General features: G+C 71.2%; 54 protein-coding genes (2 of these 54 cut by a window edge). 23 read left to right on the forward strand and 31 right to left on the reverse strand.

The features are described 5' to 3' along the window. The 3 genes from ABT063_RS11145 to ABT063_RS11155 all read left to right on the forward strand — a co-directional run. Positions 1–1,789, forward strand: the 3' portion of a protein-coding gene (locus ABT063_RS11145) for a lysylphosphatidylglycerol synthase domain-containing protein (RefSeq protein WP_351056957.1). 998 nt of this gene lie to the left of the window's left edge; only the last 1,789 of its 2,787 coding nucleotides appear in the window; its start codon lies beyond the left edge, outside the window; the stop codon is at positions 1,787–1,789. A gap of 85 nt (positions 1,790–1,874) precedes the next feature. Next, positions 1,875–3,419, forward strand: a complete 1,545-nt coding sequence (locus ABT063_RS11150; protein ID WP_351056958.1) for an alpha/beta hydrolase — start codon at positions 1,875–1,877, stop codon at positions 3,417–3,419. 138 nt (positions 3,420–3,557) lie between these two features. Next, on the forward strand, positions 3,558–5,108 hold the full coding sequence (locus ABT063_RS11155; RefSeq protein WP_351056959.1) for an alpha/beta hydrolase: 1,551 nt from the start codon (positions 3,558–3,560) through the stop codon (positions 5,106–5,108). Positions 5,109–5,206: 98 nt separating this feature from the next. Here the strand turns inward: ABT063_RS11155 and moeZ are convergent, their stop codons facing one another. From moeZ to ABT063_RS11190, 7 genes are all read right to left on the reverse strand, one after another. After that, entirely contained in the window at positions 5,207–6,385 is a 1,179-nt protein-coding gene (gene moeZ / locus ABT063_RS11160) for an adenylyltransferase/sulfurtransferase MoeZ (protein ID WP_351056960.1), read from the reverse strand. A gap of 63 nt (positions 6,386–6,448) precedes the next feature. Then, positions 6,449–7,198, reverse strand: a complete 750-nt coding sequence (locus ABT063_RS11165; protein ID WP_351056961.1) for a spherulation-specific family 4 protein — start codon at positions 7,196–7,198, stop codon at positions 6,449–6,451. Continuing rightward, a complete protein-coding gene (locus ABT063_RS11170) occupies positions 7,186–8,145 on the reverse strand; it encodes an NAD-dependent epimerase/dehydratase family protein (RefSeq protein ID WP_351056962.1) in 960 nt (319 codons plus the stop codon). Before ABT063_RS11170 ends, ABT063_RS11165 begins: the two co-directional genes overlap by 13 nt. 463 nt (positions 8,146–8,608) lie before the next feature. Further along, positions 8,609–9,832, reverse strand: coding sequence for a hypothetical protein (locus ABT063_RS11175; protein WP_351056963.1), 1,224 nt, complete (start codon positions 9,830–9,832; stop codon positions 8,609–8,611). After that, on the reverse strand, positions 9,832–11,532 hold the full coding sequence (locus tag ABT063_RS11180) for a DUF3492 domain-containing protein (RefSeq protein WP_351056964.1): 1,701 nt from the start codon (positions 11,530–11,532) through the stop codon (positions 9,832–9,834). The genes ABT063_RS11175 and ABT063_RS11180 overlap by 1 nt, the downstream gene beginning before the upstream one ends. A 207-nt stretch (positions 11,533–11,739) precedes the next feature. Further along, positions 11,740–13,251: a DUF3152 domain-containing protein gene (locus ABT063_RS11185; protein WP_351056965.1), complete on the reverse strand. Its 1,512-nt coding sequence runs from the start codon at positions 13,249–13,251 to the stop codon at positions 11,740–11,742. Positions 13,252–13,259: 8 nt separating this feature from the next. After that, positions 13,260–14,363 (reverse strand): alpha/beta fold hydrolase, encoded by a 1,104-nt coding sequence (locus tag ABT063_RS11190; RefSeq protein WP_351056967.1) that lies wholly within the window; start codon positions 14,361–14,363, stop codon positions 13,260–13,262. A 258-nt stretch (positions 14,364–14,621) separates the two neighbouring features. Between ABT063_RS11190 and ABT063_RS11195 the strand changes: the two genes are divergently transcribed. From ABT063_RS11195 to ABT063_RS11210, 4 genes are all read left to right on the forward strand, one after another. Next, entirely contained in the window at positions 14,622–14,846 is a 225-nt protein-coding gene (locus tag ABT063_RS11195) for an Rv3202a family protein (protein WP_351056969.1), read from the forward strand. Between the two features lie 193 nt (positions 14,847–15,039). Further along, the gene (locus tag ABT063_RS11200; protein ID WP_095749057.1) at positions 15,040–15,681 is read left to right on the forward strand and encodes a TetR/AcrR family transcriptional regulator; all 642 of its coding nucleotides are present in this window, start codon (positions 15,040–15,042) and stop codon (positions 15,679–15,681) included. A 151-nt stretch (positions 15,682–15,832) separates the two neighbouring features. Then, positions 15,833–16,060 (forward strand): DUF3107 domain-containing protein, encoded by a 228-nt coding sequence (locus tag ABT063_RS11205; RefSeq protein WP_019754243.1) that lies wholly within the window; start codon positions 15,833–15,835, stop codon positions 16,058–16,060. 203 nt (positions 16,061–16,263) lie between these two features. After that, positions 16,264–16,533 carry a hypothetical protein gene (locus tag ABT063_RS11210; RefSeq protein ID WP_351056970.1) on the forward strand — a complete coding sequence of 90 codons (270 nt, stop codon included), beginning with the start codon at positions 16,264–16,266 and terminating at the stop codon, positions 16,531–16,533. 85 nt (positions 16,534–16,618) lie between these two features. Here ABT063_RS11210 and ABT063_RS11215 read toward each other — a convergent pair whose 3' ends face one another. After that, positions 16,619–17,374, reverse strand: coding sequence for a ferritin-like fold-containing protein (locus ABT063_RS11215; protein ID WP_351057050.1), 756 nt, complete (start codon positions 17,372–17,374; stop codon positions 16,619–16,621). A 467-nt stretch (positions 17,375–17,841) separates the two neighbouring features. On the opposite strand from ABT063_RS11215, the gene ABT063_RS11220 reads away from it, so the two are divergent. Together ABT063_RS11220 and ABT063_RS11225 are read left to right on the forward strand one after the other, a co-directional pair. Next, a complete protein-coding gene (locus tag ABT063_RS11220) occupies positions 17,842–20,367 on the forward strand; it encodes a DEAD/DEAH box helicase (RefSeq protein WP_351056972.1) in 2,526 nt (841 codons plus the stop codon). Positions 20,368–20,582: 215 nt separating this feature from the next. Further along, positions 20,583–21,461 carry an alpha/beta fold hydrolase gene (locus ABT063_RS11225; protein ID WP_351056973.1) on the forward strand — a complete coding sequence of 293 codons (879 nt, stop codon included), beginning with the start codon at positions 20,583–20,585 and terminating at the stop codon, positions 21,459–21,461. On the opposite strand, the gene ABT063_RS11230 is transcribed toward ABT063_RS11225, so the two are convergent. Continuing rightward, positions 21,458–22,351 carry an NYN domain-containing protein gene (locus ABT063_RS11230; protein ID WP_351056974.1) on the reverse strand — a complete coding sequence of 298 codons (894 nt, stop codon included), beginning with the start codon at positions 22,349–22,351 and terminating at the stop codon, positions 21,458–21,460. The genes ABT063_RS11225 and ABT063_RS11230 overlap by 4 nt on opposite strands. A gap of 227 nt (positions 22,352–22,578) precedes the next feature. On the opposite strand from ABT063_RS11230, the gene ABT063_RS11235 reads away from it, so the two are divergent. Continuing rightward, positions 22,579–22,731 carry a DUF8834 family protein gene (locus tag ABT063_RS11235; RefSeq protein ID WP_351056975.1) on the forward strand — a complete coding sequence of 51 codons (153 nt, stop codon included), beginning with the start codon at positions 22,579–22,581 and terminating at the stop codon, positions 22,729–22,731. 85 nt (positions 22,732–22,816) lie between these two features. On the opposite strand, the gene ABT063_RS11240 is transcribed toward ABT063_RS11235, so the two are convergent. From ABT063_RS11240 to ABT063_RS11250, 3 genes are all read right to left on the reverse strand, one after another. Next, a complete protein-coding gene (locus ABT063_RS11240) occupies positions 22,817–23,422 on the reverse strand; it encodes a MarC family protein (protein WP_351056976.1) in 606 nt (201 codons plus the stop codon). A gap of 54 nt (positions 23,423–23,476) precedes the next feature. Continuing rightward, the gene (locus tag ABT063_RS11245) at positions 23,477–24,334 is read right to left on the reverse strand and encodes a PHP domain-containing protein (RefSeq protein ID WP_351056977.1); all 858 of its coding nucleotides are present in this window, start codon (positions 24,332–24,334) and stop codon (positions 23,477–23,479) included. A gap of 189 nt (positions 24,335–24,523) precedes the next feature. After that, positions 24,524–25,165: a DUF6758 family protein gene (locus ABT063_RS11250; RefSeq protein WP_351056978.1), complete on the reverse strand. Its 642-nt coding sequence runs from the start codon at positions 25,163–25,165 to the stop codon at positions 24,524–24,526. A 159-nt stretch (positions 25,166–25,324) separates the two neighbouring features. Here ABT063_RS11250 and ABT063_RS11255 point away from each other — a divergent pair, with 159 nt between their 5' ends. Beyond that, the gene (locus tag ABT063_RS11255; protein ID WP_351056979.1) at positions 25,325–26,578 is read left to right on the forward strand and encodes an MFS transporter; all 1,254 of its coding nucleotides are present in this window, start codon (positions 25,325–25,327) and stop codon (positions 26,576–26,578) included. 41 nt (positions 26,579–26,619) lie between these two features. Here the strand turns inward: ABT063_RS11255 and ABT063_RS11260 are convergent, their stop codons facing one another. Continuing rightward, on the reverse strand, positions 26,620–27,216 hold the full coding sequence (locus ABT063_RS11260) for a suppressor of fused domain protein (protein WP_351056980.1): 597 nt from the start codon (positions 27,214–27,216) through the stop codon (positions 26,620–26,622). 466 nt (positions 27,217–27,682) lie between these two features. On the opposite strand from ABT063_RS11260, the gene ABT063_RS11265 reads away from it, so the two are divergent. Together ABT063_RS11265 and ABT063_RS11270 are read left to right on the forward strand one after the other, a co-directional pair. Further along, positions 27,683–28,801 (forward strand): magnesium and cobalt transport protein CorA, encoded by a 1,119-nt coding sequence (locus ABT063_RS11265; protein ID WP_351056982.1) that lies wholly within the window; start codon positions 27,683–27,685, stop codon positions 28,799–28,801. Positions 28,802–28,824: 23 nt separating this feature from the next. Next, positions 28,825–29,337: a hypothetical protein gene (locus tag ABT063_RS11270; protein WP_351056983.1), complete on the forward strand. Its 513-nt coding sequence runs from the start codon at positions 28,825–28,827 to the stop codon at positions 29,335–29,337. Positions 29,338–29,363: 26 nt separating this feature from the next. On the opposite strand, the gene ABT063_RS11275 is transcribed toward ABT063_RS11270, so the two are convergent. Next, on the reverse strand, positions 29,364–30,119 hold the full coding sequence (locus tag ABT063_RS11275) for a hypothetical protein (RefSeq protein WP_351056984.1): 756 nt from the start codon (positions 30,117–30,119) through the stop codon (positions 29,364–29,366). Between the two features lie 235 nt (positions 30,120–30,354). Here ABT063_RS11275 and ABT063_RS11280 point away from each other — a divergent pair, with 235 nt between their 5' ends. From ABT063_RS11280 to ABT063_RS11290, 3 genes are read left to right on the forward strand one after another with little or no spacing between them, the layout of a single operon-like run. Next, positions 30,355–31,665 carry a magnesium transporter MgtE N-terminal domain-containing protein gene (locus ABT063_RS11280; RefSeq protein ID WP_351056985.1) on the forward strand — a complete coding sequence of 437 codons (1,311 nt, stop codon included), beginning with the start codon at positions 30,355–30,357 and terminating at the stop codon, positions 31,663–31,665. After that, complete coding sequence (locus ABT063_RS11285) at positions 31,655–32,263, forward strand: DUF1003 domain-containing protein (protein WP_351056986.1); 609 nt, start codon at positions 31,655–31,657, stop codon at positions 32,261–32,263. Before ABT063_RS11280 ends, ABT063_RS11285 begins: the two co-directional genes overlap by 11 nt. A gap of 43 nt (positions 32,264–32,306) precedes the next feature. Beyond that, entirely contained in the window at positions 32,307–33,440 is a 1,134-nt protein-coding gene (locus tag ABT063_RS11290; protein ID WP_351056987.1) for an Mrp/NBP35 family ATP-binding protein, read from the forward strand. Positions 33,441–33,502: 62 nt separating this feature from the next. Here ABT063_RS11290 and ABT063_RS11295 read toward each other — a convergent pair whose 3' ends face one another. The 5 genes from ABT063_RS11295 to sigE all read right to left on the reverse strand — a co-directional run bounded on the left by ABT063_RS11295 (position 33,503) and on the right by sigE (position 38,787). Beyond that, on the reverse strand, positions 33,503–34,159 hold the full coding sequence (locus ABT063_RS11295) for a hypothetical protein (RefSeq protein WP_351056988.1): 657 nt from the start codon (positions 34,157–34,159) through the stop codon (positions 33,503–33,505). 217 nt (positions 34,160–34,376) lie between these two features. Then, the gene (locus ABT063_RS11300) at positions 34,377–34,826 is read right to left on the reverse strand and encodes a sec-independent translocase (RefSeq protein ID WP_351056989.1); all 450 of its coding nucleotides are present in this window, start codon (positions 34,824–34,826) and stop codon (positions 34,377–34,379) included. A 251-nt stretch (positions 34,827–35,077) separates the two neighbouring features. After that, positions 35,078–36,910 (reverse strand): S1C family serine protease, encoded by a 1,833-nt coding sequence (locus tag ABT063_RS11305; RefSeq protein WP_351056990.1) that lies wholly within the window; start codon positions 36,908–36,910, stop codon positions 35,078–35,080. Between the two features lie 108 nt (positions 36,911–37,018). Beyond that, entirely contained in the window at positions 37,019–38,017 is a 999-nt protein-coding gene (locus ABT063_RS11310) for an anti-sigma factor family protein (RefSeq protein ID WP_351056991.1), read from the reverse strand. Then, on the reverse strand, positions 38,014–38,787 hold the full coding sequence (sigE, locus tag ABT063_RS11315; protein WP_351056992.1) for an RNA polymerase sigma factor SigE: 774 nt from the start codon (positions 38,785–38,787) through the stop codon (positions 38,014–38,016). Before sigE ends, ABT063_RS11310 begins: the two co-directional genes overlap by 4 nt. Before the next feature lie 163 nt (positions 38,788–38,950). Here sigE and ABT063_RS11320 point away from each other — a divergent pair, with 163 nt between their 5' ends. After that, positions 38,951–39,649, forward strand: a complete 699-nt coding sequence (locus ABT063_RS11320) for an O-methyltransferase (protein WP_351057051.1) — start codon at positions 38,951–38,953, stop codon at positions 39,647–39,649. 130 nt (positions 39,650–39,779) lie between these two features. Here the strand turns inward: ABT063_RS11320 and ABT063_RS11325 are convergent, their stop codons facing one another. Then, the gene (locus tag ABT063_RS11325; RefSeq protein WP_179382345.1) at positions 39,780–39,947 is read right to left on the reverse strand and encodes a DUF3117 domain-containing protein; all 168 of its coding nucleotides are present in this window, start codon (positions 39,945–39,947) and stop codon (positions 39,780–39,782) included. A gap of 147 nt (positions 39,948–40,094) precedes the next feature. Continuing rightward, complete coding sequence (locus tag ABT063_RS11330) at positions 40,095–40,259, reverse strand: hypothetical protein (RefSeq protein WP_351056993.1); 165 nt, start codon at positions 40,257–40,259, stop codon at positions 40,095–40,097. Between the two features lie 79 nt (positions 40,260–40,338). Between ABT063_RS11330 and chcB the strand changes: the two genes are divergently transcribed. Continuing rightward, positions 40,339–41,142 carry a 2-cyclohexenylcarbonyl CoA isomerase gene (gene chcB, locus ABT063_RS11335; RefSeq protein WP_351056994.1) on the forward strand — a complete coding sequence of 268 codons (804 nt, stop codon included), beginning with the start codon at positions 40,339–40,341 and terminating at the stop codon, positions 41,140–41,142. A 56-nt stretch (positions 41,143–41,198) separates the two neighbouring features. On the opposite strand, the gene ABT063_RS11340 is transcribed toward chcB, so the two are convergent. Together ABT063_RS11340 and ABT063_RS11345 are read right to left on the reverse strand one after the other, a co-directional pair. Next, a complete protein-coding gene (locus ABT063_RS11340) occupies positions 41,199–41,783 on the reverse strand; it encodes a DNA-3-methyladenine glycosylase I (RefSeq protein WP_351056995.1) in 585 nt (194 codons plus the stop codon). Continuing rightward, entirely contained in the window at positions 41,780–42,136 is a 357-nt protein-coding gene (locus ABT063_RS11345; protein WP_351056996.1) for a DivIVA domain-containing protein, read from the reverse strand. The genes ABT063_RS11340 and ABT063_RS11345 overlap by 4 nt, the downstream gene beginning before the upstream one ends. Before the next feature lie 144 nt (positions 42,137–42,280). Between ABT063_RS11345 and folP the strand changes: the two genes are divergently transcribed. Then, on the forward strand, positions 42,281–43,141 hold the full coding sequence (gene folP, locus ABT063_RS11350; RefSeq protein WP_351056997.1) for a dihydropteroate synthase: 861 nt from the start codon (positions 42,281–42,283) through the stop codon (positions 43,139–43,141). A gap of 185 nt (positions 43,142–43,326) precedes the next feature. Here the strand turns inward: folP and ABT063_RS11355 are convergent, their stop codons facing one another. After that, positions 43,327–44,085, reverse strand: coding sequence for an LOG family protein (locus ABT063_RS11355; protein ID WP_351056999.1), 759 nt, complete (start codon positions 44,083–44,085; stop codon positions 43,327–43,329). A 122-nt stretch (positions 44,086–44,207) separates the two neighbouring features. Continuing rightward, complete coding sequence (gene dapE, locus ABT063_RS11360; RefSeq protein WP_351057000.1) at positions 44,208–45,287, reverse strand: succinyl-diaminopimelate desuccinylase; 1,080 nt, start codon at positions 45,285–45,287, stop codon at positions 44,208–44,210. A gap of 82 nt (positions 45,288–45,369) precedes the next feature. Between dapE and ABT063_RS11365 the strand changes: the two genes are divergently transcribed. Next, positions 45,370–46,341, forward strand: coding sequence for a heavy metal transporter (locus tag ABT063_RS11365; RefSeq protein ID WP_351057001.1), 972 nt, complete (start codon positions 45,370–45,372; stop codon positions 46,339–46,341). A 332-nt stretch (positions 46,342–46,673) separates the two neighbouring features. Further along, on the forward strand, positions 46,674–47,198 hold the full coding sequence (locus tag ABT063_RS11370; protein WP_351057002.1) for an ATP-binding protein: 525 nt from the start codon (positions 46,674–46,676) through the stop codon (positions 47,196–47,198). 93 nt (positions 47,199–47,291) lie between these two features. Here ABT063_RS11370 and ABT063_RS11375 read toward each other — a convergent pair whose 3' ends face one another. Both ABT063_RS11375 and fdxA read right to left on the reverse strand, forming a co-directional pair. Beyond that, positions 47,292–48,383: a bifunctional succinyldiaminopimelate transaminase/glutamate-prephenate aminotransferase gene (locus ABT063_RS11375; RefSeq protein ID WP_351057004.1), complete on the reverse strand. Its 1,092-nt coding sequence runs from the start codon at positions 48,381–48,383 to the stop codon at positions 47,292–47,294. A gap of 169 nt (positions 48,384–48,552) precedes the next feature. After that, the gene (gene fdxA / locus ABT063_RS11380; protein WP_010047804.1) at positions 48,553–48,870 is read right to left on the reverse strand and encodes a ferredoxin; all 318 of its coding nucleotides are present in this window, start codon (positions 48,868–48,870) and stop codon (positions 48,553–48,555) included. Positions 48,871–49,010: 140 nt separating this feature from the next. Here fdxA and ABT063_RS11385 point away from each other — a divergent pair, with 140 nt between their 5' ends. Then, on the forward strand, positions 49,011–50,069 hold the full coding sequence (locus ABT063_RS11385) for a GNAT family N-acetyltransferase (protein ID WP_351057005.1): 1,059 nt from the start codon (positions 49,011–49,013) through the stop codon (positions 50,067–50,069). Between the two features lie 29 nt (positions 50,070–50,098). After that, positions 50,099–50,950 (forward strand): transglutaminase family protein, encoded by an 852-nt coding sequence (locus tag ABT063_RS11390; RefSeq protein WP_351057006.1) that lies wholly within the window; start codon positions 50,099–50,101, stop codon positions 50,948–50,950. 64 nt (positions 50,951–51,014) lie between these two features. On the opposite strand, the gene ABT063_RS11395 is transcribed toward ABT063_RS11390, so the two are convergent. From ABT063_RS11395 to ABT063_RS11410, 4 genes are all read right to left on the reverse strand, one after another. Further along, positions 51,015–53,597 (reverse strand): hypothetical protein, encoded by a 2,583-nt coding sequence (locus ABT063_RS11395; RefSeq protein ID WP_351057008.1) that lies wholly within the window; start codon positions 53,595–53,597, stop codon positions 51,015–51,017. A 158-nt stretch (positions 53,598–53,755) separates the two neighbouring features. Next, positions 53,756–54,148, reverse strand: coding sequence for a DUF6113 family protein (locus ABT063_RS11400; RefSeq protein ID WP_502990795.1), 393 nt, complete (start codon positions 54,146–54,148; stop codon positions 53,756–53,758). A gap of 23 nt (positions 54,149–54,171) precedes the next feature. After that, complete coding sequence (gene mshB / locus ABT063_RS11405) at positions 54,172–55,050, reverse strand: N-acetyl-1-D-myo-inositol-2-amino-2-deoxy-alpha-D-glucopyranoside deacetylase (protein WP_351057011.1); 879 nt, start codon at positions 55,048–55,050, stop codon at positions 54,172–54,174. A 75-nt stretch (positions 55,051–55,125) separates the two neighbouring features. Next, positions 55,126–56,163, reverse strand: partial view of a hypothetical protein gene (locus tag ABT063_RS11410; protein WP_351057012.1) — the 3' portion only. 123 nt of this gene lie beyond the right edge of the window; the window shows 1,038 of its 1,161 coding nt (coding positions 124–1,161); its start codon lies beyond the right edge, outside the window; it ends in the stop codon at positions 55,126–55,128.

Below are 56,163 nucleotides of genomic sequence, written 5' to 3' on the forward strand. Positions count from 1 at the left end.
CGACCGGGAGCAGCAGGCGCAGGGCTTCTTCTACCGCGCGTGGCGCAATCTGACCCTGCGCGGCTTCGCCACCCGCAGCAGCCTCCAGTCGCTGCGCCAGGCACTGGAACAGGAGGCACTGCTCGCCTACGCGGCCATCGCGGCCGGCGCCAACGCGCCCAAGCTGATCGCCACCTCGGAGCTGGGCCCCGACGCGGTGATGCTCGTCTACGAGCACACCGGCGGGCGCACCCTGGACTCGCTGTCGGACGAGGAGATCACGGACGAGCTGCTGCGCGACACCTGGCACCAGGTGGAGGCCCTGCAGTCCCGGCGTATCGCGCACCGCAGGCTGGTGGGCGACGCGATTCTGGTGGATCGTTCCGGCACGGTGATCCTCACCGACCTGCGGGTCGGTGAGATCGCGGCCGGCGATCTGCTGCTGCGCATGGACATCTCCCAGCTGCTGGTGACGCTGGGCCTCAGGGTGGGCGCCCAGCGCGCGGTGGCGGCGGCGGTGGACGTGCTCGGCCCCGACGCCGTGGCCGACTGTCTGCCGATGCTCCAGCCCATCGCGCTGAGCCGCTCCACGCGCGCGACGCTGCGAAAACTGGCCCGGGAGCGGTCCGAGCGCGAGCGCGAGGCGGTCCTGGAGGCATCGCGGCATGCCAAGCAGACCCGCCTGGAAGAGGCGCCGGCCGAGGCCGGGCCCGTACTCGAAAAGCCCGACAAGAAGGCCGAGAAGGCGGAGGCCAGGGCCGAGAAGCGGGCCATCGACGAGGCCATGGAAGAGGCGCGCGAGGAGGATCTGCTCACGCAGATCCGCCACGAGGTGTTGTTGATCCGGCCGCAGGCACCGGTCGAGCCGGCGTCGCTGCAGCGCGTGCGGCCGCGGACGCTGATCAGTTTCATCGCCGGTGCCATCGGCGCGTACTTCCTGCTGACCCAGCTCACACACATCGAGTTCGGCCCGCTCATCGCCAACGCCGAGTGGGGCTGGGTCGCCGCGGCCGTGCTGTTCTCCGCGGCAAGCTACTTCGCGGCGGCGATGGCCCTGCTGGGCTTCGTACCCGAGCGTGTGCCGTTCGTGCGCACGGTGGCGGCTCAGGTCGCGGGATCGTTCGTGAAGATCGTCGCGCCGGCCGCCGTGGGCGGTGTCGCCCTCAACACGCGTTTCCTGCAACGCGCGGGCGTACGCCCCGGGCTCGCGGTGGCGAGCGTCGGCGCGTCGCAGCTGTTCGGGCTCGGCTGCCACATCCTGATGCTGCTGGCCTTCGGCTATCTGACCGGCACCGAGAAGACTCCGTCGCTGTCGCCGTCGCGGACCGTCATCGCGGGTCTGCTGACGGTGGCGGTGCTCGTGCTCGTGGTGACCTCGGTGCCGTTCATGCGGAAATTCGTCGCCACGCGCGTGAGGTCGCTGTTCGCGGGTGTCGTGCCCCGCATGCTCGACGTGCTGCAGCGACCGCAGAAGCTGGTCGCCGGCATCGGCGGCATGCTGCTGCTCACCGCCTGCTTCGTGATGTGCCTGGACGCGTCGATCCGGGCGTTCGGCGACGAGACGACCTCGATCAGCATCGCCAGCGTCGCGGTCGTCTTCCTCGCCGGCAACGCGCTCGGTTCCGCCGCCCCGACCCCGGGCGGCGTGGGCGCGGTCGAGGCGACCCTGACGCTCGGTCTGATCGGCGTCGGCCTGCCCAAGGAGGTCGCGGCGCCCGCGGTGCTGTTGTTCCGCCTGCTGACACTGTGGCTGCCGGTGCTGCCGGGCTGGCTCGCCTTCAACCACCTCACCCGCAAGGGCGCGCTGTAAGTCACACGGCCGGGCCGGTCGACGCACGTACCTCGTACGGCCCGCGCCCCGAGCGCCCCGCCGTAGGCGACCGCAGGATGGAAGCATGCCGAACCCTGCCCGGCTGCGTACCGCCGCCCTGACCGCCACCGCCCTTGTGCTGACCTCCGTGCTGGCGGGCTGCGGCGGCGACTCCCAGGACGAGGACCTGTCGGCCCAGGAGCTGAGCTGGGAGGACTGCCCGGAACCGTCCGTGGCGCAGGGCGGCGGTGACGCCCCGTCCCCCCTGCCGAACGGCGACAAGTGGCAGTGCGCCACCATGAAGGCCCCCCTCGACTGGGACGAACCCAAGGGGGACACGATCAAGCTCGCGCTGATCCGGGCGAAGGCCAGTGGCGACGAGAGCAGGCGCATCGGCTCGCTCGTCTTCAACTTCGGCGGCCCCGGCGGCTCCGGCGTCACCGCGCTGCCCGCCTTCGGCAAGGACTACGCGACCCTGCGCACCCGATACGACCTGGTCAGCCTCGACCCGCGCGGAGTCGGCCGCAGCGTCCCCGTCGAGTGCCAGAACGACCTCCAGCTCGACGCGTACTTCCAGCAGGACGCGACCCCCGACGACACGGCCGAGCGCACCAAGCTCCTGGACAACACCAAGGAGTTCAACGCGGCCTGCGAGACGAACTCCGAGAAGATGCTGCCGCACGTGCGCACCACCGACGCGGCCCGCGACCTGGACCTGGTGCGGCAGGTCCTCGGCGACGACAAGCTGCACTACTTCGGCATCTCGTACGGCACCGAACTCGGCGGCGTCTACGCCCACTTGTTCCCCAAGAACGTGGGCCGCGCGGTCTTCGACGCGGTCGTCGACCCGACGCAGAACCCCGAACAGGGCTCGCTCGGACAGGCCAAGGGCTTCCAGCTCGCCCTCGACAACTTCGCCGAGGACTGCACCTCCAAGACCGAGGACTGCCCGATCGGCGACAGCGCCGAGGACGTCAAGAACCGCATCGCCACACTGCTCGCGGACCTCGACAGCAAACCCATCCCCGGCATCTTTCCGCGCGAGCTGACCCAGACTGCCGCCACCAACGGCATCGCGCAGGCGCTGTACTCGCAGGGTTTCTGGCAGTACCTCACCGCGGGCCTGGAGCAGGCGTACGCCGGTGACGGCAGAATCCTGATGGCGCTGTCCGACTCGATGAACGGGCGCAACGAGCACGGCGAGTACAGCAACCTCACCGCGGCCAACGTCTCCATCAACTGCGCCGACGAAAAGCCGCGCTACACCGCCGACTACGTGGAGCGGAAACGTCCCGAGTTCCGGGCCGCCTCGCCGCTCTTCGGCGACTTCATGGCCTGGTCCATGCTCAGCTGCACCGACTGGGCGGTGGCGGGCGCCGCGGACCATCCCGACGTGAGCGCGCCCGGATCCGCGCCGATCCTCGTCGTGGGCAACACGGGCGACCCGGCCACGCCGTACGAGGGCGCGCGGAAGATGGCGGCCGCGCTGGGCAAGGGCGTCGGTGTCGAGCTGACGTACGAGGGGCAGGGGCATGGGGCGTACCGCAGCAAGAACAAGTGCGTGCGGGACGCGGTGAACGGCTATCTGCTGGACGGGAAGGTTCCGGCGGCCGGTACCGTCTGCTCCTGACACCGCACCCGAGAATCCCGGGAAACGCGCTGGTCAAAAGGTTATCCACAGGCTGAAGCGGCCGTCGCGCGATCCGCCTACTATGGCCAGACCGCCATCCGCGGCACGAGGCGGACGGCATGCGAGGGGGGAAGCGCAATGACGCGATTCGTACGGTGGACGGCCCTGGGGGCGGCCGCCGCGCTCCTGGTGACCGGATGCAGCGGCGGTTCGTCCGGCGACGACAAGAGCAGCGGGGATACCGGCACGGCGCGGCCGTCGGCCGGCTCCTCCGGCGCGGCCGCCGCCGCACCGCCCTCCTCGCTGACCTCGCAGAAGCTCGACTGGGGCCGCTGCAAGGCCACCGCGGACGCCTCCGCGCCGGGCAGCGACTGGCAGTGCGCGACGCTGAAGGTGCCACTGGACTGGTCCAAGCCGGACGGCGAGACGATCGGCCTGGCGCTGATCCGCTCCAAGGCCCGCGGAGAGAACCGCGTCGGCTCGCTCCTGTTCAACTTCGGCGGCCCTGGTGAGTCGGGCGTGTCCGTGATGCCCGGGTTCGCCGCCACCGCATCTCTGCTCCGCGAGCGGTACGACCTGGTCAGCTGGGATCCGCGCGGGGTCGGCGCCAGCGAGGGCATCCGGTGCCGCAGCGACAAGGCGATCCAGGCCTCCGAGTCGGTGGACATCACACCCGACACCCCCGCCGAGGAGAGGGCGTACTTCCAGGACGCCGCCGACTTCGGCAAGGGCTGCGAGAAGGACGCGGGCTCACTGCTGGCGCACGTCTCGACCACCGACACCGCCCGCGACATGGATCTGATGCGCCAAGTCCTCGGCGACAGCAAGATGCACTACTTCGGCATTTCGTACGGCACCGAACTCGGCGGCGTCTACGCCCACTTGTTCCCGAAGAACGTGGGGCGGGTGATCCTCGACGCCGTCGTCGACCCGAGCGTCGGCACGGTGGGCCACGCCGAGAACCAGGCCCGGGGGTTCCAGCGTGCGCTGGACGCCTACCTCAAGTCCACCGGCCAGGACCCGGCGGAGGGCTCGCGGAAGATCACGGACCTGCTGGAGCGGATCGACGCGGAACCGCTGTCCACCTCGTCCGGGCGGAAGCTGACCCAGTCGCTGGCGTTCACCGGCATCGTCCTGCCGCTGTACGGCGAGGACAGCTGGCCGACCCTGACCAGCGCGCTGGACGCGGCGGAGCGGGGAGACGGCTCCGAACTGCTCGCGCTCGCCGACCTCTACAACGGACGTGACCCGTCGGGGCGGTACGGCACGGCGACCCATTCGCAACGGGCCATATCGTGCTTGGACGACAAGCAGCGGCTCACGCCCGAGGAGACGGAGAAGCTGCTGCCCAGGTTCGAGAAGGTCTCGCCCGTGTTCGGGAAGGCCATGAGCTGGGACACGGCCGGCTGGTGCCACGACTGGCCGGTGGCCGGGCAGTACGACACGCCGGAGGTGAGCGCGCCCGGTGCGGCACCGATCCTGCTGGTCGGCAACACCGGCGACCCGGCGACGCCGTACGAGGGCACCCGGAAGATGGCGGACGAGCTGGGCAAGGGCGTCGGGGTGGTGCTCACCTGGAAGGGCGAGGGGCACGTCGCCTACGGGAAGGGGAGCGACTGTGTCGACTCGACGGTGAACGCGTACCTGCTGAGCGGCACGGTGCCGAAGGACGGCAAGGTCTGCTCATGACGACGGCGGGAGCCCCGGGCACCTACGGTGCGCGAAGCCCCCGCCGTCACCGAAAGCAGGCCAGCCCCCGCCCTCATGGACGGGGTGCCGGGTGCGGCCTAGTACACCGGCTTGTGCGGCTCGATCTGGTTGACCCAGCCGATCACGCCACCGCCGACGTGCACGGCGTCGGAGAAGCCCGCGGACTTCAGAACGGCGAGGACTTCCGCACTGCGGACACCCGTCTTGCAATGCAGGACGATCTTCTTGTCCTGAGGAAGGGTCTCCAGGGCGGTCCCCATGAGGAACTCGTTCTTCGGGACCAGCCTGGCGCCCGGGATCGAGACGATCTCGTACTCGTTGATCTCACGGACGTCGATGATCTCGATGTTCTCGCCGTCGTCGATCCACTCCTTGAGCTGCTTGGGAGTGATCGTCGAGCCGGCGGCCGCCTCCTGGGCCTCCTCGGATACGACGCCGCAGAAGGCCTCGTAGTCGATGAGCTCGGTGACGGTCGGGTTCTCGCCGCAGACCGCGCAGTCGGGGTCCTTACGGACCTTGACCTGGCGGTACTGCATCTCCAGGGCGTCGTAGATCATTAGGCGGCCGACCAGCGGCTCGCCCGTGCCGGTGAGGACCTTGATGGCCTCGGTGACCTGGATGGAGCCGATGGACGCGCACAGCACGCCCAGGACGCCGCCCTCGGCGCAGGAGGGGACCATGCCCGGCGGCGGGGGCTCCGGGTAGAGGCAGCGGTAGCAGGGGCCGTGCTCGGACCAGAAGACGGAGGCCTGGCCGTCGAAGCGGTAGATCGAACCCCACACGTACGGCTTGTTCAGCAGCACGCAGGCGTCGTTGACCAGGTAGCGAGTCGCGAAGTTGTCCGTGCCGTCGACGATCAGGTCGTACTGGCTGAAGATGTCCATCACGTTGTCGGCCTCGAGCCGCTCCTCGTGAAGGACCACGTTCACGTACGGGTTGATGCCGAGGACGGAGTCGCGCGCGGACTCGGCCTTGGAGCGGCCGATGTCGGCCTGGCTGTGGATGATCTGGCGCTGCAGGTTCGACTCGTCGACCTCGTCGAACTCCACGATGCCGAGCGTGCCGACGCCAGCGGCGGCCAGGTACATCAGCGCCGGCGAGCCCAGGCCGCCGGCGCCCACACACAGCACCTTGGCGTTTTTCAGCCGCTTCTGCCCGTCCATCCCGACGTCGGGGATGATCAGGTGGCGGGAGTACCTACGGACCTCGTCTACGGTGAGCTCGGGGGCCGGCTCGACCAGGGGTGGCAGCGACACGGGGACTCCGTTGGTCGGTCAATCACTACGGTTGTTCTCGTCGTAACACTGCCATGGCCTTCTTCATTCCGAGACACACGTTCCGATCCGCGAGACGATTTCGTCCCAGTAGCCGGGCATGGTCTCCCAGGGGTCGCCACGACCGCCGCAGGCCGTGCGGTCGGTGAAGTAGATCGTCGCGGCACCCTGCCAGCGGGCGATGCGCAGGGCCTCGTCGAGGTGGCCGCGCGGGACTCCGTGCACGAAGTGGCAGAAGCGGTCGGGCGGGTAGTCGGCGGTCCACTCGGCCACCTGCGACCAGCGGTAGTCGCTCCATGGACCGGAGAAGGTGACCAACTGGTCGGCGTTCTCGGCATAACCGGGGTACGGGTGGGTGCCGTGGCCCAGGACGATGTGGGCATCGTCACGGATCGCGCGGAGTGTGGTGACGGTGCGGCGGATCTCGTGGAGCGTGGCCCGTTCGGTCGGGCAGCGGTCCAGGAAGAAGCCGTCGGTCCGGTACCAGTCGAGGTAGCGGTGGGCGTCGGAGATCACCTGGCCGAAGTCGCGGGCTCCGTGGGTGACGTCGAGGTGGCCGAGGACGCGGATGCCGGCGTTGCGCAGGCGGCCGGCCGCCTCCAGGCAGTGCGGGTCGGGGCGGTCACCGGGGCCGTTCGCGACGTTGAGGACGACCCAGTGCAAGGGTGTGCCGGGACGGGTGAGTTCGGCCCATTCGGCCGGGGCGACGAGGGGGTGTGCGAAACCGGGGATGCCGAAGCCGGTACGCAGGTCGGTGCTCGCCGTGCCGGGTGTGGTGCTGGTCAGATACGGCATGCCGCCTCCATCCAGATGTCGGCGAGGGACTCCTCGAGGTTGATCCGGGGGCGCCAGCCGAGCCGGTCGCGTGCGGTGCGCACGTCGGCCTGCTGCCAGCTGCCGCAGCCGTCGGGGTACGGGTACGCGACCGGGGCCGCGTGGTCCGAATCGGTGCGGGGGTGGCCGATGGTCGCCCTCAGCGGGCCGGGCGGGCCGTCGAGTTCGTGGAGGGCGCCGGCGTATCCGGCCACGCGGGCGAGGACCGCGGCGGCGTCACGGAGGCGGACGGCGCGGCCCGAGCCGATGTTGATGATGCCCTGCGCGGCGGAGAGCGAGGCGGCGTGCACGGCGCGGGCGACGTCGCGGACGTCGACGAAGTCGCGCTGGGCGCCGAGACCGCCGAGCTTGAGCTCGCCGTCCCCGGACTGCATGGCGCGGCGCATGGCCTCGGCGAGGCGGCCCAGCGGGGAGCCGGCGGGGGTGCCGGGGCCTGCCGGGGAGAAGACCCGCAGTACCACGGCGTCCAGGCCGGAGCCGAGGACGAGTTCGGTGGCGGCGAGTTTGCTGACGCCGTACGGGCCGCCGGGGCGGGGAACGGCGTCCTCCGCGGTGGAGGAGCCGGGCTGGCTGGGGCCGTACTCGGCGCCGCAGCCGATCTGCACGAGGCGGGCACCGCAGCCGCTGCGTCGCAGGGCCTCGCAGACGGTGGCTACGGCGACGGTGTTGTGGCGGGTGAGTTCGCGGGCGCCGCCGCGGGTGGCGCCCGCGCAGTTGATGACTACGCCCGGGTGGACCGCGTCGAGGAAGCGGGTGAGGGCGCCGGGGCTGCCGGACGCGAGGTCGAAGCGGACGTCGGCGTCGTCGCCGCGGCCGAGGGCGGTGAGCTGGACGGCCGGGTCGGCGAGCAGGCGGTCGGCGACGAAGCGGCCGAGGTAGCCGTTGGCTCCGATCAGCAGGACTCTCATCGGGCGGCTCCCGGGGCCGAGGTGTCGTCGGGTCGGGAGGTGATCATTTGGGGTCTCCTTCGGGGGTTGCCTCCGGCGGTCGGGCCGGGTGCGTTGTGCCTCCGGCGGTGGGGCCGGGTGCGTTGTGCCTCCGGCGGTGGGGCCGGGTGCGTTGTGCCTCCGGCGGTCGGGCCGGGTGCGTTGTGCCTCCGGCGGTCGGGCCGGGTGCGTTGTGCCTCCGGCGGTGGGGCCGGGTGCGGATGCCTGCGGCGGCCTGTGCGGGTGTGTGGGGGTGCGCGCTGCGCCTACGGCGGTCGTATGAGTCGGGGCCGCGCCGGGGGATGTCCGTCCTCGGAACGGCGCGGAGTCGGTCTCTCACCGACGCGGCCGGGGTGACGCGCCAACCGCTGCGGGCGGACACCCCCCGGCACGTCCCCTTCTCGCCGTGGGCGACTGTCCCGCCGTGGGAGCTTCGGCCGCCGGGTCAGCACGGCTTCTCCCTCGGTGCGTGGGCCGATGCCCGGGTGAGTCTGCGGGTTGTGTGGAGCAGGAGGATCAGTGCTCCTGTTCCGCAGGTGAGTGACTGGATGCTGCCCGGGCCCCAGGTGTCGGTGAGGGCCTGGATGGGGGTGGCCAGGGCGTCGCAGCCGGGGAGGCGGGCTGTGAAGATCATGGCGAGGGCCGTTGCCTGGGTGGTGGCTGTGGCCGTGAGGATGACCTTCGGGGCGTGGGTGAAGCCGTGCGTGGTGAGGAGGCGGGCCAGGAGCAGGAGGGCGCCCAGGGTGGTGGTCTGGGCGTAGGGGGCGGGCTCGTTGAGGGCCGCGCCGCAGGCCGCCACGAGGGCGGTGAGGGCGCCGAGGAACAGGGTGAACGTGGCGAGCAGCAGGGGGCGTACGGAGGCGGCGAAGTCCGCCAGGCCTCGGCTGACCGTCAGTTTGCGGCGGGCTCTTGTGGTGAAGAGGTGGGCGATCCAGGCCGCGGGGGCGCAGGACAGGGTGAGGGCCAGGACGGGGGCGGTGGTCAGGGACCAGGGCGCGTCCGGAGTGCCGTCGGGGAGGCCGTCGGGGCCGCCTGCGAGGGCCGCGTGGAGCAGGCCGTCGCCGAGGAGGGCGTAGGCGATGAGCCAGTACGTCCAGGTGCTGCTCGTACGGGTGCGGGTTGTGGTGCTGAGTGGGCCGCGGGCCAGGGCGGCGCGCAGGGCCAGGGCGACGGCGAGGGTGCCGGTGGCGGCCACGGTGAGACGGGTCTGGCCCTGGGTGAGGCGCAGGGCGATCACGGTGGCTGTACACAGGGCTCCTGGAAGCAGGGTGAGCAGGGCCCAGGAGGCGCGAGAAGTGGGGCTGGGCTGAGGTCTGGGGCGCGGGGGTGTGTCGTCGCCGCGGGCGACGCGGGCGTACATCTCCTCGGCGAGGGAGAAGACGTCCCGGTGGCGGAAGCGTGCCGCGGTGCGGTCCGTGATGCCGTGGGCCTCCAGGCCTGCCGCGATCTCCAGCGGGTCCACGGCTCGTTCGCACAGTTCGCGGTGGCGGTGCATCAGGGCTTTGACGGGGTCGGCGGCGGTACGGCGGGCGGTGGTGGGGCGGGTGGTGGTCGCCGTGTGGCCGCGGGTGGTCCCGGTCGGTGCTTGGGAGGCCTGTACGTCCGTTTCCGTCCCGAGCCAGTCCTCCGACCGTGCGTCCCACGCACCGGGGCGGTCCGGTTCGCTCATCACGCGCCCTCCCTGGCGGGGACCGGTGCCGTGGCCCGTACCGGCGGTCCCGCGGCCCAGCCGGGGCCGCCGCGGGCCACGACGCGCGCGCTACCGCCGGTCCAGCGGCCCGGTACGTGAGCCTCGGCGGGGGTGGCGAACGGCAGGGGCGCGCCGGTTTCGTCGAGGGCGACGCGCCGGACCGGGGTGCGCGAGACGATTTCCAGGTAAAGGCTGTGAAATGCCGCGATGTTCTGCTCGACGGTGAACAACTCGAGCGCGCGGGCGCGGGCGGCGGCGCCCAGGCGCGTACGGCGCTCGGGGTCGCGCAGCAGCGCGACGCAGGACTCGGCGAGCGCCCGCGGATTACGCGGGGGCACGACGAGTCCGGTGCCGCCGATGACCTCGACGACCGCACCGACGTCCGTCGAGACCGTCGCGCGGCCGCAGAACATGGCCTCGACCAGGCTGATCGGGAAGCCCTCGACGACGCTGGACAGGACGGTCACGGCACCCGCGGCATACGCGTCGGCGAGGGTCAACAGCTCCGGGCCGCCGACCTCCTCGAAGGAGACCGGATTCTCGCCGACGGCGTGCGGGCCCTCCGCCTCGTCCGGGAAGAGCTGCGCGGCCAGGGCCTTGCAGTGGCCGAGGTAGGCCGCGCCTTCCGGGCCCGAGGGCGCGCCGACGATCCGCAGGCGGGTCTTGGGCTCCGCCTTGCGGACCTCGGCGAAGGCGTGCAGCAGTGACACCAGGTCCTTGGCCGGTTCCACCCGGCCGACCCAGACCAAGGCGTGCGGGTCCGCGCACTCCGGCGACTCGCCGACCTCCGCGAAGTGGGCGGCCTCCATACCCGGGTAGACCGTGCGGAGCTTCTCGCGGCCGGCGCCGCAGCGCTCCTGCCAGCGGCGGGCGTGCGCGTTGCCGGGTGTGACGATCGCGGCCCGGTCGTAGATCTCGGCGGCGAGCCTGCCGTGGAAGGCGGTGAGCAGGGCCCGTACGGCGGGGGAGGCCTCCGTGGCGGTGAGGTAGTGGGTGCGCAGCCGCACGCCGTACTCCGTCACCAGCAGCGGTACGCCGCAGAAGTGGTGCGCGAGCAGGCCGGGCAGGGCGGCGAAACCGCCGGACGCCGCGTGACACAGGTCGACCGAGCCGAGGCCGGCGTCCTCGTACCAGTCGAGTGAGAGGGGGCGCAGGGCGCGTTCCAGCTGTGCCGCGACGGTGAGCAGATCCGGTACGCGCGCCTCGCGCGCCGTGCGCAGGGCGCCCGGTGCTCGGCAGGCGCGCTCCAGGGCGCGTACGGCGGTCTCGGAGCGGAGCGCTCCCACCAATCCACCCTCGTCACGGGCGAGTTCGGCGAGCCCGTACAGGGCGCTGGCGAAACGGTCCGCCTCAGGGACCGATGCCTCGTCCGAGGGGGTCGCGCCGCTTCCCGCGCACAGCACGGCGGCCAGGTCGCCGTAGCACTCGGCGAACCGCCGGCGCGCGCGCCGCCCGTACACGACCCCGTCGTCCTCCGCCGTCCACAGCGGTGCCGTACGCACCCTGCTGACCTGGGGCGGCAGCGGGATCCAGCCCTCGCCCTCCTGGCGCTCGCTGCGGCTGAGCGCGTAGATGTCGAACTCGTGCTGCTCGAGCCCGCGCACGAGCCGGTCGCACCAGAGCCTGGCATCACCGCTCAGATACGGATAGCCACCCTCCGTAAGCAGTCCGATGCGCACGAGCGCACCCCCGATCTCCCGTATGGGGAGCCGCCGTTGTCTCGACGGCTCGCAGCGGGACGAACGTATGCGGACAAGGCGGTGGCGCGACGGACGGTTGTCCATCGCACCACCAAAAGGGGTGAACGGTCGTAACTTTCGCGTGCGGTTCGCGTTTTGTCGCGCTAGGAGATCAGGCGAACACAGGCCGTCATGTCACGGCCTGTGTCAACTCCGCGGATAGGCCCAGGGGTTGGCTCGACACCGGATTCCGTCATGGTCGAGGAACTTGGTCTGCTGCTGCATGACCGGGGCGAGATCGCCGTCCTTGTCACAGGTGACGTGGCTGTAACCGAGCCGGTGACCGATCTCATGGTTGATCAACATCTGCCGGTACGCATGGATCTGATCACCATAGGTCTCCGATCCCTGCGCCCATCGATACGCATTGATCATCACGCGTTCGGTGGCGGCCGAGTCGCACGACACGTTGTCCACGGTGGTGTCCAGACCGGACTTGGCGCACCAGTCGGCGGTAGTGCCGGGGCTGGCGAGCGTGATCACGAAGTCGGGCTTGCCGGAGTGGATGCGCTCGAAGGTGCGGGCGCCGTTGTGGGCCCAGCTGCGGTCGTCGTTGAGCGTCTTCTGCACGGCCTCGGCGAAGAGTTCGCCGTCCAGACCGAGCTCCTGCTCCACGTCCACGCGGTAGGTGTACTTCTGCCCGGTGCCGGGCGCCTGGTCGATCCCCGCCGTCGCGTCGAACTTCCCCGAGCCCTTGAGCGTGGCGCTGAGCGCGTACGTCTTGTCCATCTTCTGCTCGTACGTCAGCGCCGCCACGCCGGGCGACTCGGCGGGCGTCGGCCGCCTCTCCCCGCGCGAGGCGGAGTCACGGGCGTCCCGGGCCTGGTCGGTGGCGGACTGCGACTCTACGGCGGTGTCGTCCCGCCCGCTCGTGACCTGACCGGCCACGACGACGGCCAGCACGGTGGTGACGGCGGCGGCCGCGATCCCGGTGAACGTCCGCCCCTTGCCACCCTTGCCCGGGACGGGCTCGCCGGTCGGCGGCGCGTCGTCGTCATCGATGCCGTCGCCGCCGGTCCCGGTGGGCCAGGCGGTGACCGACCCGTACGGGTCGGCGGCGTGCGTGGAGACCTGGGCCGAGGACCTCCGGGGCGCGAAGACGTCGTCGTCCGCCTCGAAGGCGTCGAGATAGTCCTGCCGCGGCCCGGCCCCTCTCGGTGGCGCCGACCTCTGACGCGGTATCACGGGCCCCGGCCTGCCGTACCCGGCACCGGCCCGCCCGCTCAACTCGCCCCAGCCGTCACCGGTTTCACGCTGTTCGGGATGCCCACCCCGAACCTGCGGGACGCCACTGGCGGGGGTCCCGTCGGGAAACCGGGGGGTGCCGTGCGCGGGCGTACCGTCCGCCATGCGCGGAACACCACGGGCAGGCGTGCCGTCGGGAAGGCGTGGCACCCCGCGCACGGGCGTCCCGTCATGCAGACGGGGCACCCCATGCGCGGGCGTCCCGTCGGCGAAACGCGGCACCCCACGCGCGGGCGGACCGTCCGCGGGCCTCGGGAACCCCTGCGCGGCCGCGCCGTACCCCGGCGTCCCGCCCATCGGTGGCGCCTGTTGACCGGTCGGCGGGCCCGGAGGCCGGCTCCGGCCCGTCATGTCCGTGTTGTCGCCCTTGGGGACACGTTTGGTAGCAGGTCCACGTCGACTGTGGCGTCCCACGTCGCGACTCAGCTCCCTGCGTTCGTCGTGCCCGATATTCCGGCCCCGTCATCGGAGCCACCCTGCCCACCGCCGGAGGCTACCGTCTCTCCTCCGGAGCCGGTCGCCCCGCCCCCGGAGGACATGGAGCCGCCGGAGGCAGCCGCCGCACCGCCGGAGGCCCGCGTTTCCGCGAGAAGGTCCCGGAACGCCAAGGCCACCGCCTGCGGGTACTCCATCATCGCCACATGTCCCGCCTCCGGCAGGGTAAGCAGGCGCGAGTCGCGGAAAGTTCGGGCCGCCTTCTGGGCCATGCGGAAGCCGACCAGCTGATCCCGGCCGCCGTAGACCAGGAGGGTCGGCGCGAGGACGCGCTCGGCCTGGCGCCACAGCGCGTGCTGGCCGCCCAGCGTGTAGGCGTTCACGAGCCCGCGCGCGGAGCGTGTCATCGCGTCCCAGAAGTACGGCAATTGCAGCCGCCGTTCCATCTCCTCCACGGCATGGCGGAACGCTTCCGGCGCCACCCGCCCGGGATCGCCGTAGCACAAGGCCAGGACCCCCCGGACCCGCTGCTCCGCCGTCCACTCCCTGGTGAACCGCGTGAAGACCCCGGCCACCCCCGGCACCGCCAGCAGTCCCGTCGGCACGGCCGAGCGCTGGACGCGGATTTCCGGCAGGGCGGGCGACACCAGGGTGAGGGTCCGTACGAGATCGGGCCGCACCGCGGCGATCCGCGTGGAGACGGCACCGCCGAGGGAGTTCCCGAAGAGATGCACCGGTCCGCGCCCGGAGGCGTCGAGATGACGGATGACCGCGCGCGTGTGCCCCGTGAGCGAGTAGTCACCGTCGTCCGGCGGCGGGGAGTCGCCGAAGCCCGGCAGATCGACGGCCTCGCCGTCGACGGCGTCCTCCAGCAACTGCATCAACGCCGACCAGTTCTGCGAGGAACCGCCGAGGCCGTGGACGTACAGCGCGGGCGGCAGCCCCTCGCGCGCGGGGGGCCTCGACCGCACCGTCAGCGTGATCCCCGGCAGCCCCACCGACCTGAGGCGCTCGCCCTCCGCGACCCTGACGGGTGCCACCTTGGGGAGCACATTGGCGGGCAGCACGGACGGCAGCTCGGTCGAAGACATGCGGCAATGTTACGAGACGATCACGCAGTGATTCACGTGTTCGCCGTCACAGACAAGCGCTCGAATCAATCTCGAATCCATCTCGGGGCAATACAGACACCTGCACAGAAAAGCGACATGCATCACTGCGGACAGGCGCTCGGATCGATGGCGTACAGATCAATGGCGTACAGATCGGGTGTCTCCTAGGCTCGTACGCAGGGCACCCGCATGTGGCCCCCTGTTCCACTCAGGGATGTTCTAGGAAGGGAGCCCACCATGGCCGTTGACCCCACCGACCCGGAGACGTTCGTGGACGACGAAACCGAGGAGGCCGAGGAGTTCGACGTCGAGGCCCCCGAGGTCGACGCGGCGGAGCAGCACACGGACGTCGCGCCGGACCGCGACGACCCGCTGACCGGCGTCGACCCGGACCGCGCCAACGAGGCCGATCTCATCGAACAGGCCCGCGTGGTCTCCATCGACGAGGACGACTATCGGTGACGTACCCCAGAGACCACCTCTGAGCAGGGGCGGCGTATTCACTGCCCGTTCCGTCCCTGTTTGAAGCGCCCTGCACCGTATTCGTCACCGTCCGGTCCGTGAAATTCTCCGCTCGCACCGCGCACAGCAGGGTTACCGAAAAGTACGATGGCCGCGCGGCGCACACCGCATGTGGACGACTTTGGGAGGCGGCGTGACAGCCATCGAGCAGACAGAGGCGGCACGCCCGCGAGGCACGCGCCTGCCGCGCCGTGCCCGACGGAACCAGCTGCTGGGCGCCGCCCAGGAAGTCTTCGTGGCACAGGGCTACCACGCGGCCGCGATGGACGACATCGCCGAGCGCGCCGGCGTCAGCAAGCCGGTGCTCTACCAGCACTTCCCGGGCAAGCTCGACCTGTATCTCGCGCTGCTGGACCAGCACTGCGAGTCCCTGATCCAGGCCGTCCGGAACGCGCTCGCGTCGACGACCGACAACAAGCAGCGCGTCCGGGCGACCATGGACGCCTATTTCGCCTACGTCGAGGACGACGGCGGCGCCTTCCGCCTGGTGTTCGAGTCGGACCTGACCAACGAGCCCGCGGTGCGCGAGCGCGTCGACAAGGTCACGAACGAGTGCGCCGAGGCGATCTGCGACGTCATCGCCGAGGACACCGGCCTGTCGCGGGCCGAGTCGATGCTGCTGGCCTCGGGCCTGGGCGGGCTCGCCCAGGTGGTGGCCCGCTCCTGGCTGCACAGCGACCGCAGCGTGCCGCGCGACCAGGCGGTCCAGCTGCTGACCTCACTCGCCTGGCGCGGCATCGCCGGCTTCCCGCTGCACGGCACGGACCACCACTGACCCGCACACGCGCGTACTGGGCGTTTGTTCCCGCCGACTGTTCGCTCCTGGCGTTCTTGCCCGGAGCGTGTACGTCCCCTCACCGGGCTAATGTGTGCGGAGTACAGCGCGGAAGGTCGCGCACTTCACTGACCGTCGGAGGGACATAGCCGTGGAGGTCAAGATCGGCGTGCAGCACGCGCCCCGCGAGATCGTTCTGGAGAGCGGTCAGAGTGCCGAGGAGGTCGAGCGGGCGGTGTCCGAGGCGCTGGCCGGCAAGTCGCAGCTGCTGAGCCTCGTGGACGAGCACGGCCGCAAGGTCCTGGTCCCGGCGGACCGCCTCGCCTACGTCGAGCTCGGCGAGCCGGCCCCGCGCAAGGTGGGTTTCGGCGCGCTGTAGTCATCCGCGTAGTCCTACGCGGCGAGAGGGCCCGGCGATTTTCCGTCGCCGGGCCCTTCCGGTTTCCGCGTGTGTTTCTCCACTTGCGTTTCTTCACATTTGGCGCACAAGTAGCGCACAGCTGAGGATTGGATTCCGCAGGTCACGGGTAAGACGGGCTACGACCGTAACGCGCAGTGTGGCCGTGTGGGAGGGACCCCAACATGTTCTTGGAAGCGCTCGGCTCCGCCCTGCTCGGTCTCGCCCTGGCGGGGGCGGCGATCCACCGGTTGTCCCACCGCATGCCGGCCCGCTCCCTGGTCATCGCGACCGGTATCGCCGGGGCCCTGTTCGGGGCCTTCCTCACGCACGGCGCGCTGGACGCGGGCAACGCCCTGCTGATCCTCGTCGGCGCCACGATCGTCTCCGCGGCCTCGCTCTCCCTGCTGCTGCGCCCCGCGGGAAGACTCCGCCGGCGGTCGGCGACCGCCTGAGCCTTCGCCGACCTCGGCGCACCGGCAGGCCCAGGCGGCGTACTGGCAGGCCCAGGCGGCACCCCGGCAAGCCCGGAGAGAAGACCTAGGCCGCCAGCCCCAGCGCCGCCATCCGCTTGGTGTGTGCCTCGGTGATCCGGGAGAACATCCGGCCGACCTCGGCGAGGTCGAAGCCGTCCGCGACACCGCCCACGAGCATCGTCGACAGCGCGTCCCGGTCGGCGACGACCCGCTGGGACTGCGACAGGGCCTCGCCCATCAGCCGCCGCGCCCACAGCGCGAGCCGCCCGCCCACGCGCGGGTCCGCGTCGATCGCCGCGCGCACCTTCTCGACGGCGAAGCCGGCGTGCCCGGTGTCGTCGAGCACGGCCAGGACGAGTTCCCGGGAGTCCGAGTCGAGGCGAGCGGCGACCTCGCGGTAGAAGTCACTGGCGATCGAGTCGCCGACGTACGCCTTGACGAGCCCCTCCAGCCAGTCCGAGGGCGCCGTCTGCCTGTGGAAGCCGTCCAGCGCGGCGACGAACGGCTCCATCGCCCGGGTCGGCTCCTCGCCGATCTCCGTCAGCCGGTCGCGCAACTGCTCGAAGTGGTGGAACTCGGCCGACGCCATCTTCGCCAGCTCCGCCTTGTCCGCCAGCGTCGGCGCCAGCTTGGCGTCCTCCGCGAGCCGCTCGAAGGCCGCCAACTCCCCGTACGCGAGCGCGCCGAGCAGGTCCACGACCGCGGCCCGGTACTGCGGATCGGCGGAGGCCCGCGCCCAGTCCTGGGCTGCGACCCCGGTGTGTTCGGCAGCTGCGTCGGAGGCGTTCTCAGGCTTGTCAGAGGTCGTCATGAAGCGCACAATAGCCCGCCCGCCGCGCGCCGGAAGTCCCTGGTCAATCAGTGTGACGACCACTACGTGACCAAATCGGCCATCGCATGTGCGCGATTCCGGGGTATGGTGGTAATGCGCCCGCTGAGTACTCTGACGTACTCGACGGGCCGCACGTTATGAGGATGCCCGGTCGGTGGCCCGATCGGCTCCGACCCGACAGCCCTCCCGTCCGTACGGCACTGTGCGTACGGAGTCCGGAGGGGGACCCTCAGCGGTTCGAGCGCTAGAGCGTCGGCAGTGGTCCCGTGCCATACGGCTCGCCCGTAAGGCAGTCGACGTCCCCAGCACGGTCCTAGACGACCCCCGAGCTCGCCTCGCGCCGCACACACAGAAGAGGCAGCACCCTGACTACTTTCCGAGAGCTCGGGATCCTTCCCGAGACCGCCGAGGCCCTCGAAGCCGTCGGCATCATCACCCCCTTCCCCATCCAGGAGATGACGCTCCCCGTCGCCCTCTCCGGCACGGACGTGATCGGCCAGGCCAAGACCGGCACCGGCAAGACGCTGGGCTTCGGCCTCCCGCTCCTCGAGCGCGTCACCGTTCCCGCCGACGTCGAGGCCGGGCGCGCCAAGCCCGAGGCCCTCACCGACGCCCCGCAGGCACTCGTCGTCGTCCCCACGCGCGAGCTGTGCACGCAGGTCACCAACGACCTGCTGACCGCGGGCAAGGTGCGCAACGTCCGAGTACTCGCCATCTACGGCGGCCGGGCGTACGAGCCCCAGGTCGAGGCCCTCAAGCAGGGCATAGACGTCGTCGTCGGCACCCCGGGCCGCCTGCTCGACCTCGCCGGGCAGAAGAAGCTGAACCTCAAGCACGTCCGGTGCCTCGTCCTCGACGAGGCCGACGAGATGCTCGACCTGGGCTTCCTGCCCGACGTCGAGAAGATCATCAACATGCTGCCGGCCCGCCGCCAGACCATGCTGTTCTCGGCGACCATGCCGGGCGCGGTCATCGGCCTCGCGCGCCGCTACATGTCGCAGCCCACCCACATCCGCGCCACCGCGCCGGACGACGAGGGCAAGACGGTCGCGAACACCGCGCAGTACGTCTACCGCGCGCACAACATGGACAAGCCGGAGATGGTCGCGCGCATACTGCAGGCCGACGGCCGGGGACTGGCCATGGTCTTCTGCCGTACCAAGCGCACGGCGGCGGACCTCGCCGACCAGTTGCAGCAGCGCGGCTTCGCGTCCGGCGCGGTCCACGGCGACCTCGGCCAGGGCGCCCGCGAGCAGGCCCTGCGAGCCTTCCGCAACGGCAAGGTGGACGTCCTCGTCTGCACCGATGTCGCCGCCCGCGGCATCGACGTCGAGGGCGTGACCCACGTCATCAACTACCAGTCGCCGGAAGACGAGAAGACGTACCTGCACCGCATCGGCCGTACGGGCCGCGCGGGCGCCAAGGGCATCGCGATCACGCTCGTCGACTGGGACGACATCCCGCGCTGGCAGCTGATCAACAAGGCGCTGGACCTGAAGTTCAACGATCCGCCGGAGACGTACTCCACCTCCCCGCACCTCTACGAGGAGCTGAACATCCCCGCGGGTACGAAGGGCGTCCTGCCGCGCGCCGAGCGCACGCGTGCCGGGCTCGCCGCGGAGGAGATGGAGGACCTGGGCGAGCCGGGCGGCCGTGGTGCGCGTGGTCGCGGTGACCGGGGCGGTCGCGGAGACCGGAGCGGTCGCGGAGACCGGGACGGGCGCGGAGACCGGAGCGGGCGCGGAGACCGGGGCGAGTCCCGGTCGGCCGAAGGTGAGAGTCCGGCCCGTACGCCACGTCGCCGTCGTCGTACGCGCGGTGGGGCGGCCTTGGACGCGACGGCGCCCTCCGAGGCGGTCGCTCCGGAGGAGACCACCGCGGCGGACGACGCCACCTCGACCCGTACGCCGCGCCGCCGTCGCCGCACGCGTGGCGGAGCGGCGGCGGAGGCGGTGCCGGCGGTGGACGTCGTGACCGAGACGCCTCAGGCCGCGGAGTCCGCCGTGGCGACGGCCGAGGGTACGGCTCCGGACGCCCCCGAGGACACGGCCAAGCCGCGCCGCCGCCGGACCCGCAAGTCCGCGGCGGCGACGGTCACTTCGGGCGAGCCCGCGGTGACCGAGCCGACGGCAGCGGAGATTTCCGAGCCGGTCTCGGTGGTGCCGGAGACGGCAGAGGTGACGGCGGTGTCGGAGCCCGAGGCTTCCGTCGTCAAGCCGCGTCGCCGGACGCGCAAGGCGGCGACCGCGGCCGAGGCTGCCGTCGACAACGCCGAGGGTGCCACCGCGGCCGCGCCGGAGGCGACGGACGCGGGGGCCACGGAGGCCGCGGAGACCAAGCCGCGTCGACGGACCCGTAAGGCCGCGGCTACGGCCACCGCCGAGGCCGCTCTCGACACCGCCGAGGCCACGGAGGCCAAGCCGCGTCGCCGTACGCGCAAGGCCGCGGAGCCCGCCGCGGCCGTCACGGCCGAGATCCCGGCCCAGACGGTTCAGGAGCCGGAGTCGGCTCCGGCCTCGGCGACGGCCGAAGTGGCGAAGCCGCGCCGCACCCGGAAGGCCGCGGCGTCGGCCGACGCCGCCGTGGACACGGCCGAGGGTGCGGAAGGTACGGCGGCCAAGCCCCGGCGCACGCGCAAGACCGCGGCGGCTGCTGAAGCTGCCGTCGACAGCGCCGAGGGTGTTGAGGCCAAGCCCCGTCGTACTCGGAAGGCCGCTGCGGCCAAGGTGGCGGAGCCGACGGACGCGGAGGCTGCGGAGGCCAAGCCGCGTCGACGTACTCGCAAGGCTGCCGCGCCTGCGGCTTCCGGACTCGCGGCCGACATTCCGGCGCAGGCCGCTGAGGAGCCGGAGGCTGCGCCGCGTCGGCGTACCCGTAAGGCGGCGGTGGCGGCGGAAGCGTCGGGAGATGCGGCTGAGGTGAAGCCCAAGGTGCGGCGTGCCCGTAAGGCCGCGGTAGCCACGGAGGCTGCGGAGAGCTGATCTCCTGCCTTACGACGGCCCGGTTCACCTTGTGTGGGCCGGGCCGTTGGCGTTTCGGGGGTTTCTCGCCCCCGCCGCCCCTACCCGTCCCATCCCCAGGGGCTCCGCCCCTTCGACCCCGCCAGGGGCTCCGCCCCCTGGACCCCCGGGCCTATGCCCACCCGGCCACCCGACTCGCTCCCCCAAGAGACACCCCCACCCGATACCCTCCCCCCGTGAGCAGCCAGCCCGCCTTCACTCCACCCCCCGGCGCCCAGGCCTACCCACTGCGCACCCCCCGCGGTGAATTCGCCGTCGTCGACTCCCCCGTGCCCCCTGGCATCGAACCCAAGGGTGTCGCCCTGATGTTGCCCGGGTTCACCGGCAGCAAGGAGGACTTCACGCTGCTGCACGAGCCGCTCGTCGCGCGCGGGTACCGGGTCGTCGCCGTGGACGGGCGTGGGCAGTTCGAGTCCGATGGGCCCGAGGACGACGAAGCCGCTTACGCCCAGGACGAATTGGCGCGGGACGTGCTCGTTCAGGCCGGTGCCCTCGGCGCGCCGGTGCATCTGGTCGGGCACTCCCTCGGCGGGCAGATCGCCCGTGCCGCCGTCCTGCTCGATCACTCCCCCTTCCTCTCGCTCACCCTCGTCGCGTCGGGCCCGGCGCAGATCTCCGACTCCCAGCAGCAGCGCGTGAAGCTGCTGCGGGACGCGCTCGCCGTGATGAGCATGGCCGCGGTGTGGGAGGCCATCCGGGCCATGGGGCCGCCCGAGGAGGTCGGCGGCCCGGCCCGCGGCATCGGCGGCATGGAGCAGCTGCGTCGCCGCTGGCTGGGCAACAAGCCCGCCCAACTGCTCGCCACGGGACGTCAGTTGTGTACAGAGCCGGATCGTGTCGCCGAACTCGCCGCCGTACCGCTCCCGTTCCACGTCCTGTCGGGCGCACACGACGACACCTGGCCGGTGACGCTGCTCGACAGCATGGCCGTACGGCTGGGGGCGCGCCGGACGGTCATTCCGGGTGCCGAGCACTCCCCCAACACGGACCAGCCTCTGCCGACCGCCCGCGCCCTCGCCGACTTCTGGGACAGCGTGACGAAAACAAACCGCTAGTACTGCGTCTGCAAGTGCTCCCAGAAGCCGTCCCGCAGGACCCGGCGCAGGTCCGCCTGGCCGCGGAGCGAGTACTGCAGGATGCCCTCCGCCTCCACCAGCAGGTCCTGGTCCACCGACCCGGGCAGATACGGGTGGCCCGGCAGGAGCTCCACCAGCGAGTCGCGGCCCCTCGCCGCCAGCCACTTCGCCGCGATCTGCGCGCCGACGAAACGGACGTCCTCGCGGGTGGGGCGGGCCGCAGTCGCCTCGTAGGCGGGGGCCGCGCGCCGGGAGACGTACGGCTTGAAGAAGTCGAGGTCGAAGGTGCGCTGGCTGTCGACCTCCCAGAGCAGGGGCTCGGCCTGGTTGCGGCCCTCCGGTGCCTCGATGCCCCACAGGTGGACGCGCGCGCCGTACCCCTGCGCCGCCTCCACCGCCGAGACCAGGTCCTCGTCGCCGCCGAGCAGCGCCGCGTCGCTGATGGCGCGGTGGCGGGCGAGGGACTCCAGGTCGGAGCGGATCAGGGAGTCGACGCCCTTTTGCTGGTTGTTGGCGTTCAGGTTGCCCAGCCGGACCTTCACGTCCGGGAGTTCGGCGATCGACTGCTGCTCGGCCGTGTGGATGCGGCGTCTCGCGCCGTCGTACCAGTAGACCCGCAGCAGCCGGCTGTCCGCGAAGATGGTGCGGGCACGGTCGATGAGCGCCTCGATGAGCCCTTCGGTGTCCAGCTCGAAGGCACGGCGGTCCTCCGTCCCGGCGACCAGGCGTCCCGCGGCCGCGTACAGGTATCCCGCGTCGACGAAGATCGCATGGGTCGAAGGCGTCTTCGCCACCTCGGCGAGCATGCGCTGGAGCAACTCGTTGGTGCGGTCGATGCGGGCGCTGAGGGCCGCGAGGTCGTCGTTCATCACCTACCATTCTCCCGGCGGTCACGCTGCGAACACAACCGGTCCCGGTCAGTCCTGCCCAAGTGGCTAACCGGTCAGTAATTAGCCGTTCGAAAAATTTCCTTAGCGTAGGGAATGTTTGTAACGCACAGCTCGTTGACTACATACGGAACCCGGGGCATCGACGCTCCGTGGGCCATCCACCAAGTAGTTCTCCTCAGGAGGATGACCAGACGAAGGGAGAAGCCTTGCGCTTCGAAATCATGCGACTCGACGACGTCGACGGCACGGCCGTGGACAGCACCGTTGTGGACGCCGCCTCCGTCAACCGTATCGTTCAGCAGGCTGCCTCGATCGGGCAGCGGCTGTGGATCCGGCCGGCCGAGAACTCGGCCTCGTAACGCCAGGATCCCATACAGGTTTCAGAGCCCCCGTACGGCTTCGTGTCGTACGGGGGCTCTGCGCGTACCGGAGTCCCGGTGGGACTCAGCTCCCCTGCACCACCTGGGTGACCCCGTTGATGATCTGCTGCACGGCGATCGCGGAGAGCATCATGCCCGCGAGCCGTGTCACCAGGACCACGCCCCCGTCCTTGATGACCCGGATGATCAGCAGCGAGTAGCGCATCACCAGCCACAGCACGAGGTGGATGGCGAGGATCGCCGACCACACCGACACCTGCGTCGCGACACTGCCGGCCTTCTGCACGGCCAGGATCACCGACACGATCGCGCCCGGCCCGGCCAGCAGCGGCATGCCCAGCGGTACGAGGGCGACGTTGACGTCCTTGGTCTGCTTCGGCTCGTCCGTCTTGCCGGTGAGCAGGTCCAGCGCGATCAGCAGGAGCAGCAGCCCGCCCGCGATCATCAGCGCGGGCACGGAGACGTGCAGGTAGTCGAGGATCTGATGCCCGAGAAGCCCGAAGACGGTGATGACGCCGCCGGCCACACAGACGGCCTGGAACGCCATCCGCTTCTGCACCTTGGCCGGTCGGCCGGCGGTCAGCCCGAGGAAGATCGGGGTGATCCCGGGGGGATCCATGATGACAAAAAGGGTCAGGAAGAGAGAGCCGAAGACGGCGAGGTCGAACATGACAGAGGAGGCCTTGCTGAGAAGGGAGCGAACGTGGACGTCAGGACGTGAGGCTCAGAATCCGCCGGTCCCCGGCACCGGGAAGGCCCCGGTCGCCCGCCGCGTGATCTCCCCGTACACCTCGGGATCCGTCACGTTCTCCCCGAGCACGCACGTCTTCCGGCTGCCGTGGTAGTCGCTGGACCCGGTCGTCAGCAGCCCCAGCTCCTTGGCCAGGCCCCGCAGCCGCGCACGCGTGTCCGCGTCGTGGTCCATGTGGTCGACCTCGATGCCGTCGAGGCCGGCCGCGGCCATCTCCGCGATCGCGGACTCCGGCACCGTGCGGCCCCGCTTGGCGGCCGCCGGGTGGGCGAACACCGCGACCCCGCCGGCGCCCTTGATCAGCCGGATCGCCTCGAACGGGTCGGTCTCGTGCTTCTCCACGAAGGCCCGGCCTCCGTCGGCCAGCCAGTCCGCCGTGAACGCGTCGCTCACGGTCGGTACGACGCCCAGCTCGACAAGGGCGGTCGCGACATGCGGTCGCCCCACCGAGCCGTCGCCCGCGATCCGCGCCACCTGCTCCCAGCTGACCGGCACGCCCAGCGCCCGCAACTTGGCCACCATGCCCCGCGCCCGCGGCACCCGGTCGTCCCGCACCAGCTCACGCTCGGCGAGCAGCGCCGGCTCCTCGGGGTCGAAGAGGTAGGCCAGCATGTGCATGCTCACACCGTCGATACGGCAGGACAGCTCGGCGCCCGTGACGAGAGTGAGCCCCGCCGGCAGCGCGGCGATCGCCTCGGCGTGTCCGCGGGTGGTGTCGTGATCGGTCAGCGCGACGACGTCCAGACCGGCCGCGGCGGCATTGCGCACAAGCTCGGCGGGGGTGTCCGTACCGTCGGAGGCGGTGGAGTGGGTGTGCAGATCGATGCGCACGACGCGGACTCCAGAACGACGGAACGGAAGGGAACGCTCAAAGGATAACCAGACTTTCAAGCTCCCCTGTCACACCCGCAGCACATGTGCACCCCCTACGCACAATGCCCCAAAGGGGCACGGAGAACTGCGCGACCAGCCCAGAACAACCCGCAGCCGCCCCAAACCCCATACCCCCACGGCGAACCGCTACGGCCCAAGCAAGCGCGGCGAAAGCGCTCCGCACGGCACCAGCTCCACCTCCGCCCCCGCATCCCGCAGATCCGTCAGCACCAGCTCGTCGTACATCAGCAGCCCCGACTGCTCGGGCCACACGACCGCCCACAGCCACATCCCGAGCGCCTCGCCCGCGAAGACGGCGCGGTCGTCCGGGGTGGCGGAGACGTGCCAGAGCGGGGTCGGGCGCCCGGCGGCCAGGACCTTGGCCTGGGGCGGTTTCTCCACGCTCATGTACGGTCCCGGGTCCGGGCCGTCGATGCCCGCGTACCGCGCACCGAGGCCGACGCCGAGTTCCTCGGCGATCAGGATCAGCTCTCCCATGCCGCCGATCGGGCCGGGTCCGGAACAGGCCACAGCTGTGGCGCGCCCGCCGCTGCGGTCGTCGCCCGCACAGGCCACGCCCGTGAACAGCCAGCCGACCGGCAGCGGCCACGGCATCCACACCGGCACCTGCGTGCGGTGCACCACGACTTCGAGGGCCTCGACGCTGGGCGGGATCACGGGCTGCACCGGATGCACGGTGCCGTGCACATCGCACTGCCAGGTATCGGCGAAGAGTCCGGGAGCCCTGACCCGGCCACCACACTTCGGGCAACTGGGTTCGCCCCTCATAGAGCCCCACGGTCCTACCCCTGCTCCGCCACGTCAAGGACGATCACCCGTCCGGGCGGAAGTCGTTCACCAAAGGGAACAACATGTAGCTTGCATTAATTAGCCACTCTAACTTATTGTGTGTATATACCAACTACCTCGTAGGGACGGGAGAACGTGATGGGAGCAACCCAGGACCCCTTCGACACGGGAGTCGCGGGAGAAACGGGAGCCGGCGGCATCCTGCGGCAGCCGAAGGCCGTATGGGCGACCGCCGGCGCGTCCGTCGTCGCCTTCATGGGCATCGGACTCGTCGACCCGATCCTGCCGTCCATCGCCTCGGGCCTGAACGCCACCGCCAGCCAGGTCTCCCTGCTCTTCACCTCGTACTTCCTGATCACCGCGATCGCGATGCTGGTCACCGGCTTCGTCTCCAGCCGCATCGGCGGCCGCAGGACCCTGCTGCTCGGCCTCGCGCTGGTCGTGGTCTTCGCGGGGCTCTCCGGGACCTCGACCTCCGTCGGCGAACTCGTCGGCTTCCGGGCCGGCTGGGGGCTGGGCAACGCCCTCTTCGTCTCCACCGCCCTCGCGGTCATCGTCGGCGCGGCGGCCGGAGGCAGCGCGGCCGCCATCCTGCTGTACGAGTCCGCCCTCGGCCTCGGCATGGCGTGCGGCCCCCTGCTGGGCGCGCTGCTCGGTGACGCCAGCTGGCGCTACCCCTTCTTCGGCACCGCGTTCCTGATGGCGGTCGGCTTCCTGTGCATCACGGCGTTCCTGAAGGAGCAGCCGAAGCCCGCCCGGAAGACCTCGCTCCTCGACCCGATCAAGGCGCTCGGCCACGGCGGCCTCGCCTCCGCCGCGGTCTCGGCGTTCTTCTACAACTACACGTTCTTCACCGTGCTGGCCTTCACGCCGTTCGTGCTGGACATGACGCCGTACAAGTCGGGGGCGGTGTTCTTCGCCTGGGGCGTGCTGCTCGCCGTCTTCTCGGTGGTCGTGGCGCCGCGCATGCAGGAGCGGTTCGGTTCGCTGAAGGTGCTCGGCGGCTCGCTGGTGCTGCTCGCGATCGACGTGCTCGTCCTCGGATACGGCAGCCACACCGCCGCCATCGTGTGCACGATCCTGTCCGGCGCCTTCATCGGCGTGAACAACACGGTGTACACCGAGCTCGCCCTGGGCGTCTCGGACGCGCCGCGCCCCGTGGCGAGCGCGGGCTACAACTTCGTACGGTGGTTCGCGGCCGCCGCCGCGCCCTACTTCGCGCCGAAGATCGAGGAGTGGACCGACATCCACGTCCCGTTCGTGGTCGCGGCGGTCACCGCGGTCGTGGGCGCGCTGGTGGTCGTCGTACGACGGAACGCGCTCACCCACGAGGCAGAGGAGCTGGAGCCGAAGCACGCGACCGAGGACGGCGTCACCGTCTTCGCCAACTGACGCTTTTCGGCCGCCGATTGGTGACCTTCCTCACGCGGGGGTCAGTCCAGCGGGACGGATGTGCGGGACGCGTCCCGGAGGTCCGTCCCGTTCGTCAGCCACCGTTCCTGAAGCGCCTGGGCACCGTGCACGCGCTTCCAGGCGGCCTCGTTCGGGGTCATCGGGAGGAGGGGCAGGAACCGTACGGGATCGAGGGGCTCGTGGAGTTCCAGGTCCTCGACCAGGCCGCCCGACTCGGCGACCAGGACCGAGGTGAAGGGGGCGCCGGGCCACAGCGGCTCACCGACGTCGAGGGAGGCGCCGGGGGCCACGATCACGCCCTCGACCTGCGGGGACGCGGCGAGCACGGCGAGCGGACGGAGCACCTTGTCGGTGTCGGCGAGACCGGCTCGTACGGAGAGGATCAGCTCGGCGCGGGGACCCTTGACCGGGTCGGCGAGCGCCGCGGTGGGGTCGCTCATCGGCTGGGCGGACATGCCGAGCGTGGCGTAACGGACGACGACTGCCTCCTGGCCGATGTCCTGGAAACGCAGCACCTCGATGCGGTCCGTACCCAGAAAGGTGACGCCCGCGCGCGCGTCCGGTTCACCCAGCGCGCTACGCAACCGGGCCTCGACCAGAGGAAGAACATCAGCCATGCCGCGAGCATAGAACTCGTCAGTACCGGGCAAACAAGCGCCTTGACACTTCAGTCGGCTGATACTCTTGCCCGGTGGTTCGGGGCAGCACGCAGAAGCGTCGCGATCAAGCCCCGACGCCGAAGGAACTCCCTTACGAGGGACCGGCCGGAGGAGGTGGGGCTGCAATGGACCGAAGTCGACCGTGCAGTAGCACCCGCTCTTCCCGCCGCTGATGTAGCTGCTCTGGCTCTGGCTGGCTGCCACCTCTCGCACTCGTTTCACCGCGGAAGAGCGCTTCGTTTCGTTTTACCTGATCTGTCTGAGCTGTATCCACAGCTGTATCAGTAGCGAAGCTCGCCACCGCGACGGTGCGGTGCTCCCCGCTTTGTGGACGTGCTAAACATCCGCAGTCAGGACGTCCCCATTCCGGGCAGTTCCACCCGTCGTCGGCGCCCTTTCGTTGCCTGTCACGAAGGAGCCTGCCATGTCGATGATCCGCGACCTGCGTGCCGTGGTCCGCCCGTCCCGCGTCTCCCTGCGCAAGGACACCGGCGCGTACGACACCACCCGTGACCCCTCGACGCCCTCCGCCGTCGTCGACTGCGCCGTCTACCGCGACGGCGCCCGCGTGCAGATGGACAAGCCGCTGACCCCGCACGAGGCGATGCGCGTGGTGCGGCGCGACGGCGGCTTCGTGTGGATCGGTCTGCACGAGCCGACCGAGGCCGAATTCTCCGGTATCGCCAGTGAGTTCGGGCTGCACCCGCTGGCCGTGGAGGACGCGGTGCAGGCCCACCAGCGACCCAAGCTGGAGCGGTACGACGACTCCCTGTTCACCGTCTTCAAGACCATCCACTACATCGACCACGACCGGCTCACCTCCAACAGCGAGGTCGTCGAGACCGGCGAGGTCATGTGCTTCACCGGACGGGACTTCTTCATCACCGTCCGGCACGGCGGGCAGGGCTCGCTGCGGGCGCTCAGGCACCGGCTCCAGGACGACCCCGAGCTGCTCGCCAAGGGCCCCTCGGCCGTGCTGCACGCGATCGCCGACCATGTCGTCGACGGCTACATCGCGGTCGCCGACGCCGTGCAGGACGACATCGACGAGGTGGAGACCGAGGTCTTCTCGCCGGGGCGCCGGGGTGGGGTCTCGCGCGGTGTGGACTCGGCGCGGATCTACCAGCTCAAGCGCGAGGTGCTGGAGTTCAAGCGGGCCGTGTCGCCGCTGCTGCGGCCCATGCAGCTGCTGAGCGAGCGTCCGATGCGGCTGATCGACCCGGACATCCAGAAGTACTTCCGGGACGTCGCCGACCACCTCGCCCGCGTCCAGGAGCAGGTCATCGGCTTCGACGAGCTGCTCAACTCGATCCTCCAGGCCAACCTCGCCCAGGCGTCCGTCGCGCAGAACGAGGACATGCGGAAGATCACCTCGTGGGCCGCGATCATCGCCGTACCGACGATGGTGTGCGGGGTGTACGGGATGAACTTCGACTACATGCCGGAGACGCACTGGAAGTACGGCTACCCGGTCGTCCTCGGGGTCACGGTGGCCATCTGTCTGGGCATCCACCGCACGCTCAAGCGCAACGGCTGGCTGTGAAGGCGCCTGGATAGGCTGGGCCCATGACAAGCGAGCTGCTCGACCAGGCCCTCGTCGAGGAGGCCACGAAGAAGTCCGGCCTCATCTGGGTCAAGGGTCCCGGCGGCCCGGCGCGCGCCCTGTGGCACGTCTGGCACGAGGGTGCGGCCTGTCTGATCGGCGACGGGCCCGGCGAGCAGCCGCTGCCCGGGCTGGCCGACGGCGCCGAAGCCGAGGTCACGGTCCGCAGCAAGGACAAGGGCGGCCGGCTGGTGTCGTGGGCGGCGAAGGCCGTGGAGCTCGTGCCGGGTTCCGAAGCGTGGGAGGCGGCGGTCGCCGAACTCAAGGGCAAGCGCCTGAACGCCCCGGATGCCGAGACCATGACGGAGCGCTGGGCACGCGAATGCCGGGTACTCCGTCTGGAGCCGACCGGGACGACGACGCCCCTGCCTGCCGGCCGCCTGGCCGAGGCACCGTTGCCGACGCCGGCGACGACCCGTCAGCCGATTCCGGCGGGGCTGCCGCGGCTGCTGATGAAGAAGCGCAAGCGGCGGTAGGGCCTGTCCGGCGGATCAGGTCGCGCCTAGGACGCCGGCAGCTGCTTGCCGTAGTCGACCGTCTCGTCCTTCTCCGGCTCCTTCAGGGCGAAGTCCCTGCCCCAGGCCGAGAAGGTCAGGGTGCCCGCGCCGCCCGCCCGTACCAGGCGGAGCGGGTACGGCTTGCCCTCCAGGGAGATGTCGAGCGTGCCGCCGGAGCCGTCGGCGCCGGTGATGCGGATGGTGCGGACGCCCGCCTGCTCGTGGTGGCCGTCCTTGTCCACCGTCCCGTGCAGCGCCAGCAGACCGTCGAGGAGGACGTCCTTGTCCGTGAAAACGCTGAACTTCTTGTACGAGGGGTCGCCCTGCGGCACCTTCACATACTTGCCGTCGAGCTTGTCGGCCGCCGCCGCGTCCGCGTCCGAGCCGTCGCCCTTGCCGTCCGCGTCGGTCCAGAAGTCCGCGTCGGCCTTGAGGAAGAGGTGCTCGCCGACCCGCAGCAACTGGAAGGTCGTCTCCTGGGCGGTGACCGAGCCGGAGGCGCCGTCGGACTTCAGGCGCATGTCGAGCCGGTACGTGCGCTCTCCGACGACCACGTTGCCGGAGAGCCGTACGGCGCCGGCGGCCTCGGCCGCCGCACGCGTCTTCGACTGGATCTGCTCGGCCGGCAGCTTGCCGACCCCGTTGGTGCCCGCGTCCGGGTCCTCGCTGCATCCCGTCAGGCCCGTCCCCGTCACGACCAGGGCGCACATCGCCCCCATCAGGGCGGCCCTGCCGGTACGGCGCCGGGGAATCGCAGTCACAGGTGGCGCTGCCTTTCTGACGAGGGTCCTTCAGCGGCGTACGGCAGCGTACCGGTGCCGTACACCCATGGCGGAGCCAGACCGTCCGGACCGCTCACCAGGGCGTATCCGATCGGGACGGGCTAGCCTGAAGCCCACCCGAGCGGGCAATTCGGATAACAGACCCCCCAAGAGGTCCACCCAGCGACCCACGCAGCAACTCAGCACGAATCCCGCACGAAAAGGAAGCACAGCCATGGCAGCGGGCGCCCCCCGGATCTTCGTCTCGCACCTCGCCGGCGTCGCCGTCTTCGACCCCACCGGTGACCAGGTCGGGCGCGTGCGCGATCTGGTCGTCATGCTGCGCGTGAAGCGGCGGCCGCCCCGCCTGCTCGGGCTTGTCGTCGAACTCGCCACGCGCCGCCGCATCTTCCTGCCCATGACCCGGGTCACCGGCATCGAGTCCGGCCAGGTCATCACCACCGGCGTGCTCAACGTCCGCCGCTTCGAACAGCGGCCCACCGAGCGGCTCGTCTTCGGCGAACTCCTCGACCGGCGCGTCCGGCTCGTCGAGACCGGCGAGGAGGTCACCGTCCTCGACCTGGCGGTGCAGCAGCTGCCGGCCCGCCGGGACTGGGAGATCGACCGCGTCTTCGTCCGCAAGGGCGGCAAGGGCGGCGCCTTCCGGCGCAAGGGCGAGACCCTCACCGTCGAGTGGTCCGCCGTCACCGGCTTCTCCCTGGAGGAGCACGGGCAGGGCGCCGAGAGCCTGCTGGCCACCTTCGAGCAGCTGCGCCCCGCCGATCTGGCCAACGTGCTGCACCACCTCTCCCCCAAGCGGCGCGCCGAGGTCGCCGCCGCCCTCGACGACGACCGCCTCGCCGACGTACTGGAGGAGCTGCCGGAGGACGACCAGATCGAGATCCTCGGCAAGCTGAAGGAGGAACGTGCCGCCGACGTCCTGGAGGCCATGGACCCGGACGACGCGGCCGACCTGCTCTCCGAACTGCCGGAGGAGGAGCAGGAGCGGCTGCTGAACCTGATGCAGCCCGGGGACGCGGCCGACATGCGGCGCCTGCTGGCGTACGAGGAACGCACGGCCGGCGGTCTGATGACGACGGAGCCGATCGTGCTTCGCCCCGACGCGACCGTCGCCGAAGCGCTCGCCCGCGTCCGCAATCCCGACCTCTCCCCCGCCCTCGCCGCCCAGGTCTACGTCTGCCGGCCGCCCGACGAGACCCCGACCGGCAAGTACCTCGGCACGGTCCATTTCCAGCGCCTGCTGCGCGACCCGCCGTACACGCTGGTCAGCGCGATCCTCGACGACAACCTGCAACCCCTGGAGCCGGACGCGGCCCTGCCGGTCGTCGCCGGGTTCTTCGCGGCCTACGACATGGTCTCGGCGCCCGTCGTCGACGAGTCGGGGTCGCTGCTGGGCGTGGTGACCGTGGACGACGTACTGGACCACATGCTGCCCGAGGACTGGCGGGAGACGGAGTTCCACCTGGACGAGGACCAGGGGCCCGAAGACCAGCGTGCCGAGGGGGTGGCCTCCCATGGCGCCTGAGTACGAGACCGGCACCCGCGAGCGCGTACCCGCGGGAGCGACGGCGACCACCCGCCCCCGCACCCCCCGCCTGGACCAGCCGCGGCCGCCACGACGACGGATCCTGCCCGAGTGGGATCCGGAGGCCTTCGGACGGCTCTCGGAGCGGATCGCCCGCTTCATCGGCACCGGGCGGTTCCTCGTCGGGATGACGGTCGTCATCGTCGTGTGGCTGCTGTGGAACATCTTCGCGCCACGTGACCTGCGCTTCGACAACTACCCGTTCATCTTCCTGACCCTGATGCTGTCCCTCCAGGCTTCCTACGCGGCCCCGCTGATCCTGCTCGCGCAGAACCGGCAGGACGACCGCGACCGGGTCAACCTCGAACAGGACCGCAGGCAGAACGAGCGGTCGATCGCGGACACCGAATATCTGACCCGGGAGATCGCCGCCCTGCGCATCGGCCTCGGGGAAGTCGCCACCCGAGACTGGATCCGCTCCGAGCTGCAGGACATGGTCAAGGAGCTGGACGGGCACCGGAACGGCCACCACGAGCACAGCGCATTCCACGCAGTCTCGGCGGAACGGTCACGGGGACGTGACGCAGACGACCGGTGACGGGCTTTCCGGGGCGCCTGTGCGGCGCCGTACCATCGTCCTTATGGCTACGGAAGACGCGGTGCGCGAAGCACTGGCGACGGTGAACGACCCCGAGATCAACCGTCCCATCACCGAACTCGGGATGGTCAAATCGGTGGAGATCGGTGCGGACGGAGCGGTCGCGGTCACCGTGTACCTGACGGTCTCCGGCTGCCCCATGCGCGACACGATCACGCAGCGGGTGACGGAGGCGGTCTCGCGGGTCGAGGGCGTCACCCGCGTCGACGTCACGCTGGACGTGATGAGCGACGAGCAGCGAAAGGAACTGGCGACCGCGCTGCGCGGCGGCCAGACCGAGCGCGAGGTCCCCTTCGCCAAGCCGGGCTCGCTGACCCGCGTCTACGCGGTCGCCTCCGGCAAGGGCGGCGTCGGCAAGTCGTCGGTGACGGTGAACCTGGCGGCGGCGATGGCGGCCGACGGGCTGAAGGTCGGTGTCGTAGACGCCGACATCTACGGCCACTCGGTGCCGCGCATGCTGGGCGCCGACGGCCATCCGACCCAGGTCGAGAACATGATCATGCCGCCGTCCGCGAACGGCGTGAAGGTCATCTCGATCGGCATGTTCACCCCCGGCAACGCCCCGGTCGTCTGGCGCGGCCCGATGCTCCACCGCGCGCTCCAGCAGTTCCTGGCGGACGTGTACTGGGGCGACCTGGACGTCCTGCTGCTCGACCTGCCCCCCGGCACGGGCGACATCGCCATCTCCGTGGCCCAGCTGGTCCCGAACGCGGAGATCCTGGTCGTGACGACCCCGCAGCAGGCGGCCGCCGAGGTGGCCGAGCGGGCGGGCTCCATCGCGGTCCAGACGCACCAGAAGATCGTCGGCGTGGTGGAGAACATGTCCGGTCTCCCGTGCCCGCACTGCGGCGAGATGGTCGACGTCTTCGGCACGGGCGGCGGCCAGGCGGTGGCGGACGGCCTCACGCGCACGACGGGTGCGTCCGTCCCGGTCCTCGGCAACATCCCCATCGACGTCCGCCTCCGCGAGGGCAGCGACGAGGGCAAGCCGGTGGTCCTGACCGACCCGGACTCCCCGTCGGGCTCGGCGCTGCGGGCGATCGCGGGGAAGCTGGGGGGACGGCAGCGGGGTCTTTCGGGACTGTCCCTGGGGATCACGCCGCGCAACAAGTTCTAGATCCTCTACGACGATGGGGGCGCCGTCCGCTGAGACGGCGCCCCCATCGTCGTAGCACCGCGCTATGCGTACGCCGCGATGTCCTTGATCATGGCGAACCCGAGACCGTACGCGCTCATGCCTCTCCCGTACGCCCCCACGTGCACCCCCTCCTGAGTCGACCCGGCCAGGACCCAGCCGAACTCGGACTCGCGGTAGTGGAACGGCGTCGGTACCCCGTCCACGGGCAGGGACAGCGTCGACCAGTCCGAACCGTCCAGGTCGTCCGCGAGGGCCCACGCCGTTTCCGTCTGCTGCTCCAGCCAGTCGTCGCGCAGGGAGTGGTCCATCTGGCCGGGCCAGGTGAAGGTCAGCAGCCCCACCCCCGCGAGCCAGGCCGCCGAGGAAACCGACGTGGCCTCCAGCAGCCCGGTACCGTCCGCGCTCCTCCGGGACGGATTCGCCGCGACGGTCACCACCACCGCGAACTTCTCCTTGTCCTCCGTGGCCTCATTCCGTACGGAGGGTTCGTCACCGTGCCCGATCGATCCGTGTTCCACGGCGCCGTCGGCCGCCGTACCGACCTGCATCAGCCAGCGCGGCCCCGTGAAGGCCTCGTCAAGGCCGTACCACGGGAAGGGCGCCAGCAGGTAGCCGTCCACCGTGCGCCGGGCGGAGGGGACCTGTTGTCCGCCCTCCGCGGCCGGCGCCTGCGCGACTGCCCGACTCGTCGTCTCCATGTGCCCGGACGCCTCCTCGCTCTCGTCGGACCGTACGGCCCGCCCCCCTTCGGGCGTACTCGTCCGGTCCGCACAACAACTCGGCAGCATAGCCACACCACTCCGAGCAACCGGGAAACCTCCCGGCGCGTGGGTCGCTCAATGGGGCGCGTTCAGGCCGTACCGGGGCGCGTATGGAGTATGAAACGCATCACGTACGGGGGCGTATGACTACGCCTCAGGTGGCGTCCGCGTCGAACACCGGACGGTCGTCGCCGGGGCTCTCCGGCTTCTTGGTCATGTCGACACGGCTGCCGGAGGAGCCGGCGGAATCCGAGGACCCGGAGGACGAGGACGACTCCGACTCACGGCCGTGCACGGCGTCCGTGACCTCGGCCATCTCCTTCTTCAGGTCGAAGCCGTTGCGGATCTCCTTGAGCCCCAGCTCGTCGTTGTCCAGCTGCTTGCGGATGAACGTCTTGGGGTTGAGGTCCTCGAACTCGAAGTCCTTGAACTCCGGGCCCAGTTCCTGCCGGATGTCCTGCTTGGCGCTCTCCGAGAACTCGCGGATCTTACGGATCGTCCGCGTGACGTCCTGGATGACCTTCGGGAGCTTTTCCGGGCCGAAGACGAGCACGGCAAGGACAACGAGCGTAATCAGCTCGAGCGGTCCTATGTCATTGAACACCTGAAGCTCCTTGCGATGTCCTCGGTCCTCGGCCCTCGGTGGTCTGTGCGGGTCTTCCGTGGTCCGGGCCGGGTCCACGGTACCCGGCGATCCCGTACGACCGGTACTGTCCCGAGGCCTCCGAATGCGGGCACGTGTGGGCCTTTCCGGGTTGTTTGCCTAGTGGGACGGGTGTTGGGGCGGCGGCGGTGGCCTCTTCTGTGACATTTATGTGAGTCTCGCTTCCGCTCGGCCGCTGTCTCCCCGCCCGCTCAGCCATCGGAGGACCCGAGCACCAGCGAGATCTTCCGCTCCTTGCCGTCGCGCTCCAGGGTGAGCTCGAGGCGGTCGCCGGGGCGGTGGGCCCTGGTCTTGACGATGAGCTCCTCGCCGGAGTGGACGCGCGCGCCGTCGATCTCGGTGATGACGTCGCCGGCCTCGATGCCGGCCCTGTCGCCGGGTCCGCCCACGGTGACCGCCGGGCCGCCGTCGCTGCCTTTGCTGTCCACGCGCGCGCCGTCACCCGAGTAGTCCATGTCGAGGGTGACGCCGATCACCGGGTGGGTGGCCTTGCCGGTGTTGATCAGCTCCTCGGCGACGCGCTTGGCCTGGTTGACGGGGATGGCGAAACCGAGGCCGATGGAGCCGGACTGACCGCCACCGGAGTCGGAGCCGTCGTCGGCGGAGCGGATGGCGGAGTTGATGCCGATGACGCGGGCGCGGGAGTCGAGGAGGGGCCCGCCGGAGTTGCCGGGATTTATGGGCGCGTCGGTCTGCAGCGCGTCGACATACGACACATCGCTCGCGTCGCCGCTCTCGCCGCCGGCCGTGATGGGCCGCTCCTTGGCACTGATGATCCCGGAGGTGACGGTGCCCGCCAGGTCGAAGGGGGCGCCGATGGCGACGACGGGGTCGCCGACCTGGACGTTGTCGGAGTTGCCGAGGGTCATGGGCTTGAGCCCGCTGACGCCGCTCACCTTCACGACGGCGAGGTCGTAGCCACTGTCCCGCCCGACGACGGTGGCCTTGGCCGTGTCCCCGCTGTGGAAGGTCACGGTGATCTCGCCGTCGGCCCCGGCGGGCTCCACGACGTGGTTGTTGGTGAGGATGTGACCGCGACCGTCGAGCACGAATCCGGTGCCGGTGCCCTGCTCCTCGGAGCCGTTCACATGCAGGGTCACCACGCTGGGCAGGGCCCGCGCGGCGATCCCGGCCACACTGTCCGCGGCCCGCCCGGCCGACTCCACACCGGCCTGCGGCAACTCCACGTCCGCCGCCACGCCACCGTTGCGCTCCAGATGCGCCCCTACGACGCCACCGACGCCCCCTGAGACGAGAGCGAGCAGCACGGCGGCCCCGACGAGGCCCTTCCTGACCCTTCTGCGCCGCTGATCCGTACTCGCGACCGCCGCGCCGGTCTGCTGGAGGGGGGCGGGGACCGGGGCCCAGGGGTCGTAGTTCTGCCAGGGGTTGGATGTGAGTGGGGGCGGGGTTGGGGCCGGGGCGGTGGGAGAAGGCGCCGGCGGTGGGGGTGGCGCCGGGGTCGCTGGGCCCTGCGGCGCGGTCGGGGCCGGGGTCGCCGTGCCGTGCTGCGGAGGCAGCGCCGGGACCGCCGTGCCGTGCGCGGGCGTGGTCGCCGGGTGCTGTACGGGCGGCGCGGGCGCCCAGGGGCCCGGCTCGCCGTACGGCGGGGTGCTGTAGGGGTCGGGGGCGTGCAGGGGCTTGGGGCGCTCGCTGACGGGCGCCACGGGGTGTACGGCGGCCGTCTCGGCTCCCCGCCCACCGGCGGGCGGGGAGCCACCCTCTACGGCAGCCGCCCCAGACCCCTTGGCATCCGGCCCGACGGAACGTTCAGCCACCGTTGCGGAAACGTCCTCCCCGGCAGGCGCCGCACCCTCGGATGCCGTCATCCGCGCGTCCTCCACCGGCGTACCCGCACTCCCCGGATCCGGCCGGCGCAGTTCGAAGTCGCCCTCCGTGGAGGTCACCTCCTGCGGAGCCCTCAGTTCGAAGTCGCCGTCGGATGTGTCGGTGCGGTCGCCCGGCGGCACCTCGTCGGGCGACGGCGCGGCTCCCCCCGCCCTCGTGGGCTTCCCCTCGTTCATGCTCTCCCCACAGTCACGGCCTGCCCCGTCACGGCTCGTCGGCGCCGGCCGCAGTTCGTCGACTCCCCTGGATTCAACCAGGTTCGCGCGCGGCAGCGCAGAGACCGGTCAGCGGGCAGTGCCCGAAGCGGCGGACTGCGACGGGGCGGAGGTGCTGTCGGGGACGGGTTCGGCGAGCATGCCGGGTGCCTGGAGGTCCGGGGTCGCGGACCACGCGGTCAGGGTGATCGGCTGGGCGGCACTGAGCGGACGTATCAGGGGTGACATGGCGGCCGCGCCGGCCAGCACGGGAGCGGTCAGCGAGTGGACGCCCTCCTCGACCGCCGCGGGCGCCGGCATGCCCGGCAGCAGCGGTGCGGACACCTCGGTCGGGGCGACCGGGGTGCCACCGAGCGCCCCTCCGTGTCCCTGGCCCTGCGCGAGCAGTGGTCCGGTCCCACGGCGCCGGCTCTCGGGCGCCGTGGCGGCCCCCGTGCCCTGCGTGCGCGCCGGGGTGACATTGCTTCCGGCGCCGGGTCCGCCCCGCGCGTCCGCGGCCGTGTCGCCGGGCGCCACGGAGCTGACGCCGCCCAGGGCGATCGCGGCCAGGGACACCGCGCCGGCGGCGGCGAACGCGAACCGCATCCCGCGCGAGGCCGACCGCTCGGCCTCGTGACGGCTGACGTCGTGGATACGGAAGCCACGGTTCGCCGAGGACGGCAGGACGGGTGTGTGCGAACGGGCGGGGACGTAGTCGAACTCGAAGCGCTCGCCGCGCTTCAGGCCGAAGACGCCGGTGACGCCGGGCCGTCCGGTCAGCCCGCCGGCGAATCCCGCCCCGCCGAACGGCGAGTCGTCATCGCTGTCCGGGTCACCTCCCGCCGGAAGCCCCTGGAGTCGGGCCAGGAAGCTCTCGGAGGGCGGCGGAGGGGCGACCTCCGCGAAGACGTTCTTCAGTCGGCGCTGTGCGTCGGCCTCGGCCTTGCACTTGGCGCAGGTGGCCAGGTGCGCGAGGACGCGCTCACGCGACTCATGACCGAGCTCGCCGTCCACCAGGGCGGCGAGTCGGTCTCCCAGGTGCTGCTCCGCGAGGCGTCCCTCGCCGGGTTCGGGCCGTGATCCACTCACGCGGTCGCGCCCCCTCCCCCCAGCGCGGGCACACGGGCCATGAAGGAGCGGCGCTCGGCCCGGGCCTCCGGCGAGCGGTGCGCGAGGGCCTTGCGCAGCTGCGAGCGGCCGCGGTGGATCCGGGACCGGACCGTGCCGAGCTTGACGCCCAGGGTCGCGGCGATCTCCTCGTACGACAGGCCTTCGATGTCGCACAGGACGACCGCGGCGCGGAACTCCGGTGCGAGCGTGTCGAGGGCCTGCTGGACGTCCGCGTCGAAGTGCGCGTCGTTGAAGACCTGCTGGGGCGACGGCTCGCGGCTGGGCAGTCGCTCCGCCGCGTCCTCACCGAGGGCGTCGAAGCGGATGCGCTGCTTGCGGCGGACCATGTCCAGGAAGAGGTTGGTCGTGATGCGGTGCAGCCAGCCCTCGAAGGTGCCCGGCGTGTACGTCGACAAGGAGCGGAAGACGCGGACGAAGACCTCCTGCGTGAGGTCCTCGGCGTCGTGCTGGTTGCCCGTCAGCCGGTACGCCAGCCGGTAGACCCGGCCGCTGTGCGTGCTGACGATCTCCTCCCAGGTGGGCGGAGTCCACGCCTGCCCGTCCGCGTCGGTGGAGAAGGTCGCGGTCTGGGCGTATTCAGCGGCGTGGCTGTGGTCAGCAGCGGTGTCGTTCACGGATTTCGGCCTGCCCGCCGATCCGAGAAAGCGCCGCAGCACTCCTCCCCGATCCCCGGGCGCGGCCGCACCTCCCCTGTCGGCTCTGGTGGTGTCCAGTGGAGCCCCTACCATAGCCACCTCGCCCGTTAGCTCCGGATAAGCGGTTTTACGAGAATTTGATCTGGGCTGATACGGCTCGGGCGGCTGCGTCAGCAGTTGCTCGAGCGCCTGCTCGTCGTCGTGATCCAACCGTGTCCCCCCGCTCGCGTCTCTGCCCCTCTAAACGCCTGGTCCCATCTGCGGGTTCCCGACACCAACGGATACAGTCACGCCCAGGCAACCACGGGGACAGGAGAGGGCCATTACCGGCAACCGGCAGACAAGCTGGGCGTTCGCCGACGCCTATGTCGCCGAGGACGACGCCCTGCGCTGGGCCCGGGACCGGGCCCGCGAGGCGGGGCTGCGCTCGGTCTCGCCCGGCACGGGCGCGGCGCTGCGGTTGCTCGCCGCCACCGTGGACGCCAAGGCGATCGCGGAGATCGGTACCGGCACCGGCGTCTCCGGGATCCACCTGCTGCACGGCATGCGCCCGGACGGCGTCCTGACCACGGTCGACCCCGAGCCGGAGCACCAGCAGTTCGCCCGCCAGGCCTTCCGTGCCTCCGGCTTCGCCAGCAACCGGGCCCGCTTCATCCCGGGCCGCGCCCTGGACGTGCTGCCCCGGCTCGCGGACGCCGGCTACGACCTCGTCTTCTGCGACGGCGACCGCCTGGAGTTCTCGGACTATCTCGCTGAATCGTTGCGCCTGCTGCGCACCGGCGGGCTCGTCGTCTTCGAGGGTGTCTTCGCCAACGGCCGGACCGTGGACTCGGGGCCGCAGCCCACGGAGGTCCTGCGGCTGCGGGAGCTGCTGCGCGCGGTGCGCGAGAGCCAGGATCTGGTGCCGTCGCTGCTGCCCGTCGGTGACGGGCTGCTGTGCGCGGTCAAGCGCTGAGAGCCGCACCACTCGGACAAAAAACCGGACAGAACACCGGACAAACGGCTGAACCATTCCTCAGGACAAACAACTGCCCCGGCACCGCGTGCGGTGCCGGGGCAGTTGAAGGGGTAAGGACGCTGCCGCGTCAGCCGGCGACCTTCATGAGCTCGTCGCCGAGTGCTTGGGCCTCGTCAGGGGTCAGCTCGACGACGAGTCGACCGCCGCCTTCGAGCGGAACGCGCATGACGATGCCCCGCCCCTCCTTGGTCACCTCGAGCGGGCCATCACCCGTTCGCGGCTTCATGGCCGCCATGCTCGTTCCCCTTCCTGAAACCAGCTCATAGTCAAAGCCGACGGCCCTGGAGGGCAGGCGCGGTCCATAGCGTGGGACACGCGACACCGGCATCGAACACATTGCTTCCAAGCCATTATCCCGCATCTCAGGACCCGATGACCAACATCAGTCGGCATCGCTTGGGCAACGCGCGCGAGCAAAACCACTCAATTCGGCGATGTGACTGCGATACTGCGCCGCCGCGAGGAGATCCGCCGACCGGATGGGTTCGAGATTTCTTTGACGCAGGTCACACGTCCGGTCCGGTCGCCGGACGGTGATCTCCGCCATGCTGTCCTTCGGAACCAGGGATGGACACAAGGACGTACCAACAGGTACGTCCGAGCCGCGACACCGGAGGGGACATGCCATGGCCGACACCGTGCTGTACGAGGTGAGCGACGGACTCGCGACGATCACGCTGAACCGCCCCGAGGCGATGAACGCGCTGAACATCGCCGCGAAGGTCGCTCTCCGGGAGGCGGTGCGGTCCGCGGCGGCCGACGGCGCCGTACGGGCGGTACTGCTGACCGCGGCCGGGGAGCGGGCGTTCTGTGTGGGGCAGGACCTCAAGGAGCACATCGGGCTGCTGGTGGCCGACCGGGAGAGCGGCTCGGGGCAGACGATGAGCACGGTCAGGGAGCACTACAACCCGATCGTGAAGGCGCTGGCCGGGATGTCCAAGCCCGTGGTGGCCGGGGTGAACGGGGTCGCGGCTGGGGCCGGGTTCGGTTTCGCGCTGGCCGCGGACTACCGGGTGGTGGCGGACACGGCGGCGTTCAACACGTCGTTCGCGGGCGTGGCGCTGACCACCGACTCGGGCATCTCCTGGACGCTGCCACGGGTCGTCGGGCCCGGCCGGGCGGCCGACCTGCTGCTTTTCCCGCGCAGCGTCAACGCACAGGAGGCGTACGAGCTGGGGATCGCCAACCGGGTCGTACCGGCGGGCGAGCTGCGCGGCGAGGCGGAGAAAGTCGCGCGGGCGCTGGCCGAGGGGCCGACGGTGGCATACGGGGCGATCAAGGAGGCGGTCGCGTACGGGCTGTCCCACTCCCTGGCCGAGACCCTGGAGAAGGAGGACGAGCTGCAGACGCGGGCGGGCTCCTCCGAGGATCACGCGATCGCGGTGCATGCGTTCGTGAACAAGGAGAAGCCGAAGTATCTGGGCCGGTGAGCCGCCGGGAGCGCCGGGAGCGGTGAGCCGCCGGGGCGGGCGGGGCGAGGCGGGGATCAGCCCCGTCTCGCCACGCATGCCTCCAGGTGGTCGTCCACCAGTCCGCACGCCTGCATCAGCGCGTACGCCGTCGTCGGGCCGACGAAACGCAGGCCCCGCTTCTTGAGTGCCTTGGACAGGGCCGTCGACTCGGGGGTGACCGCCGGGACGTCGGAGAGGGTCTTCGGGGCCGGGCGGGTGGCCGGGTCGGGGGCGTGGGACCAGATCAGGTCGTCCAGCTCACCCGGGGCCCAGTCGGCCAGCACGCGCGCGTTGGCGAGCGTCGCGTCGACCTTGGCGCGGTTGCGGATGATGCCCGGGTCGGCCAGCAGGCGCTCGCGGTCGGCGTCCGTGAAGACGGCCACCTTGGCGATCTCGAAGCCGGCGAAGGCGGCGCGGAAGCCGGGGCGGCGGCGCAGGATCGTGATCCAGGACAGGCCGGACTGGAACGCCTCCAGGCTGAGGCGTTCGAAGAGCGCGTCGTCGCCGTGGACCGGGCGGCCCCACTCCTCGTCGTGGTACGACACGTAGTCCGCCGTGGACAGGGCCCAGGGGCAGCGCGGCGCGCCGTCCGGGCCGGCCAGGGCGCCGTCGTCGCTCACTGCTGGTCCTCCGGTCGGCCGGGCTTCTCCATGGAGACGTGGGCGCCGGCCCGGGCGCCGGCCAGCGCGGACTCCAGGTCGGCGATACGGGCGTCCCGCTCGGCGAGCTCGGCGCCGAGGCGGCTGAGCGCGTCGTCGACGTCCGCCATGCGGTAGCCGCGGGCGGCCAGCGGGAAGCGCAGGCTCTCGACGTCCGCGCGGTTCACCGGGCGGTCCGGGGGCAGGAAGTCCTGCAGCCTCTCGGGGGCGGCCTCCGGCAGCGGGCCGTCGCCCTCGCCGCCGCCCACCACGGCGAGCGTCACCGCGGCGACCACCACAGCCAGCGCGATGACCAGGAACAAGAACATAACCATCGCCGGAGCCCCCACGCTCTGAGTACTCGGTGTACTCGCTGTACTCGGTGTCGAATGTGTCAGGGTCCGATCGTGCCATGCGAGTCTGACACTTAGGGTCTCAGGCAGCCGGTTGCCGGGACGAATCAGGAGAGGTCACAGGGGATGCTCAGGCTGGGCAGGCGTGCATTCGGCACGCATGAGCCGGTGATCATGGCGATCGTGAACCGGACCCCGGACTCCTTCTACGACCGGGGCGCGACCTTCCGCGACGAGCCCGCCCTCGCCCGCGTGGAGCAGGCGGTGGCGGAGGGGGCGGCCATCGTCGACATCGGCGGGGTCAAGGCCGGGCCGGGCGACGAGGTGACCGCCGAGGAGGAGGCGCGGCGGACGGTCGGTTTCGTGGCGGAGGTGCGGCGGCGCTTCCCGGACGTCGTCATCAGCGTGGACACCTGGCGGGCCGAGGTCGGGGAGGCGGTCTGCGAGGCCGGGGCGGATCTGCTGAACGACGCGTGGGGCGGGGTGGACCCGGGGCTGGCGGAGGTCGCCGCGCGGTACGGGGTGGGGCTGGTGTGTACGCACGCGGGGGGTGCTCAGCCTCGGACCCGTCCTCACCGGGTGACGTACGACGACGTCATGGCCGACATCCTGAGGGTGACGCTGGGGCTGGCCGAGCGGGCGGTGGCCCTGGGTGTGTCGCGGGAGTCCGTGCTGATCGATCCCGGGCACGACTTCGGGAAGAACACGCGGCACAGTCTGGAGGCGACGCGGCGGCTGGGGGAGATGGTGGCCACCGGGTGGCCGGTGCTGGTGTCGCTGTCCAACAAGGACTTCGTGGGCGAGACGCTGGACAAGCCGGTGAAGGAGCGGGTGGTGGGGACGTTGGCCACTACCGCGGTGTCGGCGTGGCTCGGGGCGCAGGTGTATCGGGTTCATGAGGTGGCGGAGACGCGACAGGTGCTGGAGATGGTGGCGTCGATCGCGGGGCGTCGTCCGCCGGCGGTGGCGCGACGGGGGCTGGCGTAGAAGGATCTCGCCCCCGCCGCCCCTACCCGTCCCATCCCCAGGGGCTCCGCCCCTTCGCCCCCGCCAGGGGGCTTTGCACCCTGGGCCCCCATCGGCCTGAACGGCCTCGTCCTCAAACGCCGGACGGCTGAGTTGTCGTGCACCTTGGGGGCGGAGCCCCCAGTGACGTCGGCTCCAGCCCAGCGCTAGCGTCCCGCCTCCTTCGAGACCAACGCCACCGCCTCGTCCACATCGTCCGTGATGTGGAACAGCAGCAGGTCCTTCTCCGACGCCTTGCCCTGGGCGATCAGCGTGTTCTTCAGCCAGTCCACGAGGCCGCCCCAGTACTCCGTACCGAAGAGGACGATCGGGAAGCGGGTCACCTTCTGGGTCTGGACCAGGGTGAGTGCCTCGAACAGCTCGTCCAGCGTGCCCAGGCCGCCCGGCAGGACCACGAAGCCCTGCGCGTACTTCACGAACATCATCTTGCGGACGAAGAAGTAGCGGAAGTTGAGGCCGATGTCGACGTAGGGGTTCAGCCCCTGCTCGAAGGGGAGCTCGATGCCCAGCCCCACCGAGATGCCGTTCGCCTCGCAGGCGCCCTTGTTCGCCGCTTCCATGGCGCCCGGGCCGCCGCCCGTGATCACCGCGAAGCCGGCCGCGACCAGGCCCCGGCCCAGCCGCACACCCGCCTCGTACTCCGGCGAGTCCTGCGCCGTCCGGGCCGAGCCGAACACGCTGATCGCGGGCGGGAGTTCGGCGAGTGTGCCGAAGCCCTCGATGAACTCCGACTGGATGCGCAGGACCCGCCAGGGGTCGGTGTGGACCCAGTCCGAGGGGCCGCCCGCGTCCAGCAGACGCTGGTCGGTCGTGCTGGCCTGGACCTGGCCCCGCCTCCGGAGGACCGGTCCCAGGCGCTGCTCCTCCGGTGGCTGCTTCTTGCCCTCGGGGTTGCCAGTAGCCATGTGCGCTCCCTCCAGCTTGCGGTCGTTCCGCCTCAGCGTAGATCTACGCGGGTTACGGACGGGGGACGTGAGCATGTCCGCCGTGAAGCGCCCTGAAGCACGCCCACCCCCCCCGTCCGCCCTCACGCCGTCAGCCAGCTCCTCAGCCGCTCCTCCGCCTCCGGGATCAGCGACGCCTTCACCCGCTCGTCCACCTTGTGGGCGAGCAGCTGTGCCCCGGGGCCGTAGTTCACCGCGGGCACGCCCAGTGAGCTGAAGCGGGCCACGTCCGTCCAGCCGAACTTGGGGCGGGCCTCGCCGCCGACGGCCGCCATGAAGGCCTGCGCGGCCGGGTGGGTCAGGCCGGGGCGGGCGCCGCCCGTGTGGTCGTCGACGACGAACTCGTCCACTTGGCAGTCCGCGAAGTAGTCCCGGACGAACGCCTCCGCCTCCGCCTCGCTGCGGTCCGGCGCATAGCGGAAGTTGACGACGAGGGTGCAGGCGTCGGGGATGACGTTGGTGGCTACGCCGCCCTCGACGCGTACGGCGTTGAGGCCCTCATGGAACCGCAGGCCGTCCACGACCGGCGTGCGCGGCTCGTACGCGGCGAGCTTGGCGAGGGCCGGCGCGGCCGCGTGGATCGCGTTCGAGCCCATCCACGCGCGCGCGGAGTGCGCTCGCTCGCCCGTGAACTTCAGGAACACCCTGAGCGTGCCCTGGCAGCCACCCTCCACCTGACCGTCCGTCGGCTCCAGCAGGATCGCGAAGTCGCCCTTGAGCCACTCCGGGTGGGCCTCGGCGACATGCTTCAGGCCGTTCAGATCGGCGGCGACCTCTTCGTTGTCGTAGAAGACGAAGGTCAGGTCGCGGTTCGGGGCCGGGACCGTCGCCGCGATGCGCAGCTGCACCGCCACGCCCGACTTCATGTCACAGGTGCCGCAGCCCCACAGGTAGCCCTCGTCGTCGAGCCGGGAGGGCACGTTGCCCGCGATGGGGACCGTGTCGATGTGGCCGGCGAGGATGACCCGTTCCGGGCGGCCGAGGCCGGTGCGGGCGACGACGTTGTTGCCGTACCGGTCGACCGTCAGGTGCGGCAGGGCGCGCAGCGCGGTCTCGATCGCGTCCGCGAGCGGCTTCTCGGTGCCGCTCTCGGAGGGGAAGTCGACGAGCTGCGCGGTGAGCCGCGCGGCGTCCAGCGTCAGGTCAAGTGGGGTGTCGGCCATGTTGCCGAGCCTAACGCCCGGACCTTCGCCGACTTTCCACACCTGGCACACCATGCACCGTACTCTCCAGTATGTTGTGCCCGTGCCAGAGCAGTCCCCTTCTCCCAAGCGTCGTGGCCGCCTCCTCCGATTCGGGGCGGCCGTCGTGGTCCTGTGTGCGGTCGCCGGTTATCTCGTGGTGCAGTACGTCACCGGCGCGGGCACTCCCGGATGCAAGGTCGTCTCGGCCAAGGGCGGCGGAGCGGCGTACGAATTCACCCCGGAGCAGGCGGTGAACGCGGCGACGATCGCGGCCGTCGGCACCGGGCGCGGAATGCCCGAGCGGGCCGTGACGATCGCGCTCGCCACCGCGATCCAGGAGTCCGGTCTGCGCAACCTCGACCACGGCGACCGGGATTCGCTCGGCCTGTTCCAGCAGCGGCCCTCGCAGGGCTGGGGCACGCCGAAGGAGATCATGGACCCGACGTACTCGGCGAACCTCTTCTACGAGCACCTCGCCAAGGTGCGCGACTACACGCGGCTTCCGCTGACCGTCGCCGCGCAGCGCGTGCAGCGCAGCGGCTTCCCGACGGCGTACGCCAAGCACGAGCCGGACGCCACCCTGCTCGCCGCCGCCCTCACCGGGGAGTCGGCGGCGACGCTGACCTGCGCGGGGCGCCGGACCGCCACGCAGGCGGCGGGTCCGGACGCGGTGCGCTCCGCGCTCGCACGGGACTTCGGGCGGGATGTGCTGGAGCCGGCCGCGGCGGAGGTGGGCGGCGCGACGACACCCACGCCGACTCCCTCCGCGGACGAGGGCGACGGACGGACCGTGACCCTCCCCGTGACCGCCGACACGGCCTCGGACGGCGGCCGCGGCCTTCGGCAGCGCGGCTGGCAGCTGGCGCACTGGGCGGTGGCCAACGCCTCCGCGCTGCACATCGAACGGGTCTCGTACGCCGGGTGGGAGTGGACGGCCGGGAACACCGACAGTCAGTGGCGCAGGGTCGGCGCGCGGGCAGCCGGTGGTGCGGAGAAGGACGCGGACGCGGTCCGTATCGTGACGGGGCGGTAGTACAAGCAGCGATACGAGCAGCCGTACGGGAGATCACCCGCAAGGGTTACGTGGGTGGGGCGCGGGCGGTGGTGTGCGCATGTTTTCGCGGAGTCACCCTTCCCTCTGTCGAAACCTTGGAAACAAAGGGCTGTAAGGATTCGGCGAACTTCGCGCGGGTACTTTTTGCCCGTTTTTATCCGCAGGCGATAATGCGACGCATTGCCAATTCTTTACATTGCGCCGCCGCAACCTTCCCGGGCTTCGAGCGGTAGTCACTGCGTCCGAGCCCGGATATCAACCACCGGGCTTGGTCGGACACTTCATCGTTCCCTCCCCGTCAAAGGAGCAACATGTCCCTCCCCCTGACCCGACGGATCGCCCGTGCCGCGCTGCTCGTCGCTGCGGGAGCGGCTGCCGGGGTCGGTGCGGCCGGCTCCGCGAGTGCGGCCCCCGAACTGCCCGCCACCCCGAACGTCGGCGGGCTGACCGCCCTGGACGGGGCGAGCGTCGGCAACACGGTCGACACTGCTGCTCAGCAGGTGACCGGTACCGCGGGTGACACCGGCAGCAAGGCGGTCAAGAAGGCGGTGCCGGCCGCGGGCAAGACCGGTGGCAAGGCCGTGAAGAAGGCGACGCCCGCGCTGCAGAAGGTGGCGGGCGAGGCGGCGGGCTCCGCCGGGGAAATCGTGGGTGACACCGCGTCGAGCGCGACGAAGGGCGGTCTGACCAAGGGCGGTCTGACGAAGGGCGGTCTGACCAAGGGCGGTCTGACGAAGGGCGGTCTGACGAAGGGTGGGCTGCCGACGGACTCGCTGACCAAGGGTGGGCTGCCGACGACCGCCAAGCTGCCGGCGAAGGGGCTCCCCCTCGCCTGACGGTTGCCGCGCCCGGCTGTACGGCTACGGGGTCCAGGGAGGTTTCCTGGACCCCGTAGCCGTGTGTGCTTACGTCGGCGGGCGCTGGAGCGGCTACAGACGCTTCACGGCCGCCCGTACCCGCTCGTCCGTGGCCGTCAGGGCCACCCGCACGAACTTCTCGCCCGCCTTGCCGTAGAAGTCGCCCGGTGCGACCAGGATGCCCAAGTCGGCCAGGTGGGCCACCGTGGCCCAGCAGGTCTCGTCGCGGGTCGCCCAGAGGTAGAGGCTGGCCTCGCTGTGTTCGATGCGGAAGCCGTGGGAGAGCAGGGCCGCGCGCAGGGCCGCACGGCGGGCCGCGTACCGCTCCCGCTGCTCGTGGACGTGCGTGTCGTCGCCCAGGGCCGCCACCACCGCCGCCTGCGTGGGCGCGGGGGTCATCATGCCGCCGTGCTTGCGGATCTCCAGCAGAGGGGCCAGGACGGCCGGGTCGCCGGCGAGGAAGGCCGCGCGGTAGCCCGCCAGGTTGGAGCGCTTGGAGAGGGAGTGGACGGCCACGATGCCGTCGTACGAGCCGCCGTTCACCTCGGGGTGGAGGACGGAGACCGGGTCCGCCTCCCAGCCGAGCTCCAGGTAGCACTCGTCGGAGAAGAGCAGCACGCCGTGCTCGCGGGCCCAGGCGACGATCCGGGTGAGCTCCGCCTTGCTCAGCACCTTGCCCGTGGGATTGGACGGCGAGTTCAGCCAGAGCAGCTTCAGGTTCGCCGGGTCCAGGTCGGTCGGATCGTCGTAGACCTCGTAGTCCGCGCGGGCGAGGCGCGCGCCGACCTCGTAGGTCGGGTAGGCCAGGCGGGGGTAGGCCACCCTGTCGCCGGGGCCGAGGCCCAGCTGGGTCGGGAGCCAGGCGACCAGTTCCTTGGAGCCGACGATCGGCAGGACGTGGCGGTGGGTGACCTCACGCGCGCCCAGCCGGCGCTCCACCCAGCCGGTGATCGCGTCGCGCAGCTCGGGCGTGCCCCAGACGGTCGGATAGCCCGGCGAGTCCGCCGCGGCGACCAGCGCTTTCTGAATCAGCTCGGGGACCGGGTCGACCGGGGTGCCGACGGACAGGTCGACTATGCCGTCCGGGTGCGCCGCGGCCGTCTGCTTGTACGGCGCCAGCTTGTCCCAGGGGAACGTGGGGAGACGGTCGGAGACTACGGACACGGGTTCTGGCTCACTTTCTGGTGCGGCAAACGCCTCGGTCCCGTACGGCGATCAAAGCGATCAGGCCGTACGGGACCGAGGCGGCGCGGATGCGGTCGCCCGTCGGCCGACTGGGCCTGCGCCGATCAGTCGCCGTTGCTTTCCTGCGACCTGATCCGGCGGACAGGCCCTAGGCCTGCGGCGGCAGCGCGGCGATGAAGGGGTGGTCGCGCTCGATCAGACCCAGCTTGCTGGCGCCGCCCGGGGAGCCGAGCTCGTCGAAGAACTCGACGTTCGCCTTGTAGTAGTCCTTCCACTCCTCCGGAGTGTCGTCCTCGTAGAAGATCGCCTCGACCGGGCAGACCGGCTCACAGGCCCCACAGTCGACGCATTCGTCCGGGTGGATGTACAAGGACCGGGAGCCCTCGTAAATGCAGTCGACCGGGCACTCCTCGATGCACGCCTTGTCCTTGACGTCGACACAAGGCTGCGCGATGACGTAGGTCACGCTGTCGTTCCTCCTCGATAGGGCGCTGGCGGGCCTCCACAGGCTCCGCCGCCTGGCGCGCGGGAGCGCGGCGTCGTCGATGCCCGCCCCTAGTATCTCCGTTCCTGGGCATGATCCGAACAGGAGGGGTGAACTGACCTGTGGAAATCTCGTCGACGGGGCGCCTCGTCGTCCGTATCACCACAGCTGACGTGGGTAAACGGGTCTCAGTACGGCGCTTGGGGGAACCTGGAGCCTCGGACGAGAAGTTCACCGACACGGTGGGGGTTCTCACATCATGGAACGACGGTGTGCTGCTGATCACGCGCCGCGACGGCGAGACCGTCCGGATCCCGGAATCCGCGCTGGTCGCGGGCAAGGTCGTGCCCCCCGCACCGGCCCGGCGGCGGGGTCCCGCGGCCTCGTACGAGGAGCTGGCGCGCGTCTCCGCGCGAGCCTGGCGGCCGGTGGAGAGCGAGCGGCTCGGCGAGTGGGAGCTGCGGGCCGCCGGTGGATTCACCCGGCGGGCGAACTCGGTGCTGCCGCTCGGCGACCCCGGGATACCGCTCGACGAGGCCCTGAGCGTCGTACGACGGTGGTACGGCGACCGTGGTCTGCCCGCCTATGTGCAGACCGCGACCGGGGCCGAGGGCACGCAGGAGCTGCTGTGCGCGGAGCTGGAGCGGCGGGGCTGGGTACGGGAGGTGAGCGCCGAGATGTGGATCGGGGCACTGGCGCCTGTCGCAGACAGGGACGACGGCGAGGAATCGGCCGGAGTGGTGCTGTCCCGGGAGGCCGGTGCGGACTGGCTCGCGCGGTATCAGCGCAAGGGGGTGAGCGAGGTGGCCCTGAAGGTGCTGGGACGGGGGTCCCCCCGCTCGAGCGAAGCCGAGAGTGGGGGAGGGCCTTCGGTGTGGTTCGCCACGGTTCCCGGTGAGGCCGGGGGTGCGCCCGCCGCCATCGGGCGGTGTGTCGTCGACGGTCGGTGGGCCGGTTTCGCCGCCGTCGAGGTGGATCCCGCGCTACGGCGACAGGGGCTGGCCTCGGCCGTGATGGCGGCGCTCGCCCGGCAGGCCCTGGACGAGGGCGCCTCGGCCGCGTGGCTGCAGGTCGAGACGGACAACGCGGGGGCGCGGGCGATGTATGCCGGGATGGGCTTCGCCGCGCATCACGCGTACCACCACTACCGGGCGCCGGGAACATCCGGCGGCGGCCGGTAGCGATCGCCGTGAAAGGGCACGAGCCAGCTATGCGTCCCCCGTACCCCCCATCGCCCGAGCGTTCCGCCGAACTGCGGCGGCGGTTCGCCGCAGAGGCCCGCTCCGAGCGGCCCGATCTGTCCGCGCTGTGCCTGCTGGTGGGCGCGGAGGCGGACGGGACGCTGGACGAGGCGGGCCTGGACGCCGCGCAGATCGAGCTGGACCGGCTGGCCGGACAGCTGCCGTTCCGGCCCGGCGGGCCGCGCTCCTGGGCCGTGTCGCTGCGCGAGCTGCTCGGGGACCGGTGCGGGTTTCGCGGTTCCGCCGCGGACTATCAGCTGCTCGAGTCGTCGTTGCTGCATCAGGTGCTGCTGCGGCGGCGCGGGCTGCCGATCCTGTTGTCGGTGGTGTGGATGGAGGTCGCGCGGCGGGCGGGGGCCCACGTGTACGGGGTGGCTCTGCCGGGGCACTTCGTGGTCGGATTCGGGGCACTGGAGGAGCAGGTGCTGGCCGATCCGTTCGACGGGGGGCGGGTGCTGAGCGGGTCCGATGCTCAGGTGCTGGTGGCGGGGGCCACGGGGGCGTCCTTGCATCCGTCGATGCTCGGTCCCGCGGAGCCTTTGGACGTGGTCGCGCGGATCCTCAACAACATCCGGGCGTGGGCGGCTGCCCGGCCGGAGCGGTCGGACGTGTCGTTGTGGGCGGTGGAGTTGGCCCTGTTGCTGCCTTCGCATCCGGCTCGGTTGCGGTACGAGCGGGCGCAGTTGCTGGTCCAGCGGGGCGACTTCGTCGAAGGGGCGGCGGAGCTCGAGGCCTATGCCGAGGTGGTGGGGGCGGTGGACCAGCCGGCCGCGGAGCGGGTGCGGCAGCAGGCTCATGCCGCGCGCGCGATGCTCAATTGACGGTCGTCGTACGACGAGAGGGCACCCGGCGTGCCGGGTGCCCTCTCGTGGTGGCTGCGGTCTGCTAACTGGGGTTGGTGTCGATCACGGCCACGCGGTCGGTCTTGCTCTTCAGCGCCAGGCGCAGGGCGCCGTAGACGTCCTCGACCGTGACCGGCGTCTTCTGACCGTTGGCCCGGGTGATCAGGACGTCGTCGAAGGTGCTGCCGTAGAGCCCCTTCAGCGCGGCCGTGTCGGGGGCGTCGGTGAGCTTGCCGTCGACGGCCTTGACCCTGAGGAACTTCCACAGCGAGTTCTGCGGGCTGAACGGGATGCTGTGCGCGGCATCCGTCTGCACCGTGACGTTGCCGGACATCGCCGGCTCCGCGAACTCCTTCATCATCCGGTCGACCTCGGCCTTCGAGACCGTCGGCTCCTTGGTGGTCGTCGGGAGCGGCACCGCGGAGGCCGTGCCGGTCTCCACCTGGGTGCGGAACGCCTCTTCGACCGCCTCGGTCGACTTGGTGACGTCGACGCTCTTGCCCGCCTTGCCGTACACGGCGACGGCCTTGCCCGGCTCGAACTTGATCGTGCCGTCGGTCGCCGAGCCGGTGCCGCCGGCGGCGTCCTGCAGGGCGGCGTGCAGCTTCTCCTCGTCGACCGGCATGACCGGCTCGACGACCCGGTGCTGGCCGAACAGCGAGCCGATCACGGAGACCGGGTTGTAGTCGCTCTTCGCGGCCGTGCTCACCGTGGACGTCATGTCGAACTGGAGCCCGGCCTGGTCCGGCTTGAGTGTGACGGTCCTGCCGTCCACCGAGAGCTTCAGTTCCTTGTTCACCCGGCCGTCGAAGGCCTTGTTGAGCTTCTCGACGGCGTCGTCGCGGGTGCCGCCGCCGATGTCGACGCCCAGCACGGTGGTGCCCTTGGGCACGTCGGAGCTGTTCATCAGCAGCCCGGCGCCGTAGGCACCGGCGGCGACGACGATCACTGCGCCGGTGAGCAGCCCCAGCTTGCTGCGCCCCTTCTTCTTCTTGGGCGCGGAGGCCGCGGGCGCGCTCTGCGTGCCCGGCTCGGGCAGCTTCGGGGCCGTGTGCGGCACGGGTCCGTCGGTGTGCGCGCCCGGTGGGAAGGCCGCGTTCCGGTCGGACGGGACCACGGGGATACCGCTGGTGACGGTGTGCCCGGAGATGTTGCCGGAGGCACCGCCGTAGCCGGGGGCGCCTGGCTCGGGGGCCGGCTTCTGCGGGGTGAGGATCGCGGTGTCGTCACTCATGCCGCCGCCGGGGCCGGTGCCGGGGGGTGTGCCGGGGCCGGTGCCGGGGGGTGTGCCGGGGCCGGTGCCGGGGGGTGTGCCGGGACCTCCGGGGTGTCCGGGGTGTCCCTGCGCGGCGGAGGGGCCACCAGGAGCACCGGGACCACCAGGTCCGGCGAGACCGTTGGGTCCGCCAGGTCCGCCCAGGCCGTCGGAGCCGCTGCCGATGGGCGGCACCACAGGGCCGTCGCCGGTGACCGGACCGCCGGTCGGGCCTGCGGGGCCCTGCGGGGCGCCGGGGCCGCCGGAGCCGTTCGGCCCGTTGAAGCCGCTGGGGCCGCCCTGGCCGCCGTAACCGCCCTGGCCGTTCGGAGCGCCGGCACCCTGGCCGCCGTAACCGCCCTGATCGCCTTGGGCGCCGTAACCGCCCTGGCCGCTCGGGCCGCCGAATCCGTTCTGGTCCCCGCCGTACCCGTTCTGACCGCTCTGCCCGTTCTGGCCGTTCTGACCGATCGGGCCGTTCTGACCGCTCGGGCCGCCGAATCCGTTCTGGTCCCCGCCGTACCTGTTCTGACTGCTCTGCCCGTTCTGGCCGCTCTGCCCGTTCTGGCCGCTCTGCCCGTTCTGGCCGCTCGGGCCGTTCTGTGCACCCGGGCCGCCGCTGCCGTTCTCCGCGAAGTAAGGCAGGTCGTCGCGGCGCGGTTCGCCGGGGCGGGAGCCGTTGCCCCGAGGGCCCGCGGTCAGTGCCTCGGTGACGTCGAAGGAGCCGGTGCCGCCGCCGTGCCCGGGGGCCACGGGGCCGCCGGTGGCACCGGGGAGCCCGGAACCGTTCGTGCCGCCGGGACGGGAGCCGCCCGGCACGTTCATGGAACCGACCACGCCACCCGGGCGAGCCCCACCGGGACGCGCACCACCGGGCGCACCCGGACCGGCACCAGTACCGGAAGCGGTACCGGACGCACCCGAACCACCCGGCAGCCCCGCCCCGTTGGTGGAGCCGCCGCCCTGACCGCCCTTGCCGGGCGCGGACTTGCGGGGCGCGAACCAGTCGCTCGTCTTCTCCTCGCCCGGCGGCGCGGGATCGGCGGGCGGCTCGACGGTGCCCGCGGACGCGGCGGCGCCCGGCGCCGATGCCTCGGCGTCCGCGCCGCTGTCGTCGGCGGCTTCGGCCGTCTCGCCGACGGGTTTGCGCACGACGACCGGCGGAATGGGCCGCGATCCGGGGATGTTGATCCGGATCCGGGTCGTCAGCGTGGTCTCGGTCTTGCGTTCCTCCGGCCGCGCGGCCGAACGGCCCGCGTCCGCACTGCCGTCGGAAGCCGTGGGCGTCCCGTACGGCGGCGTGCCCGAGGGGTATGCGGCTCCGCCGCGCCCGTTGGGCCCGGAGGACGGACTGTCAGTTTCACGACTCAAGGCAGGTTCTCCCGGTTGGCTCCGCCGCCCGCGTTACGACCTCTCTCGGGCGACTCGGCGGCGCGCACCACCATACTGGCCACGTCTGGCGCGTATCCCACGACCGCTGGGGAAACCATCACGGGACTCGCACGGACTCGGTACGGCGAAGTGGTACGTCACTTGCCAAGTCGGACGGCGCCGCCGTCCGGTTGCCGCCCCGGGCCGAGGGTGGCGCAGATCACAGCCACAGCCATGCCGCCGAGCAGGAAGAGATAGGAGCCGCCTTCCGCGGCGAAGACGAAGTCCCCTTCCGGCCGGCTGGCGGTGAGCAGGATGACCGCGATCATCCAGCCGCCGGCGGGCGCGACGGCCCCGCCCCGGCTGCCGGCCGCCCGCGCTCCGCCCAGGCAGAGTCCGGCCTCACCGGCGAGCGCGAGCAGCAGTCCGCCGGGGAACCAGCCGCTCTGCACCAGCGCCCCGGCGATGCCGACGACCGCGCCGAGCACGAAGAGTCCCAGGTAGGCGGCTGCCCGCCCGAGGGAGGGGCGTCGCAACGGCTGGGCCAGCATCGAAGAACGGTCTGCCGACTTCATCACGACGCCCCGATTCCGGTGATTGCGGTGATTCCGGCGAACAGATCGCTCTCCCGAGGGCCGGAGGCCGCCCGTTCCCCGCGTACCAACTCGTAGTACTCGGTGGTGAAGACGGGCTGCGCGCGCTCGTTGGAGAGCACGAAGTACGGCTCGGCCACCGTGATCTGGGTGGCGTGCGCGCGCATCGCGGCGGCCTTGGCTGCGGCGTGCGCGGTGCCGTCGATCTCGGTGGTGATGAGCTCGTCGTCGACCACACCCGGTACGTCGTCGAGGACGGCGGCCTCGGTGAAGGGGAGGCCGGGCAGGTCCCGCCGAAGCCCCGCGAAGGCCTCTTCGGCGACGGAGCGGGGTACGCGGTTCCAGTACACCTTGGCGATCTCCCACCCGGCATCGGCGGCCAGCTCGACAGCCCGCATGGCCACGCGATGCGCCTGGATGTGGTCGGGATGCCCGTAGCCACCGTTGGGGTCGTAGGTGACGAGCACCTGGGGCCGCACCTCGAGGATCACCTCGACGAGATGCCGAGCGGCCTCGTCGACGTCGGCCTGCCAGAAACAAGCGGGGTCGTCATTGTCGGCGAGGCCCATCATCCCGGAGTCCTGGTAGCGCCCCGCCCCGCCCAGGCGGCGGAAATCCTCGACGCCGAGCGCGCGCATCGCGGCGGTGAGCTCGCGCAGCCGGTGCTCACCGAGGGCGGCGCCGGTCAGATGCGCGAGCTCGGGCGGAATGACCTCGCCGCGCTCGCCTAGGGTGCAGGTGACCAGGGTCACCCGGGCACCCTCGGCCGCGTACTTGGCCATGGTCGCGCCGTTGTTGATCGACTCGTCGTCCGGGTGCGCGTGCACCAGCAGCAGACGCCGGGCGGGCAGTTCCGTCATGCGCCCACCCTACGAGGCCCTGGACCTGCCCTCACCACCTCCCCAGTGGGTCCGAGGTCTGCGCGGGAGGCCTGGTCAGACCCGGGACACCGCCCCACAGCCCTCCTCGGGGTCCACGTCGATCCCCTGGCTCCGGTCGTACGGGTCGGTCGTCGGCCCGCTCGGGGGTGCGCCCGTCGGCTCGGTGGTCGAGAACTCGGGGTGCAGGTAGCCGTCGTACACGTCGCAGGCCGAGTTGCCGATCTCCTGGTCGTGACGCAGGACGGTGATCTTCCCCGGCGTGACCTGGTACTTGGTCGGGTCGGAGAGCTCGACGTCGAGCACGCGGCGCACGATGGTGCGGGTGACCTCCGTCGAACCGTCGGTCCGGCCGACCGGGTAGACGAAGGTGTAGTCCGCGTGCACGGCGACGGAGGCGTGCTCGCCGGCCTTGAACGTCATGCGTCCTCGGGTCTTGACCACATCACCGACCAGTTGTGTCTCGGCGGGGTCGAAGCGGCTGAACATCGTCAGCGGGTCGTGCTTCTCGTCCGGAGTGCGCAGCGCGGTGTTCAGCATGCCGAGCAGTTCCGTCTGCCGGGGTTCGATCACGCCCAGCGCCGTCTCCGGGCGCTCGCCGCGCAGCGTGGCCGGGTCGAGGTTCGCGTCGACCAGGAGCTTCCTGGTCTGCCGCAGGGCCTGTTCGACCTGTGCCTTGGACAGCGTGCCGACCGGTGTCGCCTCCGGCAGGACGATACCGGCCTCGCCGTCGGCCCATCTCAGTGCCGGGGAACCGGCGAACGGCCTGTCCAGCGTGGGGGTTTCGGGATCCGCCGCCGAGGGCGGGGCGGTCGGGGCCGCGGTCTCCGCGGGGAGCTGCGATGTCGCGGCCGCCTCCGAGCCGCCCGTACTGAAGGGATCGCCGGGCAGCAACGACGGCTTCAGGGCGACGACGACCACGGCGATCGCGAGGGGCACTCCGATGATCGCCCACACGCGCCGACGCCGGGCCGCACGCCCCTCCCTGTCCTGCCAGGCCGGCCCGGTGCGCCACCCCTCGGGCAACTCGCCCCGCGCCTCCTGCTGCCGCAGCCGCTCGGTGACCATGCGGGCCCGCGCGGACGGCTCCTTCGG

Source organism: Streptomyces sp. NPDC002838, assembly GCF_040295365.1.
Lineage (GTDB): Bacteria > Actinomycetota > Actinomycetes > Streptomycetales > Streptomycetaceae > Streptomyces.

What these genes read in the sequence shown, in the direction of transcription:
- ABT063_RS11150 (WP_351056958.1), top strand. Translation starts at nt 1,875, where the DNA reads ATGCCGAACCCTGCCCGGCTGCGTACCGCCGCCCTGACCGCCACCGCC.
- ABT063_RS11155 (WP_351056959.1), top strand. Translation starts at nt 3,558, where the DNA reads ATGACGCGATTCGTACGGTGGACGGCCCTGGGGGCGGCCGCCGCGCTC.
- ABT063_RS11165 (WP_351056961.1), bottom strand. Translation starts at nt 7,198, where the DNA reads ATGCCGTATCTGACCAGCACCACACCCGGCACGGCGAGCACCGACCTG.
- ABT063_RS11170 (WP_351056962.1), bottom strand. Translation starts at nt 8,145, where the DNA reads ATGAGAGTCCTGCTGATCGGAGCCAACGGCTACCTCGGCCGCTTCGTC.
- ABT063_RS11175 (WP_351056963.1), bottom strand. Translation starts at nt 9,832, where the DNA reads ATGAGCGAACCGGACCGCCCCGGTGCGTGGGACGCACGGTCGGAGGAC.
- ABT063_RS11190 (WP_351056967.1), bottom strand. Translation starts at nt 14,363, where the DNA reads ATGTCTTCGACCGAGCTGCCGTCCGTGCTGCCCGCCAATGTGCTCCCC.
- ABT063_RS11195 (WP_351056969.1), top strand. Translation starts at nt 14,622, where the DNA reads ATGGCCGTTGACCCCACCGACCCGGAGACGTTCGTGGACGACGAAACC.
- ABT063_RS11210 (WP_351056970.1), top strand. Translation starts at nt 16,264, where the DNA reads ATGTTCTTGGAAGCGCTCGGCTCCGCCCTGCTCGGTCTCGCCCTGGCG.
- ABT063_RS11220 (WP_351056972.1), top strand. Translation starts at nt 17,842, where the DNA reads ATGACGCTCCCCGTCGCCCTCTCCGGCACGGACGTGATCGGCCAGGCC.
- ABT063_RS11230 (WP_351056974.1), bottom strand. Translation starts at nt 22,351, where the DNA reads ATGAACGACGACCTCGCGGCCCTCAGCGCCCGCATCGACCGCACCAAC.
- ABT063_RS11240 (WP_351056976.1), bottom strand. Translation starts at nt 23,422, where the DNA reads ATGTTCGACCTCGCCGTCTTCGGCTCTCTCTTCCTGACCCTTTTTGTC.
- ABT063_RS11250 (WP_351056978.1), bottom strand. Translation starts at nt 25,165, where the DNA reads ATGAGGGGCGAACCCAGTTGCCCGAAGTGTGGTGGCCGGGTCAGGGCT.
- ABT063_RS11255 (WP_351056979.1), top strand. Translation starts at nt 25,325, where the DNA reads ATGGGAGCAACCCAGGACCCCTTCGACACGGGAGTCGCGGGAGAAACG.
- ABT063_RS11260 (WP_351056980.1), bottom strand. Translation starts at nt 27,216, where the DNA reads ATGGCTGATGTTCTTCCTCTGGTCGAGGCCCGGTTGCGTAGCGCGCTG.
- ABT063_RS11265 (WP_351056982.1), top strand. Translation starts at nt 27,683, where the DNA reads ATGTCGATGATCCGCGACCTGCGTGCCGTGGTCCGCCCGTCCCGCGTC.
- ABT063_RS11270 (WP_351056983.1), top strand. Translation starts at nt 28,825, where the DNA reads ATGACAAGCGAGCTGCTCGACCAGGCCCTCGTCGAGGAGGCCACGAAG.
- ABT063_RS11280 (WP_351056985.1), top strand. Translation starts at nt 30,355, where the DNA reads ATGGCAGCGGGCGCCCCCCGGATCTTCGTCTCGCACCTCGCCGGCGTC.
- ABT063_RS11285 (WP_351056986.1), top strand. Translation starts at nt 31,655, where the DNA reads ATGGCGCCTGAGTACGAGACCGGCACCCGCGAGCGCGTACCCGCGGGA.
- ABT063_RS11290 (WP_351056987.1), top strand. Translation starts at nt 32,307, where the DNA reads ATGGCTACGGAAGACGCGGTGCGCGAAGCACTGGCGACGGTGAACGAC.
- ABT063_RS11295 (WP_351056988.1), bottom strand. Translation starts at nt 34,159, where the DNA reads ATGGAGACGACGAGTCGGGCAGTCGCGCAGGCGCCGGCCGCGGAGGGC.
- ABT063_RS11305 (WP_351056990.1), bottom strand. Translation starts at nt 36,910, where the DNA reads ATGAACGAGGGGAAGCCCACGAGGGCGGGGGGAGCCGCGCCGTCGCCC.
- sigE (WP_351056992.1), bottom strand. Translation starts at nt 38,787, where the DNA reads ATGGTAGGGGCTCCACTGGACACCACCAGAGCCGACAGGGGAGGTGCG.
- ABT063_RS11325 (WP_179382345.1), bottom strand. Translation starts at nt 39,947, where the DNA reads ATGGCGGCCATGAAGCCGCGAACGGGTGATGGCCCGCTCGAGGTGACC.
- ABT063_RS11330 (WP_351056993.1), bottom strand. Translation starts at nt 40,259, where the DNA reads ATGGCGGAGATCACCGTCCGGCGACCGGACCGGACGTGTGACCTGCGT.
- chcB (WP_351056994.1), top strand. Translation starts at nt 40,339, where the DNA reads ATGGCCGACACCGTGCTGTACGAGGTGAGCGACGGACTCGCGACGATC.
- ABT063_RS11345 (WP_351056996.1), bottom strand. Translation starts at nt 42,136, where the DNA reads ATGGTTATGTTCTTGTTCCTGGTCATCGCGCTGGCTGTGGTGGTCGCC.
- folP (WP_351056997.1), top strand. Translation starts at nt 42,281, where the DNA reads ATGCTCAGGCTGGGCAGGCGTGCATTCGGCACGCATGAGCCGGTGATC.
- ABT063_RS11355 (WP_351056999.1), bottom strand. Translation starts at nt 44,085, where the DNA reads ATGGCTACTGGCAACCCCGAGGGCAAGAAGCAGCCACCGGAGGAGCAG.
- dapE (WP_351057000.1), bottom strand. Translation starts at nt 45,287, where the DNA reads ATGGCCGACACCCCACTTGACCTGACGCTGGACGCCGCGCGGCTCACC.
- ABT063_RS11370 (WP_351057002.1), top strand. Translation starts at nt 46,674, where the DNA reads ATGTCCCTCCCCCTGACCCGACGGATCGCCCGTGCCGCGCTGCTCGTC.
- ABT063_RS11390 (WP_351057006.1), top strand. Translation starts at nt 50,099, where the DNA reads ATGCGTCCCCCGTACCCCCCATCGCCCGAGCGTTCCGCCGAACTGCGG.
- ABT063_RS11400 (WP_502990795.1), bottom strand. Translation starts at nt 54,148, where the DNA reads ATGCTGGCCCAGCCGTTGCGACGCCCCTCCCTCGGGCGGGCAGCCGCC.
- mshB (WP_351057011.1), bottom strand. Translation starts at nt 55,050, where the DNA reads ATGACGGAACTGCCCGCCCGGCGTCTGCTGCTGGTGCACGCGCACCCG.